The sequence below is a fragment of the Curtobacterium sp. AC273 genome (genome assembly GCF_979253735.1).
The window spans coordinates 111,397-166,228 of sequence record NZ_CEEDDU010000008.1 but is presented as its reverse complement, the minus strand read 5'-3'; the positions used below and the strand labels follow the sequence as shown (position 1 = coordinate 166,228).

At 71.8% G+C, this 54,832-nt stretch carries 56 protein-coding genes, 1 tRNA gene and 17 pseudogenes (1 of these 74 cut by a window edge); 25 read left to right on the top strand and 49 right to left on the bottom strand.

The genetic code is table 11. From position 1 onward, the window contains the following. From ACZ8AI_RS13855 to ACZ8AI_RS13845, 3 genes are all read left to right on the top strand, one after another. Window positions 1-465: the 3' portion of a PspC domain-containing protein gene (locus ACZ8AI_RS13855; protein WP_464858693.1), read on the top strand. It extends 525 nt beyond the left edge of the window; the window shows 465 of its 990 coding nt (coding positions 526-990); its start codon lies off the left edge, out of view; it ends in the stop codon at window positions 463-465. After that, on the top strand, window positions 380-607 hold the full coding sequence (locus ACZ8AI_RS13850) for a sensor histidine kinase (protein ID WP_464858692.1): 228 nt from the start codon (window positions 380-382) through the stop codon (window positions 605-607). The genes ACZ8AI_RS13855 and ACZ8AI_RS13850 overlap by 86 nt, the downstream gene beginning before the upstream one ends. Before the next feature lie 191 nt (window positions 608-798). After that, a complete protein-coding gene (locus ACZ8AI_RS13845) occupies window positions 799-1,194 on the top strand; it encodes a response regulator (protein WP_464858691.1) in 396 nt (131 codons plus the stop codon). Between the two features lie 226 nt (window positions 1,195-1,420). Here the strand turns inward: ACZ8AI_RS13845 and ACZ8AI_RS13840 are convergent, their stop codons facing one another. The 3 genes from ACZ8AI_RS13840 to ACZ8AI_RS13830 all read right to left on the bottom strand — a co-directional run bounded on the left by ACZ8AI_RS13840 (window position 1,421) and on the right by ACZ8AI_RS13830 (window position 4,209). Beyond that, the gene (locus tag ACZ8AI_RS13840; RefSeq protein WP_464858690.1) at window positions 1,421-2,326 is read right to left on the bottom strand and encodes an ABC transporter permease; all 906 of its coding nucleotides are present in this window, start codon (window positions 2,324-2,326) and stop codon (window positions 1,421-1,423) included. Between the two features lie 495 nt (window positions 2,327-2,821). Next, window positions 2,822-3,283, bottom strand: coding sequence for an ATP-binding cassette domain-containing protein (locus ACZ8AI_RS13835; protein ID WP_464858689.1), 462 nt, complete (start codon window positions 3,281-3,283; stop codon window positions 2,822-2,824). A gap of 56 nt (window positions 3,284-3,339) precedes the next feature. Further along, a complete protein-coding gene (locus ACZ8AI_RS13830; RefSeq protein ID WP_464858688.1) occupies window positions 3,340-4,209 on the bottom strand; it encodes a hypothetical protein in 870 nt (289 codons plus the stop codon). A gap of 183 nt (window positions 4,210-4,392) precedes the next feature. On the opposite strand from ACZ8AI_RS13830, the gene ACZ8AI_RS13825 reads away from it, so the two are divergent. Together ACZ8AI_RS13825 and ACZ8AI_RS13820 are read left to right on the top strand one after the other, a co-directional pair. Next, window positions 4,393-4,773 carry a helix-turn-helix transcriptional regulator gene (locus ACZ8AI_RS13825; protein ID WP_175477431.1) on the top strand — a complete coding sequence of 127 codons (381 nt, stop codon included), beginning with the start codon at window positions 4,393-4,395 and terminating at the stop codon, window positions 4,771-4,773. 9 nt (window positions 4,774-4,782) lie between these two features. Then, on the top strand, window positions 4,783-5,187 hold the full coding sequence (locus ACZ8AI_RS13820) for a VOC family protein (protein ID WP_464858687.1): 405 nt from the start codon (window positions 4,783-4,785) through the stop codon (window positions 5,185-5,187). Between the two features lie 155 nt (window positions 5,188-5,342). On the opposite strand, the gene ACZ8AI_RS13815 is transcribed toward ACZ8AI_RS13820, so the two are convergent. Beyond that, the gene (locus ACZ8AI_RS13815; RefSeq protein WP_464858686.1) at window positions 5,343-6,950 is read right to left on the bottom strand and encodes an inositol monophosphatase family protein; all 1,608 of its coding nucleotides are present in this window, start codon (window positions 6,948-6,950) and stop codon (window positions 5,343-5,345) included. 72 nt (window positions 6,951-7,022) lie between these two features. Here ACZ8AI_RS13815 and ACZ8AI_RS13810 point away from each other — a divergent pair, with 72 nt between their 5' ends. Next, complete coding sequence (locus tag ACZ8AI_RS13810) at window positions 7,023-7,442, top strand: DUF3054 domain-containing protein (protein ID WP_464858685.1); 420 nt, start codon at window positions 7,023-7,025, stop codon at window positions 7,440-7,442. A gap of 2 nt (window positions 7,443-7,444) precedes the next feature. On the opposite strand, the gene ACZ8AI_RS13805 is transcribed toward ACZ8AI_RS13810, so the two are convergent. Continuing rightward, window positions 7,445-8,098: a spermidine/putrescine ABC transporter substrate-binding protein gene (locus tag ACZ8AI_RS13805; protein WP_071290895.1), complete on the bottom strand. Its 654-nt coding sequence runs from the start codon at window positions 8,096-8,098 to the stop codon at window positions 7,445-7,447. 91 nt (window positions 8,099-8,189) lie between these two features. After that, window positions 8,190-9,113, bottom strand: coding sequence for a DUF3097 domain-containing protein (locus ACZ8AI_RS13800; protein WP_464858684.1), 924 nt, complete (start codon window positions 9,111-9,113; stop codon window positions 8,190-8,192). Between the two features lie 80 nt (window positions 9,114-9,193). Here ACZ8AI_RS13800 and ACZ8AI_RS13795 point away from each other — a divergent pair. The 8 genes and pseudogenes from ACZ8AI_RS13795 to ACZ8AI_RS13760 all read left to right on the top strand — a co-directional run bounded on the left by ACZ8AI_RS13795 (window position 9,194) and on the right by ACZ8AI_RS13760 (window position 17,615). Further along, window positions 9,194-10,244: pseudogene (locus ACZ8AI_RS13795) on the top strand (alcohol dehydrogenase catalytic domain-containing protein). Between the two features lie 276 nt (window positions 10,245-10,520). Further along, window positions 10,521-11,762, top strand: a complete 1,242-nt coding sequence (locus ACZ8AI_RS13790) for an ROK family transcriptional regulator (RefSeq protein ID WP_464858683.1) — start codon at window positions 10,521-10,523, stop codon at window positions 11,760-11,762. A gap of 125 nt (window positions 11,763-11,887) precedes the next feature. Beyond that, a complete protein-coding gene (locus ACZ8AI_RS13785; protein WP_464858682.1) occupies window positions 11,888-13,381 on the top strand; it encodes an extracellular solute-binding protein in 1,494 nt (497 codons plus the stop codon). Then, a complete protein-coding gene (locus ACZ8AI_RS13780) occupies window positions 13,315-14,649 on the top strand; it encodes a carbohydrate ABC transporter permease (RefSeq protein WP_464858831.1) in 1,335 nt (444 codons plus the stop codon). Before ACZ8AI_RS13785 ends, ACZ8AI_RS13780 begins: the two co-directional genes overlap by 67 nt. Next, entirely contained in the window at window positions 14,598-15,167 is a 570-nt protein-coding gene (locus ACZ8AI_RS13775; RefSeq protein WP_464858681.1) for a carbohydrate ABC transporter permease, read from the top strand. Before ACZ8AI_RS13780 ends, ACZ8AI_RS13775 begins: the two co-directional genes overlap by 52 nt. Before the next feature lie 7 nt (window positions 15,168-15,174). Further along, window positions 15,175-15,411, top strand: a pseudogene (locus tag ACZ8AI_RS13770) (family 4 glycosyl hydrolase); the annotation flags it as partial. A gap of 794 nt (window positions 15,412-16,205) precedes the next feature. Continuing rightward, on the top strand, window positions 16,206-16,484 hold the full coding sequence (locus ACZ8AI_RS13765; RefSeq protein ID WP_464858805.1) for a hypothetical protein: 279 nt from the start codon (window positions 16,206-16,208) through the stop codon (window positions 16,482-16,484). Between the two features lie 72 nt (window positions 16,485-16,556). Next, the gene (locus ACZ8AI_RS13760; RefSeq protein ID WP_464858830.1) at window positions 16,557-17,615 is read left to right on the top strand and encodes a hypothetical protein; all 1,059 of its coding nucleotides are present in this window, start codon (window positions 16,557-16,559) and stop codon (window positions 17,613-17,615) included. Here the strand turns inward: ACZ8AI_RS13760 and ACZ8AI_RS13755 are convergent. From ACZ8AI_RS13755 to ACZ8AI_RS13645, 23 genes and pseudogenes are all read right to left on the bottom strand, one after another. Beyond that, complete coding sequence (locus ACZ8AI_RS13755; protein ID WP_464858680.1) at window positions 17,503-17,931, bottom strand: hypothetical protein; 429 nt, start codon at window positions 17,929-17,931, stop codon at window positions 17,503-17,505. The two genes, ACZ8AI_RS13760 and ACZ8AI_RS13755, sit on opposite strands and share 113 nt — an antisense overlap. A gap of 153 nt (window positions 17,932-18,084) precedes the next feature. Further along, window positions 18,085-18,300, bottom strand: a complete 216-nt coding sequence (locus ACZ8AI_RS13750; protein ID WP_464858679.1) for a hypothetical protein — start codon at window positions 18,298-18,300, stop codon at window positions 18,085-18,087. Next, complete coding sequence (locus ACZ8AI_RS13745) at window positions 18,297-18,704, bottom strand: glyceraldehyde 3-phosphate dehydrogenase NAD-binding domain-containing protein (RefSeq protein WP_464858678.1); 408 nt, start codon at window positions 18,702-18,704, stop codon at window positions 18,297-18,299. Before ACZ8AI_RS13745 ends, ACZ8AI_RS13750 begins: the two co-directional genes overlap by 4 nt. Window positions 18,705-19,000: 296 nt before the next feature. Further along, window positions 19,001-19,225, bottom strand: a complete 225-nt coding sequence (locus tag ACZ8AI_RS13740; RefSeq protein ID WP_464858677.1) for a hypothetical protein — start codon at window positions 19,223-19,225, stop codon at window positions 19,001-19,003. A gap of 78 nt (window positions 19,226-19,303) precedes the next feature. Next, on the bottom strand, window positions 19,304-19,765 hold the full coding sequence (locus tag ACZ8AI_RS13735; RefSeq protein ID WP_464858676.1) for a type 1 glutamine amidotransferase family protein: 462 nt from the start codon (window positions 19,763-19,765) through the stop codon (window positions 19,304-19,306). Window positions 19,766-19,805: 40 nt separating this feature from the next. Further along, window positions 19,806-20,099, bottom strand: a complete 294-nt coding sequence (locus ACZ8AI_RS13730) for a class I SAM-dependent methyltransferase (protein ID WP_464858675.1) — start codon at window positions 20,097-20,099, stop codon at window positions 19,806-19,808. A gap of 467 nt (window positions 20,100-20,566) precedes the next feature. After that, entirely contained in the window at window positions 20,567-20,767 is a 201-nt protein-coding gene (locus tag ACZ8AI_RS13725) for a hypothetical protein (protein WP_464858674.1), read from the bottom strand. Window positions 20,768-20,778: 11 nt separating this feature from the next. Then, a complete protein-coding gene (locus ACZ8AI_RS13720) occupies window positions 20,779-21,654 on the bottom strand; it encodes a type III polyketide synthase (protein WP_464858673.1) in 876 nt (291 codons plus the stop codon). A 99-nt stretch (window positions 21,655-21,753) separates the two neighbouring features. After that, window positions 21,754-23,231: pseudogene (gatB, locus tag ACZ8AI_RS13715) on the bottom strand (Asp-tRNA(Asn)/Glu-tRNA(Gln) amidotransferase subunit GatB); the annotation flags it as partial. Further along, window positions 23,231-24,223, bottom strand: a pseudogene (locus ACZ8AI_RS13710) (amidase family protein); the annotation flags it as partial. The pseudogenes gatB and ACZ8AI_RS13710, both read right to left, overlap by 1 nt. Before the next feature lie 350 nt (window positions 24,224-24,573). Beyond that, window positions 24,574-24,756: a hypothetical protein gene (locus tag ACZ8AI_RS13705; protein ID WP_464858672.1), complete on the bottom strand. Its 183-nt coding sequence runs from the start codon at window positions 24,754-24,756 to the stop codon at window positions 24,574-24,576. 12 nt (window positions 24,757-24,768) lie between these two features. Continuing rightward, window positions 24,769-25,082 (bottom strand): annotated as a pseudogene (gene gatC, locus ACZ8AI_RS13700) (Asp-tRNA(Asn)/Glu-tRNA(Gln) amidotransferase subunit GatC). Between the two features lie 23 nt (window positions 25,083-25,105). Continuing rightward, window positions 25,106-26,287: a penicillin-binding transpeptidase domain-containing protein gene (locus ACZ8AI_RS13695; protein WP_464858671.1), complete on the bottom strand. Its 1,182-nt coding sequence runs from the start codon at window positions 26,285-26,287 to the stop codon at window positions 25,106-25,108. A 123-nt stretch (window positions 26,288-26,410) separates the two neighbouring features. Further along, window positions 26,411-27,213 (bottom strand): annotated as a pseudogene (locus ACZ8AI_RS13690) (transglycosylase domain-containing protein). Window positions 27,214-27,594: 381 nt separating this feature from the next. Then, a complete protein-coding gene (locus ACZ8AI_RS13685) occupies window positions 27,595-28,437 on the bottom strand; it encodes an alpha/beta hydrolase (RefSeq protein WP_464858670.1) in 843 nt (280 codons plus the stop codon). Between the two features lie 1,323 nt (window positions 28,438-29,760). Then, on the bottom strand, window positions 29,761-29,937 hold the full coding sequence (locus ACZ8AI_RS13680) for a hypothetical protein (RefSeq protein ID WP_464858669.1): 177 nt from the start codon (window positions 29,935-29,937) through the stop codon (window positions 29,761-29,763). Beyond that, complete coding sequence (locus tag ACZ8AI_RS13675; protein ID WP_464858668.1) at window positions 29,934-30,266, bottom strand: hypothetical protein; 333 nt, start codon at window positions 30,264-30,266, stop codon at window positions 29,934-29,936. The genes ACZ8AI_RS13680 and ACZ8AI_RS13675 overlap by 4 nt, the downstream gene beginning before the upstream one ends. Then, window positions 30,266-30,451, bottom strand: a complete 186-nt coding sequence (locus tag ACZ8AI_RS13670) for a hypothetical protein (protein ID WP_464858804.1) — start codon at window positions 30,449-30,451, stop codon at window positions 30,266-30,268. The genes ACZ8AI_RS13675 and ACZ8AI_RS13670 overlap by 1 nt, the downstream gene beginning before the upstream one ends. Window positions 30,452-30,580: 129 nt before the next feature. Continuing rightward, a pseudogene (locus ACZ8AI_RS13665) lies at window positions 30,581-30,880 on the bottom strand (NAD-dependent DNA ligase LigA); the annotation flags it as partial. Window positions 30,881-31,002: 122 nt separating this feature from the next. Then, a pseudogene (locus ACZ8AI_RS13660) lies at window positions 31,003-31,278 on the bottom strand (NAD-dependent DNA ligase LigA); the annotation flags it as partial. Continuing rightward, entirely contained in the window at window positions 31,239-31,571 is a 333-nt protein-coding gene (locus tag ACZ8AI_RS13655; protein WP_464858667.1) for a hypothetical protein, read from the bottom strand. The gene ACZ8AI_RS13655 and the pseudogene ACZ8AI_RS13660, both read right to left, overlap by 40 nt. Before the next feature lie 131 nt (window positions 31,572-31,702). After that, window positions 31,703-32,838, bottom strand: a pseudogene (mnmA, locus tag ACZ8AI_RS13650) (tRNA 2-thiouridine(34) synthase MnmA). Continuing rightward, entirely contained in the window at window positions 32,817-33,059 is a 243-nt protein-coding gene (locus ACZ8AI_RS13645) for a hypothetical protein (protein WP_464858829.1), read from the bottom strand. The pseudogene mnmA and the gene ACZ8AI_RS13645 overlap by 22 nt, the downstream one beginning before the upstream one ends. Between ACZ8AI_RS13645 and ACZ8AI_RS13640 the strand changes: the two are divergent. The 4 genes and pseudogenes from ACZ8AI_RS13640 to ACZ8AI_RS13625 all read left to right on the top strand — a co-directional run bounded on the left by ACZ8AI_RS13640 (window position 32,947) and on the right by ACZ8AI_RS13625 (window position 35,211). Next, window positions 32,947-34,195, top strand: a pseudogene (locus tag ACZ8AI_RS13640) (MFS transporter). The gene ACZ8AI_RS13645 and the pseudogene ACZ8AI_RS13640 overlap by 113 nt on opposite strands. Before the next feature lie 87 nt (window positions 34,196-34,282). Next, window positions 34,283-34,370: transfer RNA gene (locus ACZ8AI_RS13635), tRNA-Leu, on the top strand. Window positions 34,371-34,609: 239 nt separating this feature from the next. After that, complete coding sequence (locus ACZ8AI_RS13630; RefSeq protein ID WP_464858666.1) at window positions 34,610-34,903, top strand: DedA family protein; 294 nt, start codon at window positions 34,610-34,612, stop codon at window positions 34,901-34,903. Continuing rightward, window positions 34,900-35,211, top strand: a complete 312-nt coding sequence (locus ACZ8AI_RS13625) for a DedA family protein (RefSeq protein ID WP_464858665.1) — start codon at window positions 34,900-34,902, stop codon at window positions 35,209-35,211. Before ACZ8AI_RS13630 ends, ACZ8AI_RS13625 begins: the two co-directional genes overlap by 4 nt. Before the next feature lie 71 nt (window positions 35,212-35,282). Here ACZ8AI_RS13625 and ACZ8AI_RS13620 read toward each other — a convergent pair whose 3' ends face one another. The 3 genes and pseudogenes from ACZ8AI_RS13620 to murI all read right to left on the bottom strand — a co-directional run. After that, the gene (locus ACZ8AI_RS13620; RefSeq protein ID WP_464858664.1) at window positions 35,283-35,861 is read right to left on the bottom strand and encodes a non-canonical purine NTP pyrophosphatase; all 579 of its coding nucleotides are present in this window, start codon (window positions 35,859-35,861) and stop codon (window positions 35,283-35,285) included. Window positions 35,862-35,939: 78 nt separating this feature from the next. Then, window positions 35,940-36,680, bottom strand: a pseudogene (gene rph, locus ACZ8AI_RS13615) (ribonuclease PH). Between the two features lie 54 nt (window positions 36,681-36,734). Further along, window positions 36,735-37,528, bottom strand: a pseudogene (murI, locus tag ACZ8AI_RS13610) (glutamate racemase); the annotation flags it as partial. 154 nt (window positions 37,529-37,682) lie between these two features. Here murI and ACZ8AI_RS13605 point away from each other — a divergent pair. Further along, window positions 37,683-38,986, top strand: a pseudogene (locus ACZ8AI_RS13605) (nicotinate phosphoribosyltransferase). Here ACZ8AI_RS13605 and ACZ8AI_RS13600 read toward each other — a convergent pair. The 4 genes and pseudogenes from ACZ8AI_RS13600 to ACZ8AI_RS13585 all read right to left on the bottom strand — a co-directional run bounded on the left by ACZ8AI_RS13600 (window position 38,979) and on the right by ACZ8AI_RS13585 (window position 42,317). Then, a pseudogene (locus ACZ8AI_RS13600) lies at window positions 38,979-39,264 on the bottom strand (DUF3039 domain-containing protein). The pseudogenes ACZ8AI_RS13605 and ACZ8AI_RS13600 overlap by 8 nt on opposite strands. Window positions 39,265-40,130: 866 nt before the next feature. Next, a complete protein-coding gene (locus ACZ8AI_RS13595) occupies window positions 40,131-40,511 on the bottom strand; it encodes a hypothetical protein (protein WP_464858663.1) in 381 nt (126 codons plus the stop codon). 269 nt (window positions 40,512-40,780) lie between these two features. Further along, a complete protein-coding gene (locus tag ACZ8AI_RS13590) occupies window positions 40,781-41,725 on the bottom strand; it encodes a hypothetical protein (RefSeq protein WP_464858662.1) in 945 nt (314 codons plus the stop codon). After that, window positions 41,694-42,317, bottom strand: coding sequence for an ATP-binding cassette domain-containing protein (locus tag ACZ8AI_RS13585; RefSeq protein ID WP_464858661.1), 624 nt, complete (start codon window positions 42,315-42,317; stop codon window positions 41,694-41,696). Before ACZ8AI_RS13585 ends, ACZ8AI_RS13590 begins: the two co-directional genes overlap by 32 nt. A gap of 968 nt (window positions 42,318-43,285) precedes the next feature. On the opposite strand from ACZ8AI_RS13585, the gene ACZ8AI_RS13580 reads away from it, so the two are divergent. The 4 genes and pseudogenes from ACZ8AI_RS13580 (at window position 43,286) to ACZ8AI_RS13565 (ending at window position 45,635) form a co-directional block, all read left to right on the top strand. Further along, window positions 43,286-43,981 carry a phosphocholine cytidylyltransferase family protein gene (locus tag ACZ8AI_RS13580; RefSeq protein WP_464858660.1) on the top strand — a complete coding sequence of 232 codons (696 nt, stop codon included), beginning with the start codon at window positions 43,286-43,288 and terminating at the stop codon, window positions 43,979-43,981. Window positions 43,982-44,022: 41 nt separating this feature from the next. Beyond that, window positions 44,023-44,403, top strand: a complete 381-nt coding sequence (locus ACZ8AI_RS13575; protein ID WP_464858659.1) for an ABC transporter permease — start codon at window positions 44,023-44,025, stop codon at window positions 44,401-44,403. Continuing rightward, the gene (locus tag ACZ8AI_RS13570) at window positions 44,400-44,699 is read left to right on the top strand and encodes a hypothetical protein (protein ID WP_464858658.1); all 300 of its coding nucleotides are present in this window, start codon (window positions 44,400-44,402) and stop codon (window positions 44,697-44,699) included. The genes ACZ8AI_RS13575 and ACZ8AI_RS13570 overlap by 4 nt, the downstream gene beginning before the upstream one ends. 152 nt (window positions 44,700-44,851) lie before the next feature. Next, window positions 44,852-45,635 (top strand): annotated as a pseudogene (locus ACZ8AI_RS13565) (ABC transporter ATP-binding protein). 177 nt (window positions 45,636-45,812) lie between these two features. Here the strand turns inward: ACZ8AI_RS13565 and ACZ8AI_RS13560 are convergent. The 12 genes and pseudogenes from ACZ8AI_RS13560 to ACZ8AI_RS13505 all read right to left on the bottom strand — a co-directional run bounded on the left by ACZ8AI_RS13560 (window position 45,813) and on the right by ACZ8AI_RS13505 (window position 51,606). Further along, on the bottom strand, window positions 45,813-46,184 hold the full coding sequence (locus tag ACZ8AI_RS13560; protein ID WP_464858657.1) for a hypothetical protein: 372 nt from the start codon (window positions 46,182-46,184) through the stop codon (window positions 45,813-45,815). 7 nt (window positions 46,185-46,191) lie between these two features. After that, entirely contained in the window at window positions 46,192-46,383 is a 192-nt protein-coding gene (locus ACZ8AI_RS13555; protein WP_464858656.1) for a hypothetical protein, read from the bottom strand. A 207-nt stretch (window positions 46,384-46,590) separates the two neighbouring features. Continuing rightward, window positions 46,591-46,908, bottom strand: coding sequence for a hypothetical protein (locus tag ACZ8AI_RS13550; RefSeq protein WP_464858655.1), 318 nt, complete (start codon window positions 46,906-46,908; stop codon window positions 46,591-46,593). Between the two features lie 14 nt (window positions 46,909-46,922). Further along, entirely contained in the window at window positions 46,923-47,174 is a 252-nt protein-coding gene (locus ACZ8AI_RS13545; protein ID WP_464858654.1) for a hypothetical protein, read from the bottom strand. A 272-nt stretch (window positions 47,175-47,446) separates the two neighbouring features. Further along, the gene (locus ACZ8AI_RS13540; protein ID WP_464858653.1) at window positions 47,447-47,578 is read right to left on the bottom strand and encodes a hypothetical protein; all 132 of its coding nucleotides are present in this window, start codon (window positions 47,576-47,578) and stop codon (window positions 47,447-47,449) included. Window positions 47,579-47,593: 15 nt separating this feature from the next. Beyond that, window positions 47,594-48,268 carry a glycosyltransferase family 2 protein gene (locus ACZ8AI_RS13535; protein ID WP_464858803.1) on the bottom strand — a complete coding sequence of 225 codons (675 nt, stop codon included), beginning with the start codon at window positions 48,266-48,268 and terminating at the stop codon, window positions 47,594-47,596. A gap of 21 nt (window positions 48,269-48,289) precedes the next feature. Continuing rightward, window positions 48,290-49,083: pseudogene (locus ACZ8AI_RS13530) on the bottom strand (CDP-alcohol phosphatidyltransferase family protein); the annotation flags it as partial. 3 nt (window positions 49,084-49,086) lie between these two features. Continuing rightward, complete coding sequence (locus tag ACZ8AI_RS13525) at window positions 49,087-49,362, bottom strand: hypothetical protein (RefSeq protein ID WP_464858652.1); 276 nt, start codon at window positions 49,360-49,362, stop codon at window positions 49,087-49,089. A gap of 112 nt (window positions 49,363-49,474) precedes the next feature. Continuing rightward, window positions 49,475-50,092 (bottom strand): glycosyltransferase, encoded by a 618-nt coding sequence (locus ACZ8AI_RS13520; protein ID WP_464858651.1) that lies wholly within the window; start codon window positions 50,090-50,092, stop codon window positions 49,475-49,477. 261 nt (window positions 50,093-50,353) lie between these two features. Next, window positions 50,354-50,641: a PDZ domain-containing protein gene (locus ACZ8AI_RS13515; protein WP_464858650.1), complete on the bottom strand. Its 288-nt coding sequence runs from the start codon at window positions 50,639-50,641 to the stop codon at window positions 50,354-50,356. A gap of 190 nt (window positions 50,642-50,831) precedes the next feature. Next, window positions 50,832-51,122 (bottom strand): annotated as a pseudogene (locus tag ACZ8AI_RS13510) (hypothetical protein); the annotation flags it as partial. 202 nt (window positions 51,123-51,324) lie between these two features. Then, window positions 51,325-51,606 carry a hypothetical protein gene (locus tag ACZ8AI_RS13505; RefSeq protein ID WP_464858649.1) on the bottom strand — a complete coding sequence of 94 codons (282 nt, stop codon included), beginning with the start codon at window positions 51,604-51,606 and terminating at the stop codon, window positions 51,325-51,327. A gap of 1,144 nt (window positions 51,607-52,750) precedes the next feature. Between ACZ8AI_RS13505 and ACZ8AI_RS13500 the strand changes: the two genes are divergently transcribed. Together ACZ8AI_RS13500 and ACZ8AI_RS13495 are read left to right on the top strand one after the other, a co-directional pair. Then, a complete protein-coding gene (locus ACZ8AI_RS13500; protein ID WP_464858648.1) occupies window positions 52,751-53,062 on the top strand; it encodes a hypothetical protein in 312 nt (103 codons plus the stop codon). Between the two features lie 73 nt (window positions 53,063-53,135). Next, window positions 53,136-54,002 carry an aminotransferase class I/II-fold pyridoxal phosphate-dependent enzyme gene (locus ACZ8AI_RS13495; RefSeq protein WP_464858647.1) on the top strand — a complete coding sequence of 289 codons (867 nt, stop codon included), beginning with the start codon at window positions 53,136-53,138 and terminating at the stop codon, window positions 54,000-54,002. Window positions 54,003-54,096: 94 nt separating this feature from the next. Here ACZ8AI_RS13495 and ACZ8AI_RS13490 read toward each other — a convergent pair whose 3' ends face one another. After that, window positions 54,097-54,771 carry a nitrilase-related carbon-nitrogen hydrolase gene (locus ACZ8AI_RS13490; protein ID WP_464858646.1) on the bottom strand — a complete coding sequence of 225 codons (675 nt, stop codon included), beginning with the start codon at window positions 54,769-54,771 and terminating at the stop codon, window positions 54,097-54,099. Window positions 54,772-54,832: the final 61 nt, after the last annotated feature.

Below are 54,832 nucleotides of genomic sequence, written 5' to 3'. Positions count from 1 at the left end.
GGGGTGGCCGTCGTCGTCGCCCCGTGGGTGGTTCGGCTGGTCCGCGACCTCGCCGAGGAGCGCGCCGCCCGCGTCCGCGAGGTCGAGCGCGCCGAGATCGCCGCGCACCTGCACGACTCGGTGCTGCAGACCCTCGCGCTCATCCAGCAACGGGCCGAGCCGAAGGTCCGACGCAGCCCGACTGGCCCGTGCCCAGGAACGCGAACTGCGGACGTGGTTGTTCACCGAGCAGGACGAACCCTCGGGCGACCTCGGCGCGGAGCTGCGAGCGGCGGCCGTCGAGATCGAGGCCGAGTACCCGGCGCGCGTCGAGGTCATCGCGATCGGACCGTCCAGGACGGACCTGCCCGACGGCATCGTCGGTGCCGCCCGGGAGGCCATGCTGAACACCGCCCGCCACGCCGGCGGGACCGTGAGCGTCTACGCCGAGACCGGGGACGACCGGGTCGAGGTGAGCATCGGTGATCGTGGTCCGGGCTTCGACCCGGACACCGTCCCCGAGGGGCGCTACGGCGTGCGCGAGTCGATCGTCGGCCGCATGCACCGGCTCGGCGGGACCGCGACGATCGGACCCGGCCCCGGCCGGACCGGTACCAGGTCCGACTGACCCTGCCAGATCGCCTGGACCGACGGCGCCCGCCCGGCGACCGCCGACCGGACGCGACCCCACCCGCCGAGACCGAGGAGACCCCGTGACCGAGGACACCGCGCCCACCGACGACACCGCGCCGTCCGCGCAGCAGCCGGCCGATCCTCACCGTCGCGATCGTCGACGACCACTCCATCTTCCGAGCCGGCGTGCGTGCCGGACTGCCACCGGGCCTCCAGGTCGTCGGTGAGGCGGCCACCGTCGACGAGGCGGTCGACCTCGATCACCGCCACCCGCCCACGCGTCGTCCTGCTCGACGTGCACCTGCCCGGCGGAGCCGGGGCGGCGGCGCCGAGGTGATCACCCGGGCCGCGCCGGGCCTGCCGGACACCCGCTTCCTCGCGCTCAGCGTGTCCGACGCCGCCGACGACGTGGTCCGGGTGATCCGGGCCGGGGCGCTGCGGGTACATCACGAAGAGCTCCTCCGGGCCGAAGTCGTCGAGGCGGTCCACCGCGTCGCCGAGGGGATGCGGTGTTCTCGCCCGTCTGGCGGGGTTCGTCCTCGACGCCTTCGGCGCGGTCAGCGGCGAGACCGCGCAGGGTGACGCCGAGCTCGACCGACTGTCCGCGCGTGAGCAGGAGGTGATGCGGCTGATCGCACGCGGCTACGCGTACAAGGAGGTCGCCGCCGAGCTCTTCATCTCGGTGAAGACCGTCGAGACGCACGTAGGCGAAGGTCCTGCGGAAGCTGCAGCTGTCCAACCGGCACGAACTGACGGCGTGGGCGCTCCAGCGGAAGCTGCTCTGACGCTCCGCCGGAGGCCACCGCCGCTACTTCGCGCTGATCCGGGTGTACTTGTTCACCGACCAGGGCACGAAGACCACCAGCATCACGGTGATGCCGATGAGCACCGTGACGATCGGGTGCTGCATCGTCCAGATGTCCGGCACCGGCGCCGACCCGACGTTGCCGAAGAGCTCGCGCGCGGCCTGGACGAGCGACGACACCGGGTTCCACTCCGCGAAGACCCGCAGCACGAGCGGCAGGGTGTCGCTCGGCACGAACGCGTTCGAGACGAAGGTCAGCGGGAACAGGATCATGAACGAGGCGTTGTTGATCACCTCGGGCGTCTTCACGCTCATGCCGAGCAGCGCCATCACCCAGCTGAACGCGTAGCTGAAGAGCAGGAGCAGCCCGACGCCGGCCAGGAACTCCAGCGGCGACGAGTTCACCCGCCACCCGACCGCGAGGCCGGTCAGCATCATGATCGCCATCGAGATCCCGTTGAGCACGAGGTCGGAGTTCGTCCGGCCCACGAGCACCGCGGACGCCGACATCGGCAGCGTGCGGAACCGGTCGATCAGACCCTCCTTGAGGTCCTGCGCCATCGCCGACCCGGAGAACGTCGCCCCGAAGACGACCGTCTGCGCGAAGATCCCCGCCATCAGGAACGCGTGTAGTCGGTGCCCTGCACGGCGATCGCGCCACCGTAGACCTGGCTGAAGAGCAGCACGAACATGATCGGTTGCAGCACCGCGAACACGAGCATGTCCGGCGACCGCTTGATCTTGATGAGGTTCCGCTTCGTGACGGTCCAGCCGTCCTCGAACCAGATCGCGGCGGGCGAGGTGACGACGACGAGGCAGCTGCCGGCCGAGCGCCGTGGTGGTGGCGGTCATCGCGCCGGCTCCTCTGCTTGTCCTTCTTGGCGTCCTTCTTCGTCGTCGCGTCGTCACCGTCGTCGTCGGTGGCTGCGTGACCGGTGAGCCGGAGGAAGACGTCGTCGAGCGTCGGGCGGCGCATGCCCGCGTCGTGCAGCTCGATGCCCGCCTCGCCGAGGTCGGCGAGGACCGCTGCGGTGCCGAGGGCCCGGCCTCGACCGCGACGGCGTGCGTGCGCCTCGTCGCCGGAGACCTCGACCTCGCCGACGCCGTAGCGCCGCAGGACGGTGGTCGCGGCGTCGCGGTCGACCTGGTCGACGAGGGTCACGACGACCCGGTGTCCGCCGACCTGGGCCTTGAGGTGGTCCGAGGTGCCCTCGGCGATCACGGTGCCGTCGTCGATCACGGCGATGTCGTCGGCGAGCTGGTCTGCCTCCTCGAGGTACTGCGTGGTCAGCAGCACCGTCGTGCCGTCGGCCACGAGGCCCTCGATGATGCCCCAGAGCGCCAGGCGGCTGCGCGGATCGAGGCCGGTGGTCGGCTCGTCGAGGAACAGGACGCGCGGGTTCATCACGAGCGCGCCCGCCAGGTCGATCCGTCGACCATGCCGCCGGAGAACCCCTTCACGGGGCGGTCGCCCGCCTCGGACAGGTCGAACACGTCGATGAGCTCCCGCGCCCGCTGCCGAGCCGCCCGACGGCCGAGGTGGTACAGCCGGCCGATCATCTCGAGGTTCTCGAACCCGGTGAGGTTCTCGTCGACGGCCGCGTACTGCCCGGAGACGCCGATCGACCGCCGGGTTGCCTGCGGATCGGCGATGACGTCGATCCCGTCGATCGTCGCGGTGCCGGCGTCGGGCGTGACGAGGGTGGTGAGCACCTTCACGGTCGTGGTCTTGCCGGCACCGTTCGGACCGAGCAGCGCCTTGACGGTGCCCTGCGGCACGGAGAGGTCGAGCCCGGCGAGGGCGTGGACCGGTCCGGACTTCGACCGGTAGGTCTTCGTCAGCCCGGAGGCTTCGATGATGGCCATGGCACTCCCTTGTCGACCACGGAGAATATCAGTAGGTCGGTGGGGGCCACGACGCGCTACACGTCGAAGTCACCACCGAAGTCGCCGAAGCCACCGCCGAAGTCAGATCCGCCGTCGCCCCAGCCCGCACTCTCGAACCCGCCGCCGTCGCCCGCGCCGGCATCCGACGCGCCGCCGTCAGCGGAGTCGGCACCAGTGTCCTCCGAACCACCGTCACCCGCAGCGTCGGTACCGCCATCGAACGATCCCGGATCCGGCAGGAAGGCGCTCATGATGGCCGAGCCGATCACGTAGCCGGCCACCGTGCCGAGGATCGAGGCGCCGATCATGCTGCCGAACGACGGACCCGAGCGCTGCCCGCCGCCGAACCCACCGAACCCGCCGCCGGGGCCGCGTCCGCCGCCGACGCCACCGAGCGAGCGCTCCATGAAGCCGGGCTGGCGGATCTCGGACCGGGTCGCCGCCTGGGCCAGGGACCGCGGGTCGTCGCCGCGGGGTGCCTCGCCGGCGGGGGCGGTGCGGGTGAACTCGTCGTAGACCATCCGGCGCTGCTCGGGCGTCAGGGTCGCGAACGCCTCGGCGTGCACTTCCTCGATGCGCTCGGGCGGCGCGGTGCGGAGCAGGTAGCGGTAGCGCTCGACCGCGCGCTCGTCGTCGGTCGAGGCGCCGGGGCCCCCTGACCGGTCCGCCGGCGGGTGCGCCGCCCCACTGCGGCACGCCGTGTCTGCCGTCCTGCGGGGTCGGCGCCGGCGCCGGCGAGGCGGTGGGCTGGTGGTAGGACTGCTGCCCGTAGCGGTACCCCTGCTGCTGCGGCTGCTGCGGCTGTCCCACTGGTTCGGTCCGGCACCGTTCTGGCCGGCACCGTTCTGCCCGGCACCGTCCCGGTCGCGGTCGGGGCGTCCGAGCAGGCGGTCGAGGAATCCCATGGTCGATGCTCCTTCGGGTGCGGCCGATCCGGATCGTCAGGGCCGTTGGACTGCCACCCTAGGGAGCGGCGACGTCCGCTGACTGAACGCGCGCACAGAGTCGGCCGAGAGCGTCAGGGGCAGGATGGCACCGTGACCGTGGACCTCGACGAACTCCGACGGCTGCGCCGGGCCCGCAGCCGGATGGACCGTGCGTACGCGGAACCCCTGGACGTCGCGTCCCTGGCCGCCGTCGCGTTCATGTCGCCCGCGCACTTCACCCGGCGCTTCCGGGCGGCGTACGGCGAGACGCCCTACGCGTACCTCGTGACCCGGCGGATCGAGCGGGCGCAGGCCCTCTTCCGGAGCACGGACCTCAGCGTGACCGAGGTCTGCATGGCCGTCGGCGCCACGAGCCTCGGGTCGTTCTCGTCGCGGTTCACCGAGCTCGTCGGGATGACGCCGACGCAGTACCGTGCTGCCGACCACGACGCGCTCGCGGGGGTCTGGAGCTGTCACGCCATGGTCGTCACCCGGCCGGACCGAGCAGGATCGGAGAAGCACGCCGAGGTCCCACGGTCCTAGGTCGCAGCCATGACGATCCAGATCAGTGGCGTGCACGTGCTCGCCGACGACATCGACGCCGCCGTCGCCTTCTACGGGGACGTGCTCGGCTTCACCGTCCGGAACACCGTCGAGAACGGCGGCTTCCGGTGGGTGACCCTGGTCAGCGACGACCACACCGACCTCGAGCTCGTGCTGTCGGAGCCGCACGCGGGCCGCTCCCAGCAGGACGGCGACGCCGTCGCGGCGCTCCTGGCGAAGGGCAGCCTGTCGATGCTCCAGCTCCGGGTGGGCGACCTCGACGCGACGTTCGACCGCATCGCGGCGAGCGCCGACGCCGAGGTGCTGCAGGAGCCCACCGACCAGTTCTGGGGCGTCCGCGACGCTGCCGTCCGCGACCCCGCCGGCAACACGGTCCGGATCGCGCAGGCCTGACGGTCCCGGCGTCCCCACCCACCGGCCTGGAGGCGCGTGGCGGCCCCGCCCCGCGCCTCCAGGCCGTCCCCTGCCGGGTTCCGTGCTCCGTGCGGTGCGCGGACCGCCGCACCGTGTCCGGAACCTCGCACCACACGAGCAGCGCGCCGCGCGCGTCAGCCGACGACGAGCGCCGCCGTCCACACCGCGTGCAGCTCGTCCGCCGCGCCGGGGTGCGCCACGAGGAACGGCTCCCCCACCGGCGGGAACCCCTCCACCGGCCCGGAACGGGTGAGGACGACCCCGCCCGCCTCGTGCACGAGCAGCACCGCCGCGCCGTGGTCGACCGGGTCGAACGCCGAGACGCACCCGCCGATCCCCCGACCGGCCGCGACCTGGGCGATGGTCATCGTGCCGGAGCCCTGCACCCGGAGCGTGCACGATCGGTCCGCGAGCGCGTCGAGGAACGCCCCGAACCCGGGCCACGGCCGGTGTCCGTCGAGCTCGGTGCCGACCACGGCACCGGCGAGTGCCCGCGGGGAGTCGTCCAGCCGCAGCTGCCGGTCGCGCAGCGTGGCGCCGCGCCCGCGCCGGGCCTCGAGCACCTCGCCGCGCCACGGATCGGCCACCACGCCGACGAGCGGACGGCCACCACGGGTGAGGCACAGCGACATCGACGTCCAGGGGACGCCGTTCGCCAGGTTCGTCGTGCCGTCGACGGGGTCGAGGTACCAGCGGTGCCGGTCGCCGGGGGCGTCGCCGTACTCCTCGCCGGTGAACCCGTGCGTGGGGAACGCCATCCGCACGCGGGAGCGGACGTGCCGCTCGACGAGCAGGTCGACGTCGGTGACGAGGTCCGCCGGGTCCGTCTTCGTGGTCACGGACCGGACCGGGTGCTCCCGGGTGAGCGCGATGACCTCGTGGGCGAGGCGGTGCGCCAGGGCCTCGGCGCGGGTCGCGACCTCGGTCTCGGTGGACTCGCGCTCGCGTTCGGGCCAGCCGTCACGCTCGGCGGCGGCGAGGGCGGCACGGATCGAGGCGACGTCGTTCGTCGTGATCGAGTCGACGCCGAGCCGCGCCGCCCAGAGCGCGGGCTCGGCGTCGTCCACGGTCCAGACGGCGACGCGGAGCCCGAGGGCGTGCGCGGCCTCGACCGTGCGCGGGGTGAGGAACGCGACGTCGAGGTTGAGCGTGGTCGGCCCCAGCGCGTCGAGGTCGGCCGGGGTCGGCGGCTCGAGCGACTTCCACGCGAGCCACACGTCCGCGTCGGGGAGCTCTGCGCGGACCGCTGCCATCGCCGCGGGCGCGCCGCACCAGGCGATCGCCGTCGTACCGCGGTGCCCGGCGACCGTCCGCGCGGCCACGACGGCGTCCGCCGGGTCCGTCAGGTCGATGAGCAGGGACGAGCGGCAGCCGTCGAGCCGTTCGAGCACGGCGTCGAGGCGCGGGATGCGGTCGAGGCCGTTCCCGAGCCGGGCGACGTCGCACCAGGCCACGTCGGACACCCGTCGGGCGTCGCCCCACATCCGCCCGAGGGTCTCGTCGTGGAGCAGCACCGCGACGCCGTCGGCCGTGCGCCGGACGTCCACCTCGACGGTCTCCGCGCCGAGCGCCTCGGCCACCGCGACGGCGGGCAGCGTGTTCTCGCGCCGGACGCGCGGCGCACCGCGGTGGGCGACGAGGCGTGGCGGACGCACGCCGTGCCTCCAGGCCGCGTCCGCAACGGGTGCACGCGACGGGTCAGCACCGACCGTCGCGAGCGGGGTCTCCGGGCTCAGCGTCATCAGCGCATCCTCCCAGGAGCGAGCGAACCGCGGATGGCTCCCCGGTGAACGACGGCCTGCGAGAATGTGGGTGTGACCCAACGCACCTGGGGCTGGCTGGCAGCCGTGATCGACGTCGTGCTCATCGTCGTGTTCGCCCTCGTCGGGCGCTCCTCGCACGGCGAATCGGAGTCCGCGCTCGCGCTCTGGACGACGGCGTACCCCTTCCTCGCCGGATGGGCGATCGGGTACGTGACGAGCGGCGCGTGGGCACGTCCGCTGCGCTTCTGGCCGACCGGTGTCGTCGTGTGGATCCTGACCGTCTTCGTCGGCCTCGCGATCCGTGTCGCGACGGGGCAGGGCGACGTCGACGGCAACCCGCTGCCGATCTCGTTCGTCATCGTCGCGACGATCGTCCTCGCGGTGTTCCTGCTCGGGTGGCGTGGGATCGCGCGGCTCGTGCTGCGCGCGCTCGACCGGCGGAACGCGGCCGCCGGCGCCGACGTGCGCTGAGCTCAGAAGAGCCCGCTGCGCGGACCGTCCTCCGGTCCGTCGAACCCACGGAACATGTCCGACACCAGCGCGGCGATCTGCGGCTCGACCAGCCGTTCGACGGCCTCGGCGATCCGCGGGCGGTGTTCGATGAGCGCGAGGCACACCGCGGTGCCCGTCGACCGGGCGCACTCGTCGGAGAGCTCGATCTCGTGGCGCAGCGCCGCCTTCGCCTCGTCCGACAGCGGCTCGCGCGGTGACTGCTCGCCCGCGCCCGTGCCGGTCAGCTCCCCGAGGGTGAACAGGAACGGCTCGCCCGGTGACGGCTCCGGGTCCACGTCGAGGCCCTGGAACTCGGGTGAGAGCCCCTCGGTCGGCTGGTACCCCGCGTGCCGCTTCCGCGCGTCCGCGCGCTCGAGTTCGCGCTGCAGCAGCGGGAGGTTCCTGGCCGTGTAGTCGTCGACGGCGTCCTCGACGATGGTCGAGATGCGCCCGATGAGCGCGTGCTGCACCGCGTGCGGCACGTCCGGGCCGAAGCCCGCCGCGCTCGCGATGGGTGAGCCGGTGCACTTCCGGCAGATGCGGGTGCGCGGACGGGCGGTGCCGATCTGCCAGCGGGGCAGCCAGCGCAGCCAGACATCGACCGCGCCGCGTACGCGCCCCTCGATGCCGTCCATCCCTCAACAGTAGGCCGGGAGGCGCGGATCACCCCCGGAATCGCAGGCCTGTTGACGGATCGGCCGGGTTCTCAGGCCACGGGCCGGGTTCTCAGGCCTTCGGCTCGGTCACGAAGTCGATGAGCTCCTCGACGCGGCCGAGCAGCTCCGGCTCGAGGTCGGCGAAGGTCCGGACCTGACCGAGGATCCGCTGCCAGGCCCGGGCGATGTCCGCCTGCTCGGCGTGCGGCCAGCCGAGCGCCTGGCAGATGCCCTGCTTCCACTCGATCGACCGTGGGATCGTCGGCCACGTCTGCAGCCCGACCCGGGCGGGCTTCACGGACTGCCAGACGTCGACGAACGGGTGCCCGACGACGAGCACGTGCGCGCCCCACTTCCCCCGCATCACGGCGTCGGCGAACCGGGACTCCTTCGAGCCGGGGACGAGGTGGTCGACGAGCACCCCGACGCGGCGGTCGCGGGTCGGGCGGAACTCCTCGAGCACGTCGGCGAGGTTGTCGACGCCGGAGAGCTCCTCGACGACGACGCCCTCGACACGCAGGTCGGTCCCCCACACCTTCTCGACGAGCTCGGCGTCGTGCTTGCCCTCGACCATGATCCGACTCGGGAGCGCGACCCGGGCACGCTGCGACTCGACCGCGAACGACCCGGACGCGGTGCGGAGGCGACCGCCGTCGGACGCCTGCCGCACGGCGGGCGCGGCCCCGCCGAGCGGATCGCGCCTGGCCGGCGGTGCAGCTGCGGCAGACCGGCCGACCGGAGCCTGCGGACGGCCGAGGGTGACGAGCTCGCCCTCGAGCAGGAACTGCCCGCTGAACGGGAACGAGCGGGTGCGCCCCTTCCAGTCCTCGAGCTCGACGTTGCCGGCCTCGAGCCGGACCACCGCGCCGGCCCAGCCGGTCACCGGGTCCTCGAGCACCATGTCGCGTTCGAGCGGCACTTGCCGCACCTTCTTCACGCCCTTCGAGCGCCAGTCACCCGAGAGCACGTCACTGCCGTACCGGTCGTCGTCCACCCGCACGAGGGTACTGTCGAGGCGGCTCCGGACGACGTCGACCGGCCGATCCCCCACCATCTCGACGGAAGGCACCCCTCTTGCGCGCAGCGATCATCCACGCCCCGAACGACATCCGCGTCGAGGACCGTGACCAGCCCACCATCATCACCCCGAAGGACGTCGTCGTCCGGGTCGTCGCGGCCTGCGTGTGCGGGTCGGACCTCTGGCCGTACCGCGGTGTCACCGAGACGAAGCGGCCCCGCCCGATCGGGCACGAGCTCGTCGGCGAGGTCGTCGCCGTCGGGGACGACGTCACCACGCTGCACGAGGGCGACTTCGTCATCTCCCCCTTTACGATGAACGACGGCACCTGCCAGGCACTGCCGCCACGGCATGACCACCGGCTGCGACCACCTGTCCGGCTTCGGCGCGGACGACGCCTACGGCGATCCGGTCGGCGGTGCGCAGGCCGAGTACGTCCGGATCCCGGACGCCGCCGCGACGCTCGTCGCGGTGCCCGGCCCGGTCGACCCGGCGCTCGTGCCGTCCCTGCTGACGCTGTCCGACGTCTTCTCCACCGGCCACCACGCCGCCGTCTCCGCCGCGGTCGGGCCGGGCAAGACCGTCGTCGTGGTCGGCGACGGGGCGGTCGGGCTGTCGGCCGTGCTCGCGTCGAAGCGGCTCGGTGCCGAGCGGATCATCGCGATGAGCCGGCACGCCGACCGGCAGGCGCTCGCCCGCGAGTTCGGCGCGACCGACGTCGTGGCGGACCGGGGCGAGGCCGGGGTCGCGGCGATCAGGGAGCTCCTCGGCGGCGACCTGGCGGACTGCGCGGTCGAGGCCGTGGGCACCGAGGAGAGCATGGACCAGGCGCTGCACTCGGTGCGGGCCGGCGGCAACCTCGGCTTCGTCGGGGTCCCGCACGGGGTGCCCACGATCGGGACCCGCTACCTCTTCGACACGAACATCGCGATCGCGGGCGGCATGGCTCCGGCGCGGAAGTACATCCCGGAGCTGCTGCCCGACGTGCTGTCGGGGGCGATCGACCCCGGGCGGGTGTTCGACCTCGAGCTGCCGCTCGACGAGGCCGCCGAGGCGTACCGGGCGATGGACGAGCGCCGGGCGATCAAGGTGCTGCTGCGGCCGTAGGCGCGCTGCGCGTGCGCGCGCTGCGGCCGCGTGGGCGTGGGCGTGCGCGCGCTGCGGCCGCGGGCCTGCGAGTTTTCGCGGTCACCGACACCTCACGCGCCGTCGTGTCCGTGAGGTGTCGGTGAGCGCAAAACGACGTGACGCGAGCCGACGGCATCCACACCGCGCGCGATCCAGCCCCGCCGCCACAGCCCCACGTTTCGCGCAGCAGAACGCGTGTTTCGAATCGGTAAACAAACCTTTCAGTAAAGAAGGTTGTCCGTTACAGTCCTCGACATGACCACACGAGGACGCACCCCCGGACAGCCCGGGCTGCTCCGTGTCCTCAACGACCGGGCCGCCCTCGAGCTCCTGCTCGACGACGGCCCGCTCACCCGCAACGAGATCGCGCAGCGCACCGGGCTCAGCAAGCCGACCGCTGCGGAGATCATCCGCCGGCTCGAGTCCGCCGACCTCATCCGCGAAGCCGGCACCGCCTCCCAGGCCGGCCGCCGCGGCCCGAGCGCCGTCGTGTACGAGGCGATCACCGACCGCGACCTCGGCGTCGCGGTCGACGTGCAGCTCGTCGACGTCCGCTCGACCGTGGTGGACGCCGCCGGCCGCACGTTCCCGGTGGCGACGCACACCATGTCCCCCGACGAACTGTGCGCGCCCGGCGCCGACATCGTCGCCGCCGCGATCTCCCGCGCCGCCGCCGCGGCCGACGTGGACCCGGAGCTCGTCACCGCGGTCGCCGTCGGCGTGCAGGCGAGCGTCGACCACGCCACCGACACCCTCATCTTCACCGACGGCCTGCCCGGCTGGCCCCGCGACCAGGTGTCCGCCACCCTCTCGCAGGCGCTCGGCGTCCGCGTCGTGATCGAGAACGACGCGAACCTCGCCGCCATCGCCGAACGGAACATGGGCGCGGGCCGTGCCCCGGAGAGCTTCGCGCTGTTCTGGATGGCGGAGGGCCTCGGCATGGCCCTCGACCTGCACGGCCACCTGCACACCGGCGCGTCCGGTGCCGCCGGCGAGATCGGCTACCTCAGCGTGCCCGCCGACGCACGCTCCATCGACCCGACGGCCACGATCGTCGCGGACCTCATCTCCGAGCCCGCGATCGTCGCCCTGGCCGCCGAGCACGGGATCACGGCACCGGACGGCACCGCAGCCGACTGGCGCCAGGTGCTCCCGCAACTGCCCGGGCTCCCCGAGCAGCACCCCTTCACCGCCGCCCTCGGCGAGCGCGTCGGGCACAACGTGCTCCCCGCCCTCGCCGTCGCCGATCCCGAGACGGTCGTGCTGCACGGCCCGACCGGCATCGCGGGCGGACCCGCCCTGGCCGCCGCCGTGACCGCCTGGCTCCGGACCCGCACCCGCTGGTCCACCGCCGTCGTGGCACCCGGCGTCCCCGACACCCCCGTCCTGCACGGTGCGCGGCACGTCCTCATCGACGTCGTCCGCACCGCGCTCGCGGACCGGCTCGAACGCATCAGCGACGATGCGCCCGCGCCGGACCCCGTCGAGCGCCCCTGAACGACTCCGCACGACGGAGTCCCACCCGCACCACTCGAGGCACCTCCACCCCAGCCCTGTCCGAGGGCTCTTCGGCGCGCCCGCACGCGGCCCGCACCGGAGCGAGATCAGAGAGCGAGTTCCGCATGTCACTCCCCAGTCCGAAGCTCCGGCGCATCGCCGCAGCCACCGCCATCGCCGCCGCCGGCGCCCTCGTCGTCGCCGGCTGCAGCTCCGGCAGCAGTGCGGCCGACGTCGCCGACAAGGCCCCGAAGGACCTCAAGGGCACGGTGTCCCTCTGGCACTTCTTCACCGGACGCGAGGCGGGTGTCGTGAAGAGCGCCGTCGCCGGCTTCGAGAAGGCGAACCCCGGCGTGACGGTCGACATCCACGCCGGCCAGGACGACGAGAAGCTGCAGAAGGCGATCTCGTCCGGGCAGAACATCGACGTGGGCCTGTCCTACTCGACGGCGATCGTGGGCAGCTTCTGCTCCTCCGGCGCCTTCCGTGACCTGTCGCCGTACATCAAGCGCGACAAGGTCGACCTGTCCGACATCCCCAAGGCCGTGCAGTCGTACACGCAGTACAAGGGCACCCGGTGCACGCTGCCGGCCCTCGCCGACGTGAGCGCCCTGATGTACAACAAGGCCGCGCTGAAGACGGCCGGCATCTCGGCACCGCCGAAGACGCTCGACGAGCTCAAGGCCGACGCGCTGAAGCTGACGACGTACAACGCCGACGGGTCGATCAAGCAGCTCGGGTTCAACCCGCTCATCGACTTCTACGAGAACTCTCCCGAGCACTGGGCGCCGATGGTCGACGGCTCGTGGCTGGACAGCAAGGGCAACAGCGAGATCGGCACGTCCGCCGCCTGGAAGAAGCTCATCACGTGGCAGAAGGGCTTCGTCGACGAGATCGGGTACGACAAGCTCAAGGCCTTCACGTCGGGCCTCGGGCAGGAGTTCGCCGCCGACAACGCGTTCCAGACCGGCCAGGTCGCGATGCAGATCGACGGTGAGTACCGCACCGCGTTCATCAAGGACCAGAAGCCGGACCTCGACTACGGCACCGCGCCGACACCCGTGATGGACGGCCTCGGCAACTACGGCTCGACGTACATCGCGGGCAACGTGGCGGGCATCGCGAAGGGCTCGAAGAACCCCGAGCTGTCGTGGGCGCTCCTGAAGTACCTGTCCACGAACACCGACGCGCAGGTCACGATGGGCAACGGCCTGAAGAACATCCCGACGCTCACCTCGGCCCTCGAATCGCCCGACCTCGAGGTCGACGCGAACTACAAGACCTTCGTCGGCGTCGCGGGGAACAAGGACACGATGACCTCGCCGGGCACCGCGGACGGCGCCGCCTACATCGGCACCTTCACGAGAAGTTCTGGCAGGCATACCAGCAGAACGGCGGCGACCTCGACGCGAAGCTCAAGAAGCTGGACTCGGACATCGACAACGCGAACCAGCTGGCTGGTCCGTGATGAGCGTCACCACCAAGACGACCGGCCGGGAGGCGCGGCTCGCCCGATGCCTCCCGGCCCGCGAACCCGACGGGGTCCGGTCCAGTGCCCCCGACGGCCGCTCGACGTCGGCCGCGGTCCGCCGAGTCGCGCCGCCGCCTGGTCGCGCTGACGATGCTGGCCCCGGCCCTGGCGGGCCTCGTGATCTTCTTCGCGTACCCGCTCGTCGCGTCGATCTTCTACTCGTTCACGCGCTACAACCAGCTACAGGAGCCGGAGTTCGTCGGGCTGCTGAACTACCAGTTCCTGTTCACGCAGGACCCGCAGATCGGCCCCGCGGTCGTCAACACGCTGTGGTTCGTCGTCATCCTCGTGCCGGTCCGGATCGTCTGCGGCCTGCTGGTGGCGGGACTCCTCAGCCGCGCGAAGACCGCGACCGGGTTCTGGCGCACGCTGTTCTACCTGCCCGCCCTGGTCCCGCCGGTGGCGAGTGTCGTCGCGTTCGTGTTCCTGTTCAACCCCGGCACCGGGCCGTCAACCAGATCCTCAAGGTCTTCGGGATCGAGGGCCCGCTGTGGTTCAATGACCCCCGCGTGGTCGAAGCCCTCGCTCGTGATCATGGGCGTCTGGGTCATGGGCGACATCACTGATCATCTTCCTGGCGTCCCTGCTCGACGTGCCGCGCGACCTGTACGAGGCCGCGTCGCTCGACGGTGCGAACGGCGTCCAACAGGTGCGGCACATCACGCTGCCGACCATCGCACCGGTCATCGGCTTCGCGGCCGTGACCGGCGTGATCGCGGCGCTGCAGTACTTCACCGAGGCCGCGGTGGCCTCCGGCGTCGCGAGCGGCAAGGCGACGATCGGTGGTGGGACCGCTGCACAGCTCGGCTACCCGGGCACGTCGCTGCTCACCTACACCGAGCTGCTCTACCAGCACGGGTTCGCGAACTTCCAGTTCGGCTACGCGTCCGCGATGGCCGTCGTCCTGTTCGTGATCACCGCCGTGGTGCTCGTCTTCACGATGCGCCGGATCAGCGTGTTCCGACCGGAGGAGTCCTGATGACCGCCGTCTCCCAGTCCCCGCTCGCTCGGGCACCCCGGGGCTCCGCACCCCGCACCGGCAAGCCCCCGTGGCCGGACCCTCGTCTGGATCGCCGAGCACGCCGCGCTGGTGGCGCTCGGTGTCCTGACCATCGCGCCGATCGTGTTCGTGATCCTGACCTCGCTGATGTCGAGCAACCAGGCCCTCACGGCGTCGATCCTGCCGCGGCCGTTCGACCTGTCGAACTACGGGCGGGTGTTCACCGAGCTGCCGCTCGCGCAGGTGGTTCGGCAACTCGTCGATGTACGCCGTGCTCGCCACCGCGTTCATGCTCGTCAGTTCCGTGCCGGCCGCGTACGCCCTCGCCCAGATCAAGTTCAAGGGCGCGAACCTGATCTTCACGGTGATCATCGTCGCGATGCTCCTGCCCCCGCAGGTCACCGCGGTGCCGGTCTACGTGATGTGGTCGCACCTGCACCTGACCGGCACCCTGTGGCCGCTGATCCTGCCGAACCTGCTCGGCGACGCGTTCAGCATCTTCCTGCTCCGCCAGTTCTTCATGACCATCCCGAAGGAGTACGGCGACGCCGCCCGGATGGACGGCACTTGCTGCGAGTGGGGCGTGCTCTGGCGCGTGGTCGTCCCGATGGCCCGCCCGGGCATCGCGTCGGCGGCGATCTTCATGTTCTTCCACTCGTGGAACGACTACTACGGCCCGCTCCTCTACGCCTCCGAGAACCAGGCCGCCTGGCCGGTGGCCTACGGGCTCGCCACGTTCCGTGGGCAGCACGGCACCGACTGGTCGATGACGATGGCGATGACCGTCGTCGTCATGGTCCCCGTCGTCATCATCTTCTTCTTCGCACAGAAGGCATTCGTCGAGGGCATCGCGCTCACCGGCGTGAAGGGATAGCACCACAGTGAAACTCGCAGTCATCGGTGGCGGATCCACCTACACCCCCGAACTCGTGGACGGCTTCGCCCGGCTCCGCGACCAGCTGCCCATCGACGAACTCTGGCTCGTCGACCCCGACCCGGTCCGGCGCGAGCTGGTCGGCGGTGTCGCGAAGCGAATGTTCGCGCACGCCGGGCACCCGGGCACCGTGCACGTGACCGACGACGTCGTCGCCGGGGTCAGCGACGCCGACGCGGTGATGTTCCAGCTCCGCATCGGCGGGCAGGCCGCACGGCAGCAGGACGAGACCTGGCCGCACGAGGCTGCTGCATCGGGCAGGAGACCACCGGCCCGGGTGGCTTCGCGAAGGCGCTCCGCGCACCGTGCCCGTCGTCCTCGAGTACGCCGAGCTCGTCCGGAAGCACGCGAAGCCGGACGCCTGGATCGTCGACTTCACGAACCCGGTCGGCATCGTCACGCGTGCGCTCCTCGAGGCGGGCACCGCGCCGTCGGGCTCTGCAACGTCGCGATCGGCTTCCAGCGCCGCTTCGCGAAGGAGTTCGGCGTCGCCCCCGACCACGTGCGGCTCGACCACGTCGGCCTGAACCACCTCACCTGGGAGCGCGGCGTGCACGTCACCGGCGCCGACGGCACCACGCGCGACGTGCTCGACGAGCTGCTCGCGCCGGGCGACGCCCTGGCCCGGATGGCCGAGGGCGTGCACATGCACGAGGACCTCATCCGCCTGCTTTTTCGCGGTCCCCTCGTACTACCTGCAGTACTTCTACTCGCACGACATCGTGCTCGAGGAACAGCTCCGCGAGCCGACCCGCGCCGAGGCCGTGATGGCGACCGAGCGGGCGCTCCTGGCGAAGTACGCCGACGAGTCGGTCGTCCACGAGCCGGTCGAACATCGAGCAGCGCGGTGGCCGTACTGCTCGAGGCCGCGATCGACGTGCTGTCCTCTGATCCTCGGCGACCGCGGCGACGTGCAGGTGCTCAACGTCCGGAACGACGGCACCTTCCACGTTCCTGCCCGACGACCACGTCATCGAGGTGCCGGCACGCGTCACCCGGCAGGCGATCACCCCGCTGCCGGTGGCCCCGCTCGCCGAGGACATGGTCGGCCTCGTGTCGCACGTCGCTGCCTATGGAACGGCTCGCGCTCGACGCTGCCGTGCACGGTGGGCGCGACCGGGTGCTCCGCGCGATGTGGGCGCACCCGCTCGTGGGTCAGGTCGACAAGGCCGAGAAACTCACCGACCTGCTCCTGGCCGCGAACGCGGAGAGCACCTGCCGTGGACGCGATCGGAGCAGTTGACGTGGGCGCGCTGAGCCGGACCGACGGGGCGGAAACCCAGCCGCGCCTCCAGGCCCGCCGCGCCGGGCCCGACGGACGCGACCGACGTGGTCCTGGCCGTCGACGGCGGCGGCAACAAGACCGACGTCGTCGCGATCGGACTCGACGGCTCGCTCGTCGAACGCGCGCACGGACCGGGGTCGAACCCGCAGACGCGCGGGTGGGACCTCGCCGGACCGATCCTCGACGACGTCCGTGACCTGGTCCTCGGCGAGCTCGGGGACCGGCGCATCCGCACCACGCACGTGTACCTCGCCGGACTCGACCTGCACGACGAACTCGTCGCGGCCGAGGCCGCCCTCACCCACTGGGACGAGGACGGCGGCGCCCCGGACGTGCTCGACAACGACCTGTTCGCGCTGCTGCGGGCCGGGACGCTGTCGCCGGACGCCGCCGCGGTGGTGTGCGGGACCGGGATCAACGCCCTCGCAGTGCGGGCCGACGGCGAGACCGCGCGGTTCCCCGCGATCGGCGACGTCTCCGGCGACTGGGGCGGCGGCGCGTACCTCGGCAACCGTGCGCTCTGGCGCAGCGCGCGCGGACGACGGGCGTGGCCGGCGACGGCGCTCGTGGAGGCGGTCCCCGGCGGCGGTCGGACTCGGCACCGTCCGCGAGGTGACCGAGGCCATCCACTTCGGACGCCTCGACTACCGCGTGTTCAACCGGCTCTGCCCGGTGCTGTTCGAGGTCGCCGGAGCGGGAGACGCCGTCGCGACGGGCGTCGTCGAACGGCAGGCCGAGGAGATCGTGCTCCTGGCGTCGGTGTCGCTCGGTCGGCTCGGGCTCGGCGGGTCGGCGTCGTCGCCGGTGCCGGTCGTGCTCGGCGGCGAGGTGCTCGCGGCGCGGGACCCGATGCTCGTCGACCGCATCGTGTCGGGGCTCGCTTCGCGGGTGCCGGGCGCCGTGCCGACCTGGGTGACCGATCCCCCGGTGCTCGGTGCGGGGCTGGCGGCGCTGGAGTCCGTCGGTGCCGGCGAGGTGGCGCTCCGAGCGCTACCATGAGGCCGTGCGCTCCCGCTCCTTCGCGTCCACCACCGCCGCGATCCGCTGACGCGGCCCGCGGCCCTCGGCCCGCGGCCGCCGGCCCCGCCCGCGTTTCGCGCTGAGCGACACTTCACGCGGCTTCGAGCCCGTGAACTGTCGCTCAGCGCGAAACGCCGGCAACCGCAAGCCCGCGGCCGCTTTACAGGCCCGTGCCAGCATCCCCAGCGTGTCCACCACGCGGTTCAACTCACTCGTTGTCGTACCAGGCCACGACCTTCGTGCACGCCCCTCGTCGACCCGGGTGAGCAGCGAGTCGAAGATGCTCGACTCCGGCCGCCCGGTGATGTCCGTCGACACGAGCGGGTCCACCGTGAACGCCAGCACCCCGGCGAGCGGCCCCGCGGCGGCGGCACGGTACGCCGCGTTGACCTCGTCCACGGTGACGGACCATGACACGACGGTGTTCAGCTTGACCCAGCGACCCGACGGGCACCGGCACGCGGATCGCGTCGCCGGACAGCTTGCCCTCGAGGCGGGGCAGCACCAGCCCGATCGCGCCTTCGCGGCACCAGTCGACGTCGAGCACGATGTTCACGCCGGCGGCCCGCGCACGGCGGAGTGATCACGGTGCAGTCCGTCCTGCAGGTTCTGCTCCTGGGTGTACGCGTGCACGGTCGTCATGAAGCCGTGCTCGATCCCGGCGAGGTCGTCGAGCACCGATGCCGAGGACGGTGCGAGCGCGTTGGTCGTGCACGACGCGTTCGAGATCACCGTGTGCGCAGCAGGGTCGAACACGTCGGTGTTCACGCCGTAGGCGATGGTCGCGTCGGCCCCGGTCGCCGGCGCGCTGATGAGCCACGCGCCGCGCGCCCGCCGTCAGGTGCCCGGCGGCGGCGTCGCGCGCGGTGAACCGGCCGGTCGACTCGAGCACGACCTCGACGCCGAGTTCGGCCCACGGCAGCTCCGCGGGTTCGCGCGAGGCGAGCACCGTGGTGCGCCGTCACGTCGGTGACGAGCGTGTCGCCGTCGACCTCGACGGTGCCGTCGAGCGGGCCGAGCGCCGAGTCGTAGCCGAACAGGTGTGCGAGCGTGTCGGGTGCGGTGAGGTCGTTCACGGCGACCACCTCGAGGTCCTCACCGCCGCGGGCGAGGAGCGCGCGGAGGGTGTTGCGGCCGATGCGGCCGAAGCCGTTGATGGCGATGCAGGTCATGGGACTTCCTTTCGTTCCGGAGTCCATGCTCATCGGCCTGGCGGCGCGGCTCCAGTGGCAGGGAAGCCAGCGCCCGGAGAGGATCTCGCCAACAGGGCGACGGTCGCCTCAGTCCTGGAACGTCCGGCGAGTACGCGCCGTCGGCGACATCGCCGAGGATCCGCCGGAGAGTGCGTCCGCAGGTTCGCGTCCGACCCGAGGCCGGCGCGCTCCACCACCTGGTCGATCCCGAGGTCGGAGCGCTCGGGCAGCTCCCGCTGCCAGGGTCGGCCCGGAGCACGGAGCACCCCACTGCATCAGCGTGTACCCGGTGTTCCTCGACGAAGCGGCGGGAGAACGTCCGCGGCGACCTCGTCGCGTTCCAGGCGAGCACGTCGAGCGTCAGCGGTTCGGCGAGGTGCCGGAGCGCCCCACTCCACGGTCTCGGCGAAGACGTCGCCGAGCGGCTCGGGCATGCTCCGCGGGACGTACTGCGCCTGCCCGCCACTCCGGTACGGCGCGCTCACCAGCCGGCGTGCCACGTGGTTCGGCGGCGACGCCGTGGTCCTGCCGCACGATGTGCAGGCACAGGTCGATGCCGCTCGCCGCCCCGGCGCTGGTCAGGACAGGTTGGCGTCGACGAGCAGCACGTCCTCGTCGACGTCGACGTCGGGGTACCGTCGCGGAAGGACCCGCGTGTAGTGCCAGTGCGTCGTCGCCCGCCATCCGTCGAGAGCCCGGCGGCCGCGAGCGCGAACGCTCCCGTCGAGATCGCCGCGATCCGCGCGCCGCGCTCGTGCCCGCGCGAGCGCCGCGACGTCGGCCGGCGGCGGCGTGTCCGCGGGTACCGGTAGCCGAGCACGAACACCGTCTGCGCCCACTCCAGCGTGTCGAGCTGATGGTCGACCCTTGGCGTACGCAAGCCCGTCACCACCGGCGATAAAGCCGGCCGTGGCCACACCCCGCACCTCGTACGGCATGCTCGGCCGGTTCGAGAAGACCTGCGCGGGGATCCCGACGTCGAGCAGCTTCGCCCCGTCGAGCGCGAGGACCGCGACGCGGTGCGGCGGATCGAGGGCCATGCCCCGACGCTAGCCGACCCGGTGACCGGACCGGGCGACCTCAGGCGTCGCGGATCGCCAGCACCCGGTGCAGGGCCGCCTGCTCCGCACGCCGCCCGGTCGGCAGCGCCTCGCGCAGTTCCGGCAGCAGCGTGAACGAGCGGATCGACCGCAGTCCGTCGACCCGCACGAACGTGCCCACCGCCGCGACGAAGGCCGCTCCGAGCGCGTAGGCGCGGTACGCCTCGGTCGATCGTCGGATGTCCGAGTGCAGGCTCCGGTTCACCGCGAGCGTCTCCGAGTCGGCGAGGGCTTCGTGCCGCTCGTCGTCGCCGAGGTGGTGGCGGTTCGACACGACGACGTCGAACCGCTCCCCGGCCGCGGCCGGTGCCGCTCGACTGCTCGCGGAACGTGACGCCGCGCGTGGTCGACCGGGTCGCCGCGGCAAATCGCCGCGGGTCCAGGTCGAGCCCGACGACCTCGACGTCGAACCCGTCGGCCGCCGCCCGGCGTCGCCCGGGCAGGGAGTCGCCGCCACCGCACCCGAGGTCGAGCACGCGCCCGCGGCGTCCGCCGGCAGCGCAGGAGCCACGTGGGTCCGCCACGGCCCGCCAACCGCTGACGAGCGCGTTCACGAGCGCGAACCGCCAGGACGTCCGCGCGCAGCGCCTGGGGATCGCAGTCCGGTTCGTCCATCAGCTCGCGCAGTCTGACGGCGCGCCGGGTCAGGTCGACCGGGAGGCGCGGGTCGGGTCCGACGGGCCGGCTCACGACACCCTGCGGTCGCGGCGGCGAGGACGTCGGTGCGGTCCTCCGCCGTGGTCACCGCCGACGCCGCGGTCCGCGGGGGTCGTCCCGACCGCGGTGAGCCGTGCCGCCTCGACCGTCAGACCGGGTCCGAGCTGCCGAGGGCGACGGCAGTGTGCCGTCGTCGACACCTCGTCGGTCTTGCCGGAGGACGAACAGCACGGTGGCGCTGGACATGTTGCCGTGGTCGCGGAGGACCGCACGGCTCGGACCCATCGCCGCGTCGGTCAGGCCGAGGCGTCCTGCGTCCGGTCGAGGATCGCTCGACCACCGAGATACACGGCCCACACGGGGATGTCCGCGGCTCCCCCGGCCGGCAGCAGCGGTCCGACGGCCTGCGCGACGGTCGCGCCGACGAGCTTCGGGACCGCGGTGCTGAGGACCATCTCGAAGCCCTCGTCGCCCGTCATCCACGCCCATCTCCGACGCGCCCTCGGGCACGACCGTGGTGGCGAAGTCGTCCATCCGCAGGCCGGGGCCGTCCGCCGTCGACGACCGCGGCGGCAATCCCGAAGACGCTGTTGGCGACGATCTGGTCCGGGTCGTCCGAGGCGCGGACGTGCAGGGTGCAGAGCTCGGCGCACACCACGAGCACGACGGCGTCCGGGTCCGAGAGCAGCGAAGGCGTCGGCGGGCACCGGGAAGGCCGCGCAGCACCCCATGAACCCGATGTGCTGGCGGAAGACGGTCAGGTCGAAGGCCGGGATGCGGACGATGTCGAGGTCGGCGGGCTGCGTGAAGCCCGTGCACGACACGGTGACGTGGGTGATCGACGTCGCATCGATGCCCTGCGCTGCGGCGTCCTGTGCGGCGGCGACGAACAGCGGCGGAGCGAGTTCGCGGTACCGGTCGTTGCGCGTGCCGGGGTGGACGGCGAGCGGAGGACGCCCGCGTCGTCGCGGAAGGCGCCGGCCGGACGCGAGGCGTCGAACTCGTCGAGCACGGTGTGCAGGCGCTCGACGGCGGACGCGTCGAAGGCGGCGGGCACAAGTCGGCGGCCGGCAGGCCGAGGTCAGGCTGCGGACGGGTGGGTTTGGACCGCCCGCCTGCTCGAGCGTCCTCGTGGAGTTGGCGGTACCGATGGCGCGGATCGTTGCGGACACGACTCATCTTGTCACCGGGTTGCTGACGCGTCCCAGGTTGGACGGGAGGCACGGTGCCAGCAGCACCGTGCCTCCCCGTCCGTCAGGTCCGTCTACGACTGCTGTGCGCTGCTCCAGCACCAGCTCACGGACGCGAGCCGCGTCGGCCTGGCCCTTCATGGCCTTCATGACGGCACCGATGATGGCTCCGGCGGCCGCCTTGCCGTCCTGGATCTTGGCCAGCACGTCGGGCTGGGCGCAAGGGCACCGTCGACGGCGGCGGTGAGGGCCGAGTCGTCGGAGACGACCTTGAGCCCGCGGGCCTCGACGACCTGGGCCGGCGAACCCTCGCCGGCGATGACGCCCTCGAGCACCTGGCGCGCCAGACGGTCGGTCAGGTCACCGGACTCGACGAGCGCGATGACCTCGGCGACGTGCTGCGGCGACACGGGGTGCTGGAGCGCGGCGTCCTGCGCGTTGGCGACACGGCTGATCTCGCCGGTCCACCACTTGCGGGCGGCCTGCGGTGCCGCTCCGGCGGCCACGGCCTCGACCTCGTCGAGCAGCCCGCCGTTCACGACGTCCTGGAACTCGAGGTCGGCGAACCCCCAGTCCCCTTGAGCCGACGACGGCGCGCCGCAGACCTCGACGCTTGACGCCGGAGCTCCTCGATCACGGCCGGGTCCGGTACCACGAGAGCAAGGTCAGGCTCAGGCCTTCGTCGTCGGCGTCCGACTTGGGACGACCGGCCGAGGTGCGACCGGTGTCCTCGTGCCAGTGCCGGGTCTCCTGCGTGATCGTGCCGCCGTCGGCGAGGATCGCGGCCTGCCGCTGGATCTCGTAGCGGATGGCACGCTCGACGGCGCGGAACGAGTTGACGTTCTTCGTCTCGGTGCGGGTGCCGAGCTTCTCCTGCCCGCGGGGACGCAGCGAGATGTTCGCGTCGCAGCGCAGGTTGCCGCGCTCCATGCGGGCCTCCGAGACGCCGAGCGCCCGGACGAGGTCGCGGATGACCTGCACGTAGGCCGCTCCAGGCTCGGGGGCCCGGTGCTCGGCGCCGACGATCAGGCTGGCTGACGATCTCGACGATCAGCGGGACGCTCCGGCGCGGTTGTAGTCGACGAGCGAGTACTCGGCGCCCTGGATGCGGCGGTGGCGCCGCCGACCAGCGGTCAGCACCGCCGCGTCCTCTTCCATGTGGGCGCGCTCGATCGGATCGCTGCGATCGTGCCGTCAGCAGGCTCCACCTCGACCTCGCCCTCGTACATGATCGGCTCGTCGTACTGCGAGATCTGGTAGTTCTTCGGGTTGTCCGGGTAGTAGTAGTTCTTCCGGGCGAACCGCGAGGACTCGGCGATCGAGCAGCCGAGCGCGAGGCCGAGCTGGATCAGCGCATGCTGCGCGTTGACGACCGGCAGCGACCCGGGCAGCCCGGGGTCGGCCGGGGTCACGTTCGTGTTCGGCTCGCCACCGAAGTTCGGCGCGCTCGGAGAACATCTTGGTCTTCGTCGCGAGTTCGACGTGGACCTCGAAACCGAGGACCGGCTCGTACGCCCGAGGTGCTCGTCGAAGTCCATCAGCGCGTCCTTCTGCGCCATCAGATCACGCAGCCACTGCCGGCGGGCCACCGGCTCTGGTCAGGTCCGGGATGCTGTCGATGGGCAGGGTGTCCGCCGCAGAGCAGGCGCTCGAGTGCCGCGCCGTAGCGGTAGAGCCGGGCGTCCTCGCGCTGCGGGGCCATCAGCTGCACCCCGGTCGGCAGGCCGTCCTTGAGCTGCAGGCCGTTCGGGATGCTCATGCCGGGCACGCCCGCCAGGTTGGCCGGGATCGTCGTGAGGTCGTTGAGGTACATCGCGAGCGGGTCGTCGATGCGCTCACCGATCAGGGGAACGCGGTCGTCGGCGCCGGCGAGGCTGACGAGCAGGTCGACCTGTTCGAACGCGGCCGTGAAGTCGCGCTGCACCAGGGTCCGGACCTTCTGCGCCGAGCCGTAGTACGCGTCGTAGTAGCCGGCGCTCAGGGCGTAGGTGCCGAGGATGATGCGACGCTTCACCTCGGGGCCGAAGCCGGCCTCGCATGCAGCAGCCCGGCGATCACCGACACGTGGCACCGTTCTCCGGCGTGACGCGGAGGCAAGCGCGCCACCGAGTCGAACTTCGCCAGGTTGGACGACGCCTCGGCCGGGAGGATCAGGTAGTAGGCGCTGATCGCGTACGCGAGCGAGGGCGTCGATCTCGACGACCTGGGCCCCGGCGGACTCGGGATAGCCGTCTCGCTGGAAGCGCCGTGACGCCATGCCGACCCTCGCCGCGACGGCTCTTCTCGCCGACGCGGAGCGCGACGTCGGCCCTGCAGGCCCTCGCGGCAGCGGCCATCGACGGCAGGCGTCGGTTGATCGAGTCCTTGGGGTCGTGCCGCCGGTGACGTCGTGCAGGCTGCGGCGTCGAGGACGATGCGGATGCGGACCGACCTGGTCGAGGCTCGGAAACGCCGAGCGCGTCCGCTCGTAGCGGCTGACCCCGCCGTGGTCCGGCTTCACGCCGACGGTGCCGGTAGACGGCGCCCGGCGGCGGATCGAGCCACCGGTGTCGGAGCCGAGGGCGAAGCTGGTTGCCTCGTGCGCGGCGACCGCGGCCGCCGAGCCACCGCCGGGAGCCGCCGGGGATCCGGTCGAGGTCCCACAGGTTGTGCGTCGGGCCGTACGCCGAGAACTCGGTCGTCGAGCCCATCGCGAACTCGTCCATGTTGGTCTTGCCGAGCGGCACGAGGCCGGCGGCGCGGAGCTTCGCCGACCGGGGTGGCGTCGTACTGCGGCACCCACCCCTCGAGGATCTTCGAGCCCGAGGTGGTCGAGCATGTCCTGCGTGCACAGGACGTCCTTCACGGCGATCGGCACACCGGCCAGCGGGCCGAGGTCGTCGCCGAGCGGCACGGCAGGAGTCAGATCGACTTCGCCGCCGCGCAGGGCGTTCTGGTTGACGTGCAGGAACGCGTGGACGTCGCCGTCCACCGCCTGGATGCGGTCGAGGTGGGCCTGGGGGAGGCCTCGACGCTCGACACGTCGCGCGCCACGAGGGCGTCGGCGAGCGCGGCGGCGCTGAGGCGGGTGATGTCGTTGGTCACTGTTCTGTCGCCCTACTGTTCTTCGCCGAGGATCGCGGTCACGCGGAACCGCTCACCGTCGGAGTCCGGTGCACCGAGAGCGCCTGCTCCTGCGTGAGGGTCGGCCCGACCACATCGGGCCGGGTGACGTTGCCGAGCGGCACCGGGTGGCTCGTCGCGGAGGACGTCCGGGGTGGCGACCTCGGCGACGCGGGCGACGCTCTCGACGATGTGCGAGGCTCCCCGGTCAGCTTCTCGATCTCTTCGGGCGTGAGTGCGATACGTGCGAGGTTCGCCAGGTGGGCGACCTGCTCGCTCGTGATGTCAGAGCATGGTGCTCCGTCGATCGGTTCGTGGAATGCCCACCAGTCTATTGGTGCCCCACGACGCGCGAGGCGCCTGTGGAGAACGCGACGGTCTGGAGGCGCGGGGCGGTCTCCGGGACCGGCACCACGCCTCCAGGCGGTCCGCCGTCGCCCGGCTTCGCCGGCTGGCCGTGGCCGCCGTGCTGGGTGGGTTGCTGCTGCGCGGGCTGCTGCGTCTGCGACGCCGGGCCTGCTTCGTGGACTGCCCGGATGCCGTCGACGCGGCCGACGGCGCAGGCCGCCACGTGGCCGACGAGCGCCGGGTCCGGCGCGGGCAGGGGGTCGCCGCCGACGGTCTGGTCGAGGTAGCCCATGAGCGCCTTGCCGACGCCGAACTTCGCGCTGTACCCCGTGGTGCCCTGCAGGAAGCCGACGTTCGCCAGCCCGACGTGGCCCTGCACGTTGCCGATCAGGTCGCGTTCGTGTACTTCGTCGTCGAGGCGACGAGCCAGGTTCTGCACGTCGCCGTCGGTCGTCCCGGTCTTCGCGAACTTGTCGACCGTGTCGTTCGGGTTCGCGGCCACCGCCGTGCCCTTGCCGGTGAGGACCCCGCGGAGGGCGTAGTCGACCGTGGCGGCGACGTTCGCGAGGACGCCCTGCGTGCACGACGCCGGCGTCGGGGTGATCTTCTCGCCGGTCGAGGTCGTCACCGAGTCGATCGCGGTCGGGGTGCAGACGACGCCGCCGTGGGCGAAGCCGGCGTACGCCTCGGCCAGGTCGATCGGCGACAGGTCGTTGACCCCGAGGATCGAGGACAGCGTCTGCGTGAGCTCGCCACCGCCCGCGGGGTGGATGCCCATCGACTTCGCGAGCCCGGCGATCTTGCAGAGGTCGAGCTGCTTGCCCATCTGGGCGTACGCGGTGTTGATCGACTCGGAGGTGGCGTCCTGCACGGTCAGGGACGGTCCGACCTTCTCGGCGTTCGAGACGTTCCAGACCCCGCCGCTGACGGTTTTTTCCTGGCAGGAGTTCGTGAACTCGGAGTTCTGGAACTCGCTCTCGCCCATCAGGACCGACTCGGACAGGGTGTGCCCGGTCGCCAGCCACTCGGCGAGTGTGAAGACCTTGTACGTCGACCCGGTCTGGAACCCGCCCGAGTTGCCGTACCCGCTGTCGGCGCTGTAGTTCACCGCGGTCGCTCCGGCCCCGCCGTTGTCGCTCTGCGTGTACGCCGTGTTCTGCACCATCGACAGGATGCGTCCGGTGCCGGGTTTCGACCGTGACGTTGGACCCGCCGACGTCGACGCCCGGCATCGTCTGCGGGACGTAGGAGGACAGCGCCGTCTGCGCCTGGTTCTGCAGGTCGAGGTTCAGCGTGGTGTGGATCTGCAGGCCCTCGGTGTCGAGCGCGGCGATCCGCTCCGGGGCGGTCTTGCCGAACGCGGTGTCCTGCAGCACCTGGTCGCGCACGTAGTCGCAGAAGTACCCGGCGTCGTAGCCCTCGCCGCGGCCGTCGAGCAGCCGTTGGCCGTCGCCGTGATCTTCGGCGTGACGGGGGTGGCCTTGGCCTGGGCGAGCTGGGCCTTCGTGATGTCGTGGTGGACGTACATCCGCTGCAGCACGTAGTCGCGCCGGACCTTGGTCGCCGCGTACCCGTTCGCCGCCCCGTTGTCCTTGTCCTTCGGCTGGTCGATGCGCAGCCGCGACGGGTAGTTGAAGATCGCCACGAGGGTCGCGGACTGCACCAGCGAGAGGTCCTTCGCGTGCACGCCGAAGTAGTACTCGGCCCCGGCCTCGGCGCCGTAGACCTTCCGCCGAGCCCGACGATGTTGAGGTACCCGGTGAGGATCTGGTCCTTCGTGTACTTCTTGTTGACCGCGACCGCGTACCGGATCTCCTGCAGCTTCGCGCCTTCGACTGTCCGGCGACCTTCTTGTAGCAGGCGTCCACCAGCGCGGTGGTCGCATCGGTGTCCTTGCCGGTCAGCTGCTCGCCACTGTTGGACGAGCACGTTCTTCACGTACTGCTGGGTGATGCTCGAGCCGCCCTGCACACTGTGGTGCAGCGCGTCCGCGATGGTCGCGCGCAGGGTCCCGATGACGTCGACGCCGCCCTCGTCGTAGAACCGCGGGTCCTCCGATGTCGGTCGCCGCCTGCTTGACGTCCGGGCCATCGCCGCGGACGACACGTTCGTCCGGTTCTCGGCGTAGAACGACGCGATCTTGACCTGCTGGCCGCCCTTCGTCGCGTAGACCGACGACACCTGCTGCGGCGTCTGGATGTCGAGGTAGCTCGGCAGGTCCTCGAAGAACGCCACCGCACCGGAGGTCCCCTCACCGGCGACGGCGACCCCGGGGGTCACGGCGACGGCGACGAGACATGCCGGCCAGCGCCGACATCGCGACGAACGTCAGGAGAGCACCAGGCCATCGCACCACACGCATGGGGGCACGGTAGGGCGCAGGGCTGCACTGGTTCTGCCGTGGAACGAGATCCGGCTGCGTCGGCACACAGGGTTGGCACCCAGCGACGGCCCGACGGTCCCCACAGGTGGTCAGTCGCGCGGGTGCAGGTCCTGCGGTCGCACGAGGTACATGTCCGGCGACGTCTGCGGGACGCCGTCCTTGCTGCCCTCGCCGCGGGCGCAGCTGCTCGCGCACGAGGTCTCCGCGGCCGACCGCGATGAGCGCGACGTCATACAAGGAGGCCGTCCCCGGCTTGAGGTAGTCGTTGTGCCCGACGGGCCGTGGAACACGTCCCCCGCGTCCTGCACGTCGAGGCCGCCGGCGAGGTCGAGGACGGTCGAGCCGAACGCCGACGACCCGGGGTCGGTACCGAAGTAGCCGGAGCCCGCGATGGGGTCGCTGTGTGCGTCGCCGACGAACACCTGCCCGGCGCCGACGGACAGCTCCGACGACGTCTGCACGTCGCTGCCCGGCGATCCGAGCACGGTGAGGGAGTCGGCGCTCATCCGTCCGGACGACAGCGCCATCGGGGCCGTCGTCGACCCGTACGAGTGCGCCACGACGTTCACCCGGGGCTCCTCGCCGTCGCGGACCTGCCGGAGGCCGTCGACGGCCCGCTCGAGCCGTCCGCGCCGGTCTTCGCGAGCCCGAGCGACAGGATGTTCGACAGGTCGGGTGTCCGGTACCCCATCCACGCGATGACGGCGACCCCCGCTCCCCGGTGCCGGGGCCGCGACGCCGGCCAGGGTCGCCTGCTCGCTGTACAGGTCGTTCGCGGTGTTCGTGAAGTCCGTCATCTGCCCGGTGACGGTGAAGAACATGCCCGGCACGACGACCGTGACGTCGGCGGCCGTGTCGAGGTCGCCTATGGCGATCGCCGCCTCGCCGGACCCGCGCAGGTCGAGCGTGACGAGGGTTCCGCCGGGGCGCACCCGGGTCGTGGACGAGCGACTGCTCCACCTGCCCGAGCATGGCGGTGCGGGCGGCTCCGACCGAGGGGTCGGCCACAGCCGGCGGCGAGCACGGACCGGTTCGCTCGGTCCCGGACGTCGTACGGCACGCCCTCGAGGTTCCCGACGACGGCCGGCGCCGCGGACCGGCCGCCCGCGTTCGTCGACACCGAGCCCGGCCCACCAAGTGGTGACGTCGGCGGCCGACGGCGGGTCGTCCTGCGCGGTCGCGAGCACCCGGCGGTCGGATGCAGCGTGAGCGCCGACCGGTCCAGGGCGGGACAGGTCGAGGGGGAACGTCCGACCGTGCGCCCCGGCGAGGACCGCCGCCCGTCATCTGTACCCCGGTCATACCGGGCGCACCGGACGGACGCGCGGGTGCGTCCGTCGACGACAGGCCGAACCGACGGCCGCGCGGACCGGTCGTCGACCAGACGCGTGGACGTCTGTCGGCGCCAGCACGGACCTGGACCGCGGGCGCGACTGGGGCCTCGACCACTCCGAGTGGAGTGCAACGAGGCGGTGAGCAGAGCCGCGGCGATGAGCAGCAGTCGGGTCCCCCCCGGGAAGGCCGTCCCGTCGATCCCCTTGGAGCGACGGGTAGATGCGTCGTCACGAGTGTGAGGAGAATGACCGGGTCGATGCGCGTGCAGGATGCACCGACCCTCGATCTGGGTGCGGAGCCGGGCGCGCCGCAGCGTGCGGACAGTCCGGGCTGTGCTCCCGAGGACTCCTCAGTCCGTCGGCGGGGTCTCCGGTGTCGGCCTCCGGTGTCGGCTCCGGCGCCTCGCCGAGCGCCGCCGGCCCCTCGGCATTGCCGGGCAGGCGGAACTGCTCGGCGTCGATGATCCGGAAAGCCCGAGTTGCTCGGCCTTCGCGTGAGCTTCGACCCCGCCCCCCGGTCCGGCGGGCGACGAAGCTCGCACTTCTTGCTCACACTCCCGTGGCCTTGCCCCACGGCAGCGATGATCGCCTCTTGTGCGCCTTCGTCGGCTGCATCTCCCTCGAGCTGACCCGGTCGCGACGACGCGGGGACGCCGCTCAGCACGCCGCCCTCGGTCTCGGCGGCTCGTGGGCCCGGGTGTCCCGGCGTCGTGAACGCACGCCAGCTTGCCGTGTCCACCGGTCGATATCTCGCGGTGCCGGTCGACCTCGATCAGGTCGAGCAGGGCGCTCGGCGTAGATCCCCGACACCGTCCACCGCCCGCCAGCTCCTCGCGCGTGGCGGAGCGGATCGCGTCGAGCGCGACCCGGAAGTGGTTCGCCAGGGCGCGGGCCGCGACCGGGCCTCGAGGTGGCGGATGCTCAGGCCGACCAGGATCCGCCACAGCAGCTTCGGCCTTCGGCGGCGTCGATGTTGGCGAGCATCTCGAACGCGTTCTTCGACGGGTAGCGGCTCGGCTCGCCGGTGTGGTCCGCGCCGCGGGCGTCCGGGTCGAACGGCGGGTCGGTCTTCTTCCGTGCCCGACTGAACGGCGTCACGCGCTTCGGGGCGCCGTCGTCGGTCGTCTTCTCCATGCCGGTCTCAGGTCGCGGACGACCACCTCGATCAGGACGATGTCCTGCATCGTCAGGTCGAACAGGCCCGCCTCGGTCACGAGCAGGGGCTGCTCGGGGAAGGACGGCTGGGTCAGCGCAGCGGCACGCACCTCGCCGAGGCCCTCGATGTCGAGCGACCCGCGCGAGGCGATGTGCTCCACACGGCCGCGGACCTGCGCCGAGCAGCTCTTCGCGTTCGGGCAGCGGAGGTCGATGTCGCCCTCCTTCGCCGGGGCGAGCTCGGTGCCGCACTCCGGGCAGTGCGTCGGCATCACGACCCGCGCTCGCTGCCGTCGCGGAGCTCCACCACCGGGCCGAGCACCTCGGGGATGACGTCGCCCGCCTTCCGCAGCACGACGGTGTCGCCGATCAGGACGCCCTTCGCCTTGACCACCTGCTGGTTGTGCAGGGTCGCCTGCCGCACGACGGAGCCGGCGACCTCGGCCGGGGCCATCACCTGAGACGGCGTCGCCCTTCCGGTGCGGCCGACGCTGACGACGATGTCCACCAGCTTCGTGTGGACCTCTTCCGGCAGGTACTTGCCCGCGATCGCCCAGCGCGGGGCCCGCGAGGTCGACCCGAGTTCCTCGTGCAGCGCCAGGTCGTCGACCTTGATCACGATGCCGTCGATCTGGTGCTCGACCGAGGCACGGCGGTCGCCGTAGTCCTTCACGAAGCCGAGCGCCTCGTCGATGCCGTCGAACACCCGGTAGTGCGAGCTCGTCGGCGAGACCCACGACTGCAGGAGCTCGTAGACCTCGAACTGCGCGCGGACGTCGGTGTCGCGCTCGGGCTCGCGGACCGGCCAGGCGCCGATGCCGTGCACGAGCATCCGGAGTCGGCGCAGCCGGTCGACCATGAGCGACGCTTCGCCTCGGACGCCCTCTTCCTTTTGGCGGAGGGAACCCGCGGCGGCGTTCCGCGGGTTCGCGAACTGACCCGCTCCCCCGCGTCGCGCTGCCGGGCGTTCAGCTCGTCGAACTGCTCGACGGGGAAGAAGATCTCGCCGCGGACCTCGACGATCGGCGGGTGGCCGCTGCCGGAGAGACGGTCGGGGATGGTGCCCATCGTGAGCACGTTGCCGGTGACGTCCTCGCCCACGACGCCGTCGCGCAGGTGGCCGCCGAGGATGAGCCGGCCGTCCTCGTAGCGCAGGTTGATCGCGAGCCCGTCGATCTTCAGCTCGGTGAGGAACCGGACGCGCTCGGCGCCGGCGTCACGCTGGACCTTGACCGCCCAGTCGGTCAGCTCGTCCAGGCTGAAGACGTTGTCGAGCGAGAGCATCCGCTCGGCGTGCTCGACCAGTGCGAACGGCACCGTCTGCACCGTCGCCCGCCGACGGTCTGCGTCGGGCTGTCCTCGGTCACCAGTTCGGGGAAGCGGTGTTCGATCGCGTCGAGGCGCCGTGCCAGCACGTCGTAGTCGGCGTCGGTGACCGTCGAACCGTTGTCGCCGAAGTAGTACGCGTTCCGCAGCTCGGTGATGCGAGCCCGCGGCCGGTCGACCTCGCGCTGCGCCTGGGCGGCGTCGAGCGCGGCAGGGTCGATGGTCTCGAACGTGGCGTCAGTCTCGCTCATGGGCGGTTCTACGGGGGCGCCACCGACCCTGGCGTCAGCGGTCGCGCCGCCCGGGAGCGAGCGCGGCGCGGCGCCGCGCGCCGGCCGGGCAGCCGCGCCAGCCGGCTCAGCGGGTCGGGCCGTCGCCCGGGTCAGGCCGTCGCCGGGACCGCCGACACCGTGGAGTCGATCGTGCACTGCCCGAGCACGCGGGTGCCGACGTAGACCACCGCGGTCTGGCCGGGCGCGACGCCCGAGAGCGGCGCGTCCACGTCGATGACGAGGGTGCCGTCCGACACCCGGGCCGTCGCCGGCACCGGGTCGGCGTGCGCCCGGATCTGCACGTCGCAGGCGAACGGCGTCGCGGGGTCGGCCGGAGCGGTGCCGGCCCAGGTGAAGCGCGAGCCCAACATCGAGGTGACGTCGAGCGCCTCCTTCGGGCCGACCACGACGGTGTTGTCCTTCGGGCGGATCTCGAGCACGAACCGCGGCTTGCCGTCCGGCGCCGGGCGGCCGAGGGCCAGGCCGCGGCGCTGTCCGACGGTGTACCCGGTGGGCACCCTGGTGCGCTCCGACGACCGTGCCGTCCCGCTCGACCACGTCGCCCGGTGCCGTGCCGACCCGGTCGGCCAGCCAGCCGCGGGTGTCGCCGTCCGGGATGAAGCAGATGTCGTACGAGTCCGGCTTCTGCGCGACCGTCAGCCCGCGCTCGGCGGCCTCGGCACGGACCTCGTCCTTGGAGGGCGTCGCACCGAGCGGGAACATCGCGTGCTGGAGCTGCTCGGCCGTCAGGACGCCGAGCACGTAGGACTGGTCCTTCGCCCACGCCGCGGACCGGTGCAGCTCGCGGGCGCCGTCCGGCCCGGTGACGATCGAGGCGTAGTGGCCGGTGCAGACGGCGTCGAACCCGAGGGCGAGCGCCTTCTCGAGCAACGCCGCGAACTTGATCCGCTCGTTGCACCGCATGCAGGGGTTCGGCGTCCGCCCGGCCTGGTACTCGGCCACGAAGTCGTCGACGACGTCCTCCTTGAACCGCGCTGAGAAGTCCCACACGTAGTAGGGGATGCCGAGTGCCGAGGCCGCCCCCCCCCCCCCCCCCCCCCCCCCCCCGCGCTGGGCGTCCATCGAGTCCTCGATGGTGCAGCACCCGCGGCTGCCGGTGCGGAGCGTGCCCGGCATCCGACTCGAGGGCGAGGTGCACGCCGACCACGTCGTATCCGGCGTCGACGGCCCGCGCGGCGGCGACCGCCGAGTCGACCCCACCACTCATCGCTGCAAGAACTCGCATTCCTCCAGGGTAAGCGCATCGCGCGTGGACACCAGGCGTAGCGTTGCCGGAGCGATGACCTCCGACACCCCCGCCTTCGACTTCCGGGCGGTCCTGCTGTCCGGGTTCCTGCCGGCCGCCCTCTTCGCGATCGGCGAGGGGGCGATCATCCCGATCATCCCGATCGCCGCGTCCTCGCTCGGCGCGAGCCTGGCGTTCGCCGGGTTCGTCGCGGCGCTCATCCTCGTCGGGGAGCTCATCGGCGACGTGCCGTCCGGGGTCGTCGTCGCGCGGATCGGCGAACAGGAACGCGATGATCGGCGCGGCGGCGGTCTCCGTCGTCGGCCTGCTCGTGTGCACCGTCGCGCCGAACGCCTGGGTGCTCGCGCTCGGGGTGTTCCTCGTCGGTGTGTCCACCGCCGTCTTCGCCCTCGCCCGGCACGCCTACATGACGACCGCGATCCCGCTGCACATCCGGGCACGCGCGCTGTCCAGCCTCGGCGGCGTGTTCCGCTTCGGCTACTTCGTCGGCCCGTTCATCGCCGCCGGTGTGGTCCACCTGACCGGTACGACGCAGAGCGCGTTCTGGATCCACATCGTCTGCTGCCTGGCTGCGGCCGTGGTGCTCCTCGTCCTGCGCGACCCCGCGACGGGCGTACGCGGCTTCCGGGAGGCCGCCCCGCGCCTCCCGGCCCGCGAGCGGCCCGCGACGGACGCGAGCGCCATCACCGAGCCGCCCGCCGACACCGGCGCGCAGTTCGTCCAACAGGAGGCCCACGGCCTCTTCCGCACCATCCGCGCCAACCGTGCCGTCCTGCTGCGCCTCGGCAGCGGGGCCGGTCTCATCGGCGCGCTCCGCGCCGGACGGCAGGTCATCCTGCCCCTCTGGGCCGTCAGCGTCGGCCTCGACGACGCGACCGCGGCGTTGATCATCGGCATCGCCGGGGCCGTCGACTTCGCGCTCTTCTACACGAGCGGCCAGATCATGGACCGCTGGGGCCGCCTGGCGAGCGCCCTCCTGCATGCTCGGGCTGGAGCGTCAGTTACTTCCCCTGCTCGCGTGGTCCGGGCACCTGGATGCCCGGGTCGGCTGGTTCGTCGCGATCGCGATCGGCATGTCCCTGGCGAACGGCGTCGGATCCGGCATCCTCATGACGCTCGGTGCCGACCTCGCGCCGCGCGGCAACCCGGCGCCGTTCCTCGGTGCGTGGCGGTTCACCGGCGACTTCGGGCAGGCGGCTGCGCCGCTGGTGATCTCGGGGTGACCGCCGTCGCGTCGATCGCGGTGGCGAGCGGCGTGATGGGCGTGCTCGGTCTGGTCGGCGCGGGCATCCTGCTGCGGTACGTCCCGCGGTACCTCCCCCGCCAGTTGCGCTGACGGTCGTCGGGACGGCCGGCTCAGCCGGTCTGGAGGCGCGGATCACGGCCGCCCCCGGCGGCCTGCGCTCGGTAGACCGCCGCTGCTCGCGGGAGTGGTGGAATCGGTAGACACGCAGGATTTAGGTTCCTGTTGCCCCGGGCGTGAGGGTTCGAGTCCCTCCTTCACGCGGCCAGTGTATCGCGGTCTCCCGCACTTCTGCGGCGGCATCCGACAAGTCACCCCGCGGGGGATGGGCCGGGTCACGCCCGGACGTGTACCCTCTGTCTCGCGGGAGTCCTCCAACCCTCATCCCGCCTCCACGACCGGAAGAACCATGCACTCCGTCGCACTCGCCCTGATCCCCGGCTGCAGTCCGCACAGTACATCCTCGACCACTTCGGGGCGGTCGCGGTGCTCGTCGTCTGTGCGATCGTGAAATTCGCCGAGACCGGGCTCCTCATCGGGTTCATCTTCCCCGGGGACAGCCTGCTCGTCATCACCGGCCTGTTCGCGTTCGACCGCGGCGGTGAGATCGGCGGCATCCCGATCTGGGTGTGGCGCTCACTGATCGGCGCAGCGGCGTTCCTCGGCGGCGAGCTCGGAGATACTACATCGGCAAAGAAGGCCGGCCCTGCGATCTTCGAACGCAAGGAGAGCGGTCTGTTCTCCAAGGCGAACGTCGACCACCCCAACGCGTTCTTCCACCGGTTCGGCCCCTCGCGGTGATCCTCGCCCGCTTCGTCCCGGTGGTGCGGACCTTCCTGCCGATCGCGGCCGGCGTCGGGCGGATGAACTACAAGAAGTACTCGCTCTACAACGCCATCGGCGCGATCGTCTGGGGCGTCGGGGTGACCTTCCTCGGGTACTTCATCGGTACATCCCGTTCCGTGGCGCACATCGTCCGCGAGTACATCGACATCATCCTGCTCGGCAGCGGTCGTCGTCATCACCGTCGTCCCGATGGGCATCACCTACCTCCGGAACGCCCGCAAGGCCAAGCACGACGAGCAGGAGCAGTCCGCGGCCGGAGGTAGGGTCCGCTGCGGCCCGCGCGCTGCGCTCCCGGAACACCTCGCACAACCAGAGTCCGGCCCGAACCACGTGATCACGTGGTTCGGGCCAGACCTCGTTGTGCCGCGTGCCGGTGGGCGGCAGGGCCCGCGCTCGTCAGAACGCCGAAGTACTCCCGCACGATCGGCGCGATGCCGCGGAACGCCTTCGACCGGTGGCTCAGCGCGTTCTTCTCGTCGCGCGTGAGCTCCGCCGAGGTCCGGTCCGCGTCGTCCGGCCGGAACACCGGGTCAGTGCCCAGTGTCCGCCGTCGCCGATCAGCTCCGTCGTGACCTCGCCGTTCCAGACCGCCTCGAAGACGTGCTCGGTGCCGTCCGGGGTCACGGTGAAGGCCGCCGCGCACAGAAGGCCGCGGTTGCGCTCCACGACGCCCTCCAGGAGGGTTCCGCAGCAGCAGCGCGATGTTGTCCGCGTCCGAACGGGTGCCGGCGTACCGGGCCGAGTGGATCCCTGGGGCCCCGTCGAGTGCGTCGACCGCGATGCCCGAGTCGTCGGCGAGTGCCGGCAGCCCGGTGTGGGCCACCGCGGCACGGGCCTTGATCAGGGCGTTCGCGGCGTAGGTGTCGCCGTCCTCGGCGAGCTCCGGGCCGTCGTACCCGACCGGGCTCGACACCCTCGATCGCGGCGCCGAGGATCTCGCGGAGCTCGACGACCTTGCCCTGGTTGTGGGTGGCCAGGACGACGGTCCCGGTCACGAGGACAGCCCCAGGACCTCGCGCTGGATCGCCGCGAGCGACTGGTTGCCGGCCAGGCCGAGGTCGAGCAGGACGTTCAGCTCGTCGCGGTCGAACGGCGCGTGCTCGGCGGTGCCCTGCACCTCGATGAACTTGCCGGAGCCGGTCGTGAGGCGATGTTCATGTCGGTGTCGGCCGCCGAGTCCTCGGTGTACGCCAGGTCGAGCATCGATACCGCCCTTGACGATGCCGACCGAGATCGCCTGCACGCTGTCGGTCAGCGGCGTGGCCTTCTTCGCGATGAAGCCCTTGTCGCGGCCCCCTCGATCGCGTCGACCATCGCCACGTACGCGCCGGTGATCGACGCCGTGCAGGTGCCGCCGTCGGCCGCAGGACGTCGCAGTCGATGACGAGGGTGTTCTCGCCGAGGCTCTTCATGTCGATCACCGCGCGGAGCGGCGGCCGATCAGGCGGGAGATCTCGTGCGTGCGACCGCCGACCTTGCCCTTGATCGACTCGCGCTGCATGCGCTCGTTCGTCGAGCGGGGCAGCATCGAGTACTCGGCGGTGACCCAGCCGGTGCCCTTGCCGGCGAGCCAGCGCGGGACGCCGTTCGTGGGGGACGCGGTGCAGAGCACCTTGGTGTTGCCGAACGAGATCAGCGCGCTGCCCTCGGCCTGCGCGCTCCACCCCCGCTCGATCGTGACGGGACGGTGGTCGGTCGTGGTGCGGCCGTCGATGCGGAGCGAGTCGCTCATGAAGGGTCCTTTCGATGCGGGGCAACGCGATGGCCCCGGTCTGGAGGGGTGGCCGACGCTGGAGACCTCGGGTCCGAGGAAGCGTCGGGCGAGATCCGGATGAAACCGTTCTTGTCGTCGCCGGTCGCCTCGAACGAGTACGTCGGCGGTTCCGGGGGTGGTGCGTTCGAGTCCGTGTTCGACGAGCCGTCGGTACACGTCATTCGCGGTCTCCTCGGCGCTGGAGACGAGCGTGACGTCCGGCCCCATCACGTACTGGATGGCGGCCGACATCAGCGGGTAGTGGGTGCAGCCGAGCACGAGCGTGTCGACGTCGGCGGCCCGGACCGGCGCGAGGTACCCCTCGGCCACCTCGCGCAGCGCCGGCGACGAGGTGTCGCCCGCCTCGACGAACTCGACGAAGCGCGGGCGGGCGGCGAGGGTCAGGGTGACGTCGGACGCGACCGCGAAGGCGTCCTCGTAGGACCGGGACGCGATGGTGCCGACCGTGCCGATGACCCGATCCGACCCGTCCGGGTCTGCTTCACGGCGGCGCGGGCAGCGGGCTGGATCACCTCGACGACGGGGATGCCGTACGCCTGCTCGTAGCGTTCACGGGCGTCCCGGAGCACGGCGGACGACGCCGTGTTGCAGGCGATGACGAGGGCCTTCACGCCCTGTTCGACCAGGTCGTCCATCACCTCGAGCGCGTACCGGCGGACGTCGGCGATCGGCTTCGGGCCGTAGGGCGAGTGCAGGGTGTCGCCGACGTAGCGGATGCTCTCCCGCGGCAGCTGGTCGATGATGGCGCGGGCCACCGTGAGCCCGCCGACCCCGCTGTCGAAGACTCCGATCGGTACATCCGTCACGGTGACCAGCGTACCGACCGCTCCCCGACCGCCAGGAACCGGCCACCGCGGGCCGCGAGCTGGGCGGCCGACGCAATCCGCGCCTCCCGAGGGACACGACAGTAGTGTCGGGGAGGTGACCAGCGCGCTCCTGACCGACCAGTACGAACTCACCATGGTCGACGCGGCCCTGAAGGACGGCACCGCCGACGAGCGGTGCGTGTTCGAGGTCTTCGCCCGGCGGCTGCCGGACGGGCGTCGCTACGGGGTGGTCGCGGGCCTCGGCCGGTTCCTCACCGCGCTCACCGACTTCCGCTTCGGCGACGAGGAGATCGGCTTCCTGCGCGATCGCGGCGTCATCGACGCCGGCACCGCCGCCTACCTGGCCGACTACCGGTTCACCGGCAGCATCCGCGCCTACCGCGAGGGCGAGGTCTTCTTCCCGAACTCCCCCGTCCTGCAGATCGAGCGCACCTTCGCCGAGGCCGTCGTGCTCGAGACGCTCGCGCTGAGCATCTTCAACGCCGACTCCGCGATCGCCTCCGCCGCCGCGCGGATGGTGTCCGCGGCCGACGGGCGCCCCCTCGCCGAGATGGGCTCCCGTCGCACCGGTGAGTGGAACGCCGTCGCCGCCGCGCGTGCCGCGTACATCGCCGGGTTCGGCGCGACGAGCAACCTCGAGGCCGGGCGCACCTGGGGCATCCCGACGATGGGCACGGCCGCACACGCGTTCACGCTGCTGCACGACTCCGAGGAGCAGGCGTTCCGGTCCCAGCTCGACGCGCTCGGCGACGGCACCGCCCTGCTGGTCGACACCTACGACATCGAGGAAGCGGTCGACACCGCCGTGCGGCTGACCTCCGGCCGACTGGGTGCCGTGCGCATCGACAGCGGCGACCTGCCGTCCGTCGTTGCCTCGGTGCGGGCGCAGCTCAAGCCGGCTCGGTGCGACGGGACGAAGATCACCGTCACGAACGACCTCGACGAGTACACGATCGCCGCGCTGCGTGCGGCTCCCGTCGACTCGTACGGCGTCGGGACCTCGGTGGTGTCCGGATCGGGCCACCCGCCGCGGGGATGGTGTTCAAGCTCGTCGCGCACCAGGCGTCTGCCGGCGGCGCTGGCGGCACCGCTGGCGGCTCGGCCGGCGGCTCGGCCGGCGGCTCGGCCGGCGGCGAGTGGGTCTCGGTCGCGAAGAAGTCCGCCGACAAGGCCTCGCTCGGCGGCCGCAAGGAAGCCGGACGGCGTCTCCGGAACGGCATCGCCACCGCCGAGGTCGTGCTCACCCAGGGTCAGGTCGGGCCGGACGAACGCCCCCTGCTCGTCCCCGTCGTCACGAACGGGGAGGTCGATCCGGCGTTCCTCGGCGCACGTGGGGTCGAGGCAGCGCGGGCGCACCACAAGGCCGCGAAGGCAGAGCTGCCGGCGGACGCTGCGGATCGGCGCGGAGACCCCGCGATCCCCACGCTGATCATCTGAGGTGCCGGACAGCCTGCTCGGCCTTCATCTTCTCGTAGATGGCCTTGCAGTCGGGCCAGACCGGAAACTTCTCCCGGGTCGCGGCCCGGGATCCACTTCTTGCCGCAGAGGGCCTTCACGGGCTTGCCGCTGAGGGCCGACTGCAGGATCTTGTCCTTCTTGACGTAGTGCGAGAACCGCTCGTGGTCGCCCGGCTCGATCGCTTCCTCTTCGAGGAGCTTCTCGAGCTCTCGGTCCATCACGTCGAGGCCGCCGCCACCGGGTTCCATCGTGCTCATCCCCCAAGGGTGACGACGCCCCCGGGCCCACGGCAGTCCGTGCGCCCCCGGCGTACGCGCCGCGCCCGTTCGCGCGCGCGCTCGCGCGCGCCTGCTCGTCCGGCTCGCCGGCTCGCCCGCTGGCGGCCCCGTCCGCCGACCGACCGCGAGCGGGCGAAATGCCAGGGTGCCGCGCGCAACCCACCCACGCTTCCGCCCGCTCGCGCGTCCGAGTCCCGCCCGCGCGTCCGCCCCGGACGAGCGGGCGAGATACCGGGGCACCCCACGCCACTCACCTCGCGTTTCCGCACGCTCGCCGCGACGGGGGTCTCGCCCACGCGCCCGCCCCGGACGAGCGGGCGAAACGCCAGGTACCGAGGCGCGTCCACCCCGCGCTTCCGCCCGCTCGCCGCGTCCGAGGGCAGCCCCACGCGCCCGCCCTGGACGAGCGGGCGGAAAGCAAGGGCAGCGCGCGGCACCCACCCCGCGTTACCGCCCGCTCGCGAAGCGCACTGCTCCGCCAGCCCGCGGCGCCCTCCTCGCTCAGGACGAGCGGGCGGATTCACAGGGCTCCCGCCGCACGCACCACGCGCCTTCACCCGCTCGCACGCGGGGGCGCCGGAACGACACGGGCGTCGCCCGGCCACGCGTGGACGAGCGGGCGAAAGACCCGGGCACTCGGAGCACGCACCCTGGCATTTCGCCCGCTCGGCCGAAGCGGCGCTCGCGCTCGTGAGCGCAGCAGCACAGCCTCGCAGCAGCACAGCCTCGCGGCAGCGCGGACGCACGGCAGCACAGCCTCGCGGCAGCGCAGCGGCACGGCAGCACGGACCCGCGCACCAGCGACCTGGAGGCGCGTGGCGGCGCCGCCACGCGCCTCCAGGCCGTCAGCCGGTGCGTCGGAACGCGACCCGGATCAATTGCGCTGCGCCGCTGCCAGCAGGTCCGGCCCGTGCCGGTCGAAGAGCCGACCGCCCACGACGACGCCGACCGCCAGCACCACGGCGCCCACCAGCACCCCGACGACGAGCGTCAGCACGGCCCACGGCGACGGCCCGTCGACGAACGCGAGCCACGGCGAGCCACGCGGCCGGCACGGAGCAGACGACGATCCCGACGACCATCGACGACTGCGCGACCGATGCGAGCGCGCCCGCGGCCTGCGGCTGCTGGAACGGGTGGTCTCCCGGACGGACGGTCAGGTACGGCAGCAGCACGGACACGACGCTCGACAGGCCGAGGCCGGCCAGGAGCGCGCTCGCACTCACGCCGATCAGCACCGGGAACGCGGTCTGGTCGCCGAACAGCCACGCCGAGACCCACGCGCCGGCGACGATCGCGGGGAGTCCACGGCCAGGACGGGGACGAGTCGGCCGAGGCGGTCGCTCCAGCCGGGCGCTCCCGACGCACGTGCAGCCAGACGGCGGTGTTGTCGTACGAGACGTCGTTGTGCGGCAGGAACCCGGCGATGAGGGCCATCAGCGGCAGGGCACCAGGGCTGTCCAGTGCCACGGCACGCCGGCGACCCCGAGCGGGATCACGACGACCGGCACGAACACGATGATGGGGTACGACGCGCGGTGGCGCGGGTCGCGTCCCCAGTAGGTGAGGGCCCGCGCGGCGCGGCCGCGACCGGCGTCGAGCCGAGCCGGTCGAACCAGCCGAGGCCGCGGTACCGCGGTGCGTGCACGACCGTCGACGGTCTCGAGCGCGTCCGACGACGGCCCACCGCGCCAGCCGGGCAGCGCGACGACGATGACCGCGACGAGGAGCTTGACGAGGCCCTCGCCGACCCGACCACTGGCGACGTCCGCGGGGACGGCCCGCGCGCGCTCCGACGGCGTCCACCCGGCGACGTCGGCGATGCGCTGAGGGCTCGCCGGAGGACAGGTGCGAGCCAGTCGGCACGGAGCAGCAGGGACACGGTCGGGATGCCGAGCACCACGATCACGAGCGCGACGAGCCAACCGGCGTCGCGGGAGCGGTGGGCTCCGATCAGGGCGGACCCGACAGCACTGCCGACGCGGATGAGCAGCGCACACGTGGCGATGGCGAGCAGCCCGCCGACGACCCCGAGCACACCCGATCCGGCGCCGCGCATCCAGGTGACGGACTGCGCGACGGCGACGATCGCGACCCCCACCACCGGGATGCCGAGCAGGCCGGCGACGCCGAGGCCGACCGCGAGGTCGCGCCGACCGATCCCGAAGACCGTGAAGCGCCGCGGGTCGAACTGGTCACTCCGACCGACGACGAGCGGCACGATCGTGAACGCGAAGGCGATGAGAGTCCCCACGGGGACGACGACCGAGCGCGCGAGCTCGGGCCGAGGCGTCGCGCAGCGCATGACCTCGGTCGCGACGAAGACCGCTGCGACCAGACCGGCGAGGCTGCCGAGCACGACGAGGACGGACCGGCGGGCGCTGCCGCGGACCTCGCCCGCGAGCAGGTCAGCCCTCAGCCGGAGAAGCTGTGTAACCATTCCATGCTCTCTGCCACGACGCGGCCCCCGGCGAGTTCGACGAACTTGTCCTCGAGGCTCTTGCGCCCGCGGACCTGCGCCATGGTGCCGGACGCCAGGACCCGGCCGCCGACGATGATGGCGACGGAGTCGCAGGTGCGCTGCACGAGCTCCATGGAGTGGCTGGAGAGCACCACGGTCCCGCCGCCGCGCTGTAGCGACGGAGGATCTCGGTGATGGTCGCGGCACTGACGGGATCGACGGACTCGAACGGTTCGTCGAGCACGAGCACCCGCGGCGAGTGGATGAGCGTCGCCGCGAGGGCGATCTTCTTCGCCATGCCGACCGAGTAGTCGGCGACCTGGCGGCCCAGGGCCTCGCCCAGGCCGAACGCCTCGGCGAGGTCGGCGCTGCGCTTGCGCGCGGTCGCACCGTCGAGCCCCCGGAGCGTCGCCGAGTAGTAGAGAAGCTGCGCGCCCGTCAGGCGGTCGAACAGCCGGAGCCCGTCCGGGAGCACACCGAGGTCGCGCTTCGCCGCGGTCGGGTCGGCCCAGACGTCGTGGTCGAGCACGGTCACGCTGCCGGCGTCCGGACGGAGCAGACCCGTGACCATCGACAGCGTCGTGGTCTTGCCGGCCCGTTCGGCCCGACGACACCGAAGATCGACCCCTGGCGGATCTCGAGGTCCACCTCGTCGACGGCGAGCATCTGTCCGTAGCGCTTCCGAGGCCGCTCGCCCGCAGCACCACGGGTTGCTGCGGCTGCTTGGGCAGGGTCGCGGGCCGCTTCGTCGACGCCTAGCGCTTCTTCGCCTTCGGCGCCGCGTCGTCGTCCGCGATCGGGTCGATGCCCGCGTCGTCCGGCTGGCTCACCTCGGGTGCGTCCTGCGCGTCCGGGCCTGGAGGCACGGCTCCCGTCGTCCCCGCGGCCTCGAGGCGCGTGGCGCGTCCCTTGCCGCCGCGGGACTTCCGGGACGGCGTCCGGAGCCGGACGTAGCCGCCGCCGCCACGACCGCGGCGCCCTCGGCCAACGTCGCGTCGGAGTCTTCGGAGCTGGTCGTGTCGGTGCTCGTGGTGTCGGTACTCGCCGTGTCGGGCTCGTCCGTCGTCGTGTCGGTGACCGTCGTGTCGTCGGTCATCGCGTCCTCAGCGGAGGCGTCAAGCGCATCTCCGTCCCCCATGTCGTCATCAGCGGCTTCCCGCGCCGCGGTGGCGTCGTCCTCAGTCAGCCAGGCAGCGTCGGACGTGGCGTACACGTCCTCGTCGTCTGCTCCGGCTCCCACCGCCCCACCGTACCAACGCTGCGCGGGCCTCGAGGGAACGGCCGCTCACAGGGTCACGAATTGAGCACGAAGCGCGCGGAGACGTACCCCGACGGAGGGTCGTTCCGTATCATTCACCAGGACACGACGGAGTGTTCACCACTTGGAAACCTGCTGCGGCCGGTGTTCCCGTGCCGATCCCACCCTGCGAATGACCGCAGGGACGGCGGGTTCACGGGCAACTCGGACCTTCCGCGAGCAGACTCGACGAGGCCCGCCCGTGCCCCAGGGCGCGCGGGCGGACACCGGAAGGGACCAGCATGACCACGCAGATCGTGATCCTCGCAGCGGGGATGGGCAGCCGCCTTGGGCGCAGCCTGCCGAAGCCGCTGACCGAACTGAGCGACGAGCCGCACCATCATGCAGCAGCAGTTCGACAACATCCGTGCGGCCTTCGGGTCCAGCGCGCGGTGACCATCGTCGTCGGCTACAAGTCGGAGTACATCGTCGAGGCGTTCCCCGAGGCGAACTTCGTCTACAACGAGTCCTACGACTCCACCAACACCTCGAAGAGCCTCCTCCGTGCGCTCAAGGCCACGGGCAAGGGCGGCGTCCTCTGGATGAACGGCGACGTGGTCTTCGACCCGCGTGCGCTCGTCCGGGCCGCCGACATGATCGACGAGGACCGCTCGTTCGTCAGCGTCAACACCGAGAAGGTGTCCGACGAAGAGGTCAAGTACACGGTCCGACGCCGAGGGCTTCATCCACAAGCTGTCGAAGAAGGTCGTGGGCGGCCTGGGCGAGGCCGTGGGCATCAGCTACATCGCCGCGCAGGACAAGCAGGCGCTGATCCGCCAGCTCGGTCGCGTCGACGACCAGGAGTACTTCGAAGGCGGCATCGAGGCGGCCATCGGCGAGGACGGCTACGCTGGACGCCGGTCGACATCTCCGACCTGTACGCCGTCGAGATCGACTTCGCCGAGGACCTCGAGCGCGCGAACAACCTGTTCGCCTGAACCGCCGTCAGGACCCTCGGCGGTTCCGCCCGAAGGAAACCGTGACCACAGCGAGTGCGCCGACCGCGCCCGCGGCTGCCGCTCCTGCGGCGACCCGGAGCGCCGGTCGGCGCTATCGTCATGCCCTCTGGCTGCTGACCGTCCGCGACCTCCGGGTCCGCTACTCGACGTCGGCGCTCGGGTACTTCTGGTCGATCCTCGACCCGCTCGTGATGTCGGGGATCTACTGGTTCGTCTTCACGCAGGTGTTCCACCGCGGATCGGTCGGCGAAGCGCCGTACATCGTCTTCCTGCTGTCGGCGCTGCTGCCGTGGATGTGGTTCACGGGCGCCGTCTCCGGACTCGACGCGGGCGTTCATCAAGGAGATCAAGCTCATCCGGGTCGACAACGATCCCGCGCAGCATCTGGGTCGCGCGGGTGAACGCGTCGAAGGGGATCGAGTTCCTGCTGAGCCTGCCGGTCCTCGCGATCTTCGCTATCGCCACCGGTGCCGCCGTGCACTGGGAACTCGCGCTCTACCCGCTGGCCATCGTGCAGCAGGTGCGCGCTGCGTCTAGGTCTCCGGGCTCATCGTGGCCCCGCTCGTCGTGTTCTTCCGCGCCCTCGAGCGTGCCGTCAAGCTGGTGCTCCACTTCCTCTTCTACGCCATCCCCGATCATCTACGGCACGCAGGCGCTGCCGGATCGCCTGCACGACCTCGCGGGTTCAACCCGCTGAGCGGCATCTTCGGCATCTACCGGTCGGCGTTCTTCCCCTCGCAGCTCGACTGGTTCGAGGTGGCGGTGTCGGTCGTCGTCACGGTGGTCGTCGTCGGGGTCGGCTTCGTCGTGTTCCAGCACAGCGAGCACTCAGGCCCTCAAGGAGCTGTGATGACCGCCACCGAGCAGACCGACCGCACCGCCACGGTCGCGCCCGTGATCTCCGTGCGCGATGCCGGCATCCGAGTTCAAGCGGAACCGGCGGGCCAGCCGCAGCTTCAAGGACCTCTTCGCAGGCAGCAACCGTCGGAAGCGCGCCGACGAGTTCTAAGGCGTTGCGGCACGTGTCCTTCGACGTCCGCCCGGGCGAGGCGATCGGCGTGGTCGGTCGCAACGGCCAGGGCAAGTCCGAGGCCCTCAAGCTTCGTCGCGCAGGTGATGCTGCCGGACGAGGGCCGGGTGCACGTCGGCGCCGGGGTCGCACCGCTCATCGAGATCACCGGTGGCTTCGTCGGGGACCTGTCGGTCCGGGACAACGTGTACCTCTACCGCGGGGCTGCACGGCATGTCGCGCGCTGAGATCCGTGATGCCTTCGACGAGATCATCGAGTTCGCCGAGATCGCCGACTTCGTGGACACGCCCTACAAGCACCTGTCGAGCGGCATGAAGGTGCGCATCGCGTTCGCCGGGGTCATCTCACGGCTCGACGAACCCGTGATCCTGGTGGACGAGGTCCTGGCGGTGGGCGACAAGGGGTTCCGCGAGAAGTGCTACAAGCGCATCGAGGAACTCCTCGCCGGCGGCCGCACGCTGTTCTTCGTCTCGCAACAGCGCGACAAGGACCTGCGCCGCTTCTGTGACCAGGGGCTCTACCTCGACAAGGGCTGGCTGCACAGCCTGGACGGCACGATCGAGGAAGCCCTGGCGCGCTACTCGGCCGACTACGCCGTCTGACGGTCCGAGCCACTCCCACGCAACCCAGCCACCACCCCCGCCCTCCACAGCCGTCGGTGCCGCGGGGTCGGACTCAGCGCCCGGACGTCGGACCCTCCCCCTACCGTGACGGCATCACCACCCGACACCGGCCTACGCAGTCCCGTTCACGATCGACCGTTCCCTCGCTCCACGCCGCTAGAGCCTGGTGAACGTCGGCGACGAACCCGTCGAAACGGTCTCACCCTCACCCACCTCGGCAACGGCTATCTGCCTCCGCTCGCCGTCCGTCGACTCGAGCCCGGCCGAGGGCTCTCGATCCTGGTCTTCGGCGCCGACCCCGAGGACACGGGCGTGGTCGTCGTCCGCTGGCGTCGGCCGGACCGCTCCGAGTACCTGTGGCGGATGTCGCTCGTGGGAGACGGCTGTGCGGCGCTGTGGGACGGTCCGGGGCTCAGCCTCGCCGTGTGTGGCGGCGACCTCGTCCCAGCGACGGAGCAGCTGCTCCACGGCCTCGTGGAACCGAGCGGTCCCGGCACCGGGCGTGGTGTCGCCGAAGTACCGTCGCACCCAGGTGCTACCTTCGCGAGCTCGGCGGGGCGTCGTGTGCCGCGGCGTGATCGCGGGCCACGACCTCGGACGCGTCGGACGCCCGCAACCAGTTCGCGTCGCCGAGGTACTGGCGGCTCGTCGACGTCACGCCTCGGAGGCGAAGACCGGCCGCGTCCACGACGAGCGGCTTGCCGACCGCCAACCGGTCGTAGATCATCGCGCTGATGTCCTTGATCGCGACGTCGGCGGCGGCGAGCTGCCAGCCGAGCTCGGGCCCGTCGTCGTACAGTGGTGGGCACTCGGGTCGGCGGCGTTCGCCCGCGCGATGGCGGCGACGATCCGCTCGTGCGCGACCTTGTCGCCGCGTCGCGGACGCCGCTGCGGGGGTGCGGCCGGTACAGGAGCCGGTGCTGCGGCGATGCGATCACCCGGTCGGCGATGGTCGTGCGGCGGCTCGCGATCGACCCGTAGGCGGCGGCCGAGACGATCGCCCTCCACGTCGGCGCGTAGAGCACCACGGTGCGCTCGTCGGACGGGTACGGCCCGGCGCCTGGGCGAAGTGGTCCGCCTGGGGGCGGCCGATGGTGAGCGCACGCCTGTCGAGGTCGTAGTCCCACAGCGCGTCGGCGAGCCGGTCACGAGCGGCGTCACCGGCGATCAGGGCGTAGTCGTACGCCTTGAACTGGTTCGTCGTCATGTACATCTTGTCGCTCTCGCCGTGGTTGACGAAGACGTGCCACATGCGCCCGTACCGCATCATCTGGAAGTTGCGGGCGTTTGGTTGACGTAGAGCACCACCTTCGGCGCCTGTTCGTCGACGAACGCTCGAGGTCGACGACCTGGCGCGCGTAGACGGCGGCCGGCACCGGGGACTCCTCGAGCAGCTTCAGCATCGTGCCGGGGTTCCGCGAGACGATCGCCACCGGGTGCGCTCGCGGCGAGTTCGGCGAGCGGTGCGTACCACTGCCGCACCTGGTACATGTTCACGGGGCCGTCGGCGAAGTACACCGCGATCTCGATCGTGCCCGGAGCGGGACCGGTGCGGACGGCAGCTTCCGTGCGAGGTCTCGGCGGCTGCGGCGCGATGGAGCAGGCGCTCGGCGAGCCGGACGGCGGTGCGCGCGTCGCTGATGATCGGCATGGTCCCTCCTTCCGGTGTCGGCGGTCGGTCGGTGGTAGTGGGGTCAGACGGACGGGCGGGCGACCCACGCGAGCGTCATCCGGCCGATGGTGAGCCAGCCCATGACGTGTACGCGGGCCGCAGTCGGTGGTCCAGCCCTCTACGGACGCCGCCGAACCAGGGTGGCCAGGCGTCGGGGTGCCGCCACCCAGCGCGCGACCTGGATCGCCGCCCACGACCCGACGTACAGCGGGCGGAGCACGGCGGAGCGAGGTTGCGCCGTGCGAGCCACACGCGGTTGGGGCGTTCAGGCGGTAGTACTCGCGGTGGCGAGCCGGGTCGATCGCGGGGTGGTTCGCGACGAGGTCACCGGCGTACCAGGTGCGGCGGCCGGCATCCCAGACGCGCCACGCGAGCTCGATGCCCTCGTGCGCGTAGAAGTACTCGGCTCCACAGCCGCCGGTCGCACGGTAGACGTCCATCGGCAGGACGACCGCGCCCTCCCAGACGGAGAACACCGGCGACGAGTGGTCGGCCTCGCCCTTCCGGATGCGCGGGATCCAGCGGGTGGGGGTTCGCGACGCCGGTGGGGTCGACCACGCGCGGCTGCACGAGTCCGAGCGACGGGTCGCGTTCGAACAGGCCGATCGCGTCGCGCAGGAACGTCGCCGACGGCACCGAGGGCGTCGTCGTCGAGGAAGAACACGTAGTCGCCGTCCACGATCTCGGCCCCGGCGTTCCGCCCCGCAGGGATCCCGACGTTCTCGGGCAGCGCGACACGCACGGACGCCGTCCGGCAGCCGGTCGGCTCCCAGCCGTTGCCGACGCACACCACGTCGAGTTCGACGTCCTGCTGGGCGAGGACGCTCTCCAGCCCGCGGCGCAGGTCGTCCGGCCGGGTGCCCTGTGACAGGCTCACGACGGCCACCCGGGGCCGTTCGCGGTGCGGAGACCGCGTGCCGGCGGACCGTGCGGCACTCATCCCCGGACCCGCTTCACGACAGATGATCGCGACGAAGTGCCCGAACGTCGCCAGCACGGCGAGGGGCAGCAGCACCCCGACCAGGATCCGGTCGGCCAGGGGGTGCCCGATGACGAGCGCGAGCAGGGCGAAGACGAACGCCAGGATCGTGAGCTCGACCGAGTGGTACAGGCGGTGGAACGGCAGGAAGCGGGCGGCGCGGCGCGGGGTCGCCAGACGTCGGCCGGAGGGGACGGTGCCGGCGTCACGACGGTCGACGAGCTTGTCGAGGCCGGCGTTGGCGCGGGCGACGTGCACCATGTCGTTGAGCGCCTTGTTGAGCACGATCACCAGGCCCAGCGCGCAGCCGATCGTCGTCCACATCCAGTCGGCGCCGTGGATCGGCCACGTCGCCGCACGGACGCCGAGCGCGATCGGGATAGAGCCCCTCGGTCGTGTAGTGCCCGACCTTGTCGAGGAACACCCCGGCGGGCAGGCGCGTCCCCCGCCAGCGGGCGACCTCGCCGTCGCTGCAGTCGACGAGCATCTGGAGCTGGCCGAGCACGAGCGCGAGCAACTGCGCCCAGATGCCGGGATGAGCAGTGCTGCGGCGACGCTCCAGCCGACCAGGATCATCAGGCCGGTGACCTGGTTCGCGGTCACCGCGTCTTGAGGAACACCCACGTCAGGTAGGGCGAGACGTCGCGCAGGTAGAGCGATGCGGTCCAGTGCTCGGCGTTCGCCCGCGAGCGGACCTCGTCCGGCTGGGTGATCCGGCGCTGTTCGGCGATCGAGGTCGGGCGGGTGTCGCCGCGACCGGTGGTGTCATCGGTCAAGGGTCAGTTCACCGTCCCGTGTGGGTGGTCAGTTCGGACGTCCGGGTCAGGAAGCCGATGATGAAGCCGACGCCCCAGCCGACGTGGATGCAGGGCAGCACCACGAGCAGCCAGAGGAGCGTCGGCAGCCCCGAACGCCGGGCGACCGCGACGGCCCCAGGACGACGAAGACGAGGTAGACCGCGGGCACCGCGAAGCCGAGCAGCGCTCCAGGCCGCACCGGTGCCGAGGGCGGCGCCGATGAGTCCCGACGACACCGGCGACGATACCGAGTGCCATCGCGGCGACCATGGCGGGCGGGACGAAGTAGCGCAGGCCGTTGTTCGCGGGGAACCGGCGGGCGAGCTCACCGCGCCACAGGCCGGTCGCGACGAACTGCCGGACGAGCCGCTCAGACTCGGCCGCGGCCGGTAGGTGACGACGAGCTCGGGCGTGAACCACACCGTGCCGCCGGTCTGGCGCAGCCGTCGGTTGAGTTCCCAGTCCTGGCCGCGCTTGATGCCCTCGTCGAACAGGCCGACCTCGAACAGGCGGTCACGGCGGAACACGCCCAGGTAGGCGGTCTCGGCGGGGCCGGCCTGCCCACCGACGTGGTGCGGGGTCCGCCCAGTCCGACCCGGCTGCCGTACGCCAGCGCGACGGCCCGCTCGAACGGCGTGCGCCCCTCGGCGTGCATGATCCCGCCGACGTTGTCCGCGCCGGACTCCTGCAGCACGCGCACCGCGATCCGCGTGTAGTCCGCGGGCAGGACCGAGTGCGCGTCGACACGGACCACGACAGGGTGCACCGACGCCCGGATCGCCACGTTGAGGCCCGCGGGCGTGGACCCGACGGGGTTGTCGATCGCCCGGATCCGGGGATCGGCGGCGCTCATCTCGGCCACCAGCTCGTTCGTGCCGTCGATCGACGGTCCGAGCGCGAGGATGACCTCGAACGGCCCGGCGTAGTCCTGGTCGAGCAGACTCTGGACGGCTGCCCGGACCTCGGAGACCTCGTTGAGGACGGGCATCACGTACGAGACGCCCGGCAGGGAGCTGTCCGTCTGTCTGCATGCGTACCTCGGGGTCCTGGCTGGGGTGCACGGGACGCACCGCGGACGGTGCCGCCCCGCAGAGCGACCCTGAGCCTATCAAGACCGCCACCCGCCCACGTCGCGACCGGCGGCTGGTGGGGCGACGTGACCAGCGGCCCGAGAACCGACGGACGCACGGACGGGGAGCGCGGTGCCGGGCACCGCGCCTCCCGTCCGTCATCGGATCAGCCGACCGCGTCAGCCCTTGTAGGTGCCGAGCGTCACGTCCGTCTCGCGGGTCTCCCCGCCGCGGATGTAGGTGATCATCGTCTTCGCGCCACCGGCGAAGTAGCGGACCTGCGCCGTGAGGTCGGTGGCGTCGGAGACCGTCGCCGAACCGATCTTCGTGACCACGTCGCCCGCCTTCAGCCCGGCCTTCGCCGCTGCGCCGCCGGACGACACGGACTTGATGAGGCCGCCCATCTGGGTGGCCTTGGCGTCCGCGGCGTCGCCCACGGTCGCGCCGAGCAGGCCGTGCGTCGCCAAGCCGTCGTCCTTGATCTCGTTCGCGACCCGCTTGACCAGGTTCGACGGGATCGAGAAGCCGACGCCGATGCTGCCGGACTGGCTCGTCGAGTCGGACCGAGCTGCTCCGCGCTTGGCGATGGCGACGATGCATCCCGATCAGCTTGCCCTTGGAGTCGAGCAGCGCACCACCCGAGTTGCCGGGGTTGATCGACGCGTCGGTCTGGATCGACCGGCAGGGACACCGTGCTGTTCGACGCGGAGTTGCTGCCGTTGTCGCCGTTGCCCCAGAAGTCGACCGGGCCGCCGCTGCCGTTGCCGCCCTCGTTCGAGGTCGCCCGCCCTGGCTGAGGCGCTCTGGGGTGACCTGGATGCTGCGGCTCAGCGTGGAGACGATGCCGTCGGTGACGGTGTTCGACAAGCCGAGCGGCGCACCGATCATGACCGCCGTCGTCATACGACGTTCAGGTCGGCCAGAGTCGGCGAAGCTGTTCAGCTTCATGTTGGTCGCGTCGATCTTGATGACCGCGAGGTCGACCGTCGGGTCCGTGCCGGCCAGGCTTCGCTAGGCAGATCTTGCCGTCCGAGGCCGTGACGGTGATCGTGCCGTTCGAGCTGTCGCCGTCGAAGCGTCACCACGTGGGTGTTCGTGGCGATGTAGCCGTCGCATGCTGAACACGACGCCCGAGCCGGTGCCGGCCTCGTTACTCGACGAAGACGTTGAGCAGGTCACGACGGAGGGGGTCGCCTGCGCGGCCACCGCGGTGGCGGCCGGTCGCGTTGTTGTAGTCGTTGACCGTCAGGTTGCCGCCCGCCCTGCGAGAGCCTGAGGACCCGACGACCATTCCGCCGCCGCCGTTCGAGGAGCCAGCGAGCCATCCGGCGCCGCCGACGAGTCCGGCGACGACGAGGCCCACGATGATCGGCAGGACGAGCTTGCCGCGGCCGTCGCTTCGTGCGGGTCGTGGTCGTGGTCTCAGCAGCACCCGCTGCTCCGGCGGCTGCGCCCCGGTAGGTGGCCGTTGCGCTGGTTCGAGCCATCGACGTCGCCGAAGGCGCTCGTGGCCGAGGTCCGGAGCCTGCGCGGAGGCATTGGCGTAGCTCGGAGGCCGAGGCCGGGCCGGACGTCAGCTGGGCGTACTCGCCGTAGCGGGGCTGCTGGCCGTATGGGGGCGGCCTGCTGCCCGTACTGCTGCTGACCGGTCTGACCGTAGGGGTCCTGGCTGCTCTGGCCATAGAGGGTTCTGGCCGGACTTGCTGCTGGCCGTACTGGCCGCCCTGGCCGTACTGGCCCTGGCCCTGGCCCGCCTGCTAGCCGTACTGCTGCTCGCCGTACTGGCTCGTCGGCTGCTGGCCGTTCTGTGCGTGGGCGCCGCCGTAGGGGCTGGTGTGCTGCCCGTAGCCACCACGACTGCTGCTCGGACTGGCTCCGGCCCTGGCCGTACTGGCTCGGCTGCCCGTACTGCGAGGTCTGGCCGTACTGGCTCTGGCCCTTGCCCGTACTGGCCCTGGCCCTGGCCGTACTGGCCCTCGCTCGAGGCTGCTGCCCGTACTGGCTCTGCCCGTACCGGCCCTGCCCGGCGTCGCCCTGGCGGTCCGTTCCCGACACACGCGTCGGGCAGACGCCATGTAGCGGTCCGATCAGGGTGAGTCGGTCGACGCTGCGCGATGACGTCGGTCTCGTTGGCGGGAGCAGGGGTCGATCCACATCGGTGTGGTCCGCTCGTGCGTCGCTCGTCCGAGGCGTCGTCCCTGTGCTGGGAATCGTTCGGCGAGGCGTGCTCGGCGGCGGCCTGTTCGGCCGAGTCGTCCGGACGGAAGTCGTCGCCCTGCCCGTTGGGCGTGGTGTTCGTCATGCTGGACGTGCTCCTTTCCAAGCTCGTGCAGTCTGTCTGGACGCACATGAGCGGTGCTCCTGACGACGCTTGCGAGCGACCCTATAGGCGATCTTATGCGTGGCCTGTGCTACGGGTTCCCGGGTGGCATCGGGGCCGGCCCCGCTGGTGGTTGGACGGCACTTGTCATGCCGTCGACCCCCGGAGGGAAACCGCATGCGTCAGGGCAGGACCCTGGTTGCGAGCAGCCACAGGGAGCGATGCTCCTCGGTGCGGACAACGTCCCGGCGCCGACGTGATCTTCGCCGAGATGAGCGCCCTCGCCGCGGCGACGGGCTCGATCAACCTCGGGCAGGGCTTCCCGGACGAGGACGGACCCGTCGCTGGTCCTCGACGCCGCGGTCGAGGCAATCCGCCGGGAGCGTCAACCAGTACCCGCCGGGCCGCGGCACCCCGGACCTCCGTGCGGCGATCAGCGAGCACCAGGAGCAGCTGGTACCGGACAGCCAGGTCGACCCCGACCGCGGGGTGCTCGACTACCGCCGGCGCGACCGAGGCCCTCGCCGCCCACGCTCCTCGCCCTCGACCGAGCCCGGCGACGAGGTGATCTACGTTCGAGCCCTTCTGCCTGACACGTACAGTGCCCTGATCCGACTCACGGGAGCAACAACCCCGTCACGGTGCCCCTCACGGCGCCGGACTTCACCTCGGACGAGGACACCCTCCGGGCAGCGTTCTCGGACCGGACACGCGCCGTCCTGGTGAACACGCCGCACAACCCCACCGGGCGAGCCCTCCCGGCCGAGGTGCTGGCCACCGTCGTCGAACTCGCCGCGCGCCACGACGCCGTCATCGTCACCGACGAGGTCTACGAGCACCTGACCTTCGACGTGCCGCACGTCCCGATCGCCACCCTGCCGGGCGCCGCCGAACGCACCGTGACCGTCTCGAGCGCTGGGAAGACCTTCAGCACCACGGGCTGGAAGATCGGCTGGCTCACGGCTCCCCCGGCCCTGGTGGACGCCATCACGACCGTGAAGCAGTACCTCACGTTCGTCAACGGCGCGCCGTTCCAGCCCGCGGTCGCCGTCGGCCTGCGGCTGCCCGACGCGGTGTTCACCGGGATCGCCGCGGAGCTCTCGGCGAAGCACGACCTGCTCGCCGCCGGGCTCCGAGCAGCCGGCTTCGAGGTCATGCGGCCGGACGGCGGGTACTTCGTCCTGGCGGACGCCGCACCCTCGGGTACGGCGACGCGCGCGAGCTCTGCCTGCGTCTGCCCGAGCTCGCCGGGGTGGTCGGCGTGCCGGTCTCCGCGTTCGTCCGTCCCGACCACGCTGCCGGCTACCGCTCGCTCGTGCGGTTCGCGTTCTGCAAGCGGCGCAGTGTGCTCGAGGATGCTGCCGCCCGCCTCGCGGGTCTCGCCGACCGCGCCTGACGGCCTGGAGGCGCACCCCCACCTCCGCCCCGCCGGTCCCGCCCTGGCGGACGAACGGGTGCGATCGGGCGCTCCCGGCCGGTCCGGGCGTACCGGGTCAATTCGGGCGTAGCTGGTCGAATCGGGCGTACCCGGTCGGAACTTCCGACCTGGTACGCCCGATTCCCACCAGGTGCCGTATTGGTTCCCGCGTCGGCGGCGCGAGGTCAGCGGCGAGGTGCGCCGCGCCTCCCGGCTGCTCGCGCAGCTCCACGTCGTAGCGTCGCAGCGACAGCGAGGGGTTCGTCTGCCGGACCGCCTCGGTGACGGCCGTGTCGACCGTCGCGAGGAGCGTGCCCGGCACGCGCTCCGCGGCGGCGACGGCGACGCCGGAGGTCGAGCACGACCGATCCGCCGATGCCGACCGGCGAGGTCTGCCCGACGCCGACGACCCAGACGGTGTTCTCGATCGCGCGGGCGGTGAGCAGCGTGCGCCATGGTGCTCCCTTGCCCGGACCACGCACCCACTCGGCCGGCAGGACGACGACGTCGGCGGCTCCGTGTTCGGTCGCGGCGAGGCGGCGGGTGACCTCCGGGAAGCGCAGGTCGTAGCAGGTCTCCAGGCCGATCCGGAGGCCGCCGAGCTCGAACACCGGCAGCTGTGCCGGGTCGCCGGACTCGATGCGGTCGGACTCCGAGGAGCCGAACGCGTCGTAGAAGTGCACCTTCCGGTACGCGGCGGCGATCGACCCGTCCGGCAGGACCGCGACGAGCGTGTTCCGGAAGCGGTCGGGCACATCGGCCGTCTCGGCGACGCCGACCACCAGCGCGATGCCGGTGGTGCGGGCGATGTCCTGCAGGCCGGTGACGAACGGGCCGTCGAGTGGCTGCGCGGCGGCCACGAACCGGTCGTCGATGTCTGCCGTGAAGTACGACGTGTACTCGGGCGTGACGAGGAAGACC

Bases quoted from the DNA above. Each gene is read 5' to 3' on its own strand.
- ACZ8AI_RS13850 (WP_464858692.1), top strand. From the start codon at position 380: ATGCTGAACACCGCCCGCCACGCCGGCGGGACCGTGAGCGTCTACGCC.
- ACZ8AI_RS13835 (WP_464858689.1), bottom strand. From the start codon at position 3,283: ATGGCCATCATCGAAGCCTCCGGGCTGACGAAGACCTACCGGTCGAAG.
- ACZ8AI_RS13830 (WP_464858688.1), bottom strand. From the start codon at position 4,209: ATGGGATTCCTCGACCGCCTGCTCGGACGCCCCGACCGCGACCGGGAC.
- ACZ8AI_RS13825 (WP_175477431.1), top strand. From the start codon at position 4,393: ATGGACCGTGCGTACGCGGAACCCCTGGACGTCGCGTCCCTGGCCGCC.
- ACZ8AI_RS13820 (WP_464858687.1), top strand. From the start codon at position 4,783: ATGACGATCCAGATCAGTGGCGTGCACGTGCTCGCCGACGACATCGAC.
- ACZ8AI_RS13815 (WP_464858686.1), bottom strand. From the start codon at position 6,950: ATGACGCTGAGCCCGGAGACCCCGCTCGCGACGGTCGGTGCTGACCCG.
- ACZ8AI_RS13805 (WP_071290895.1), bottom strand. From the start codon at position 8,098: ATGGACGGCATCGAGGGGCGCGTACGCGGCGCGGTCGATGTCTGGCTG.
- ACZ8AI_RS13790 (WP_464858683.1), top strand. From the start codon at position 10,521: ATGACCACACGAGGACGCACCCCCGGACAGCCCGGGCTGCTCCGTGTC.
- ACZ8AI_RS13785 (WP_464858682.1), top strand. From the start codon at position 11,888: ATGTCACTCCCCAGTCCGAAGCTCCGGCGCATCGCCGCAGCCACCGCC.
- ACZ8AI_RS13745 (WP_464858678.1), bottom strand. From the start codon at position 18,704: ATGACCTGCATCGCCATCAACGGCTTCGGCCGCATCGGCCGCAACACC.
- ACZ8AI_RS13735 (WP_464858676.1), bottom strand. From the start codon at position 19,765: ATGGCCCTCGATCCGCCGCACCGCGTCGCGGTCCTCGCGCTCGACGGG.
- ACZ8AI_RS13725 (WP_464858674.1), bottom strand. From the start codon at position 20,767: ATGGGTCCGAGCCGTGCGGTCCTCCGCGACCACGGCAACATGTCCAGC.
- ACZ8AI_RS13695 (WP_464858671.1), bottom strand. From the start codon at position 26,287: ATGGTGCAGAACACGGCGTACACGCAGAGCGACAACGGCGGGGCCGGA.
- ACZ8AI_RS13675 (WP_464858668.1), bottom strand. From the start codon at position 30,266: ATGCCGACGCACTGCCCGGAGTGCGGCACCGAGCTCGCCCCGGCGAAG.
- ACZ8AI_RS13655 (WP_464858667.1), bottom strand. From the start codon at position 31,571: ATGAGCGAGACTGACGCCACGTTCGAGACCATCGACCCTGCCGCGCTC.
- ACZ8AI_RS13645 (WP_464858829.1), bottom strand. From the start codon at position 33,059: ATGAGCGCCGCGACGAACCCGGCGAACGCCAGGCTCGCGCCGAGCGAG.
- ACZ8AI_RS13590 (WP_464858662.1), bottom strand. From the start codon at position 41,725: ATGGTTACACAGCTTCTCCGGCTGAGGGCTGACCTGCTCGCGGGCGAG.
- ACZ8AI_RS13585 (WP_464858661.1), bottom strand. From the start codon at position 42,317: ATGGTCACGGGTCTGCTCCGTCCGGACGCCGGCAGCGTGACCGTGCTC.
- ACZ8AI_RS13580 (WP_464858660.1), top strand. From the start codon at position 43,286: ATGACCACGCAGATCGTGATCCTCGCAGCGGGGATGGGCAGCCGCCTT.
- ACZ8AI_RS13555 (WP_464858656.1), bottom strand. From the start codon at position 46,383: ATGATCTACGACCGGTTGGCGGTCGGCAAGCCGCTCGTCGTGGACGCG.
- ACZ8AI_RS13550 (WP_464858655.1), bottom strand. From the start codon at position 46,908: ATGTGGCACGTCTTCGTCAACCACGGCGAGAGCGACAAGATGTACATG.
- ACZ8AI_RS13535 (WP_464858803.1), bottom strand. From the start codon at position 48,268: ATGAGTGCCGCACGGTCCGCCGGCACGCGGTCTCCGCACCGCGAACGG.
- ACZ8AI_RS13525 (WP_464858652.1), bottom strand. From the start codon at position 49,362: ATGGCACTCGGTATCGTCGCCGGTGTCGTCGGGACTCATCGGCGCCGC.
- ACZ8AI_RS13520 (WP_464858651.1), bottom strand. From the start codon at position 50,092: ATGCCCGTCCTCAACGAGGTCTCCGAGGTCCGGGCAGCCGTCCAGAGT.